This window comes from Legionella sp. W05-934-2, from assembly GCF_964199965.1.
GTDB lineage: Bacteria > Pseudomonadota > Gammaproteobacteria > Legionellales > Legionellaceae > JAFIFT01.
On record NZ_CAXMZT010000007.1, the window covers coordinates 1 to 57,671 of the forward strand.

Consider the following 57,671-nt stretch of genomic DNA (forward strand, 5'->3'; position numbering starts at 1 on the left):
ACACAGTTTGTCTTTATTTTCTTAAGGAACTCGCCCAATCGGCGTAGGGTGCATTCTACGGATTTTTTATCCTTTGTCAAATGATTTTTTCTAAAAATTTTGAGAGATGGTTTATTATTTTTACTATCTCTCTATTTAGCGATAAAAACCCATAAAATGCTTGCTCTTTTTTTACAATCGTTGATGGTTGCTTGCTTAATTGAAAATTTAATCCTAGGATTAAGTAAGAATTTTAATTAACAACAATGCCATGCTAGAGCTAAACCAACACTATTATAACACAATTCCATACAATTTGTGGACAGGTCGTTCCGATTCTTTACCTAATGAGCGATTTTTTCAAAATATTTACACCTACAATCTCCAACAGCAACCCATAGCAGATGTTAAGGAATCAGTTTGTCTTATGGGATTTGCAAGTGATGAAGGGGTACGCCGCAACTTGGGCAGACCTGGTGCCAAAGATGGCCCCAATGCAATTCGCCAGCAACTGGCAAAATTAGCTTGCCACAAACAAATCCACCTTGCCGATCTTGGTAACATCTGCTGCCCAGACGATAATCTGGAATTGGCTCAACACCAACTGATTCAAATAGTGGATCTTTGCCACAGCCAAAATAAAAAAACCATCATATTAGGCGGCGGGCATGAAGTTGCTTGGCCACATTTCAAAGGTTTATCGTCCCATTATCCCAAAGTAGGCATCATTAATTTTGATGCGCATTTTGATTTAAGACCATTACTTAATGGTACAAAATCAACGTCTGGTACTGGCTTTCGACAGATGGCAGACTATTGTCAAAGTCAAAACTATCCTTTTACCTATTGTTGCCTTGGCATTCAACCTCAGGCAAACACGGCACAGTTATTCCAAACTGCTGAGGCACTTGGGGTAACCTTCATGACTGCTTCAGAGATGCATGAGAATACCACAGCCTGGCAAACGGCTTTTATTGACGAATTTATTTTAAACCATCACTTTCTCTATTTAACCCTATGTCTTGATGTGCTTGCCGAGGCTTTTGCACCTGGCGTAAGTGCACCGCAGGCTACTGGGATATCCCCCTGGCAGATGCAACCGCTATTGAAATATATTCTGCAAACTGGCAAAGTAGTAGCTTTAGACATTGCTGAGCTATCACCACCACTGGATCAAGATGATAAAACAGCTAGGCTTGCCGCTGTTTTGTTAGCTGACTTAATAAGATATTTTTAATATTCAACAAGGAGCGCATCAAAATGAAGGGTTTCATTTTAGGGTTAATCTTACTATTTACTCTGCCAATAACCGCCTTCTCGGCATCTAACAATCAAACAACCCCTGCATCAACAACAAATGCTGCTCAACCTAACACGGATCAGGCTGGCAACCAACCACCGGCTGGCAACCAACCACCGGCTGGTAACCAACCACCGGCTGGCAACCAACCACCTGCTGGTAACCAACCACCTGCTGGTAACCAACCACCGGCTGGTAACCAACCACCTGCTGGTAACCAACCACCGGCTGGTAGCCAACCACCGGCTGGTAACCAACCACCTGCTGGTAACCAACCACCGGCTGGTAGCCAACCACCGGCTGGCAGCCAACCACCTGCTGGTAGCCAACCACCGGCTGGTAGCCAACCACCTGCAAGTAGCGAACCACCGATTAACGGTGCAAATTCTAACCAACCTCCTAAACCTGTTGTTATTAATTGCGATTATAAAGTTGGCAACTCCCCCGATGCGGTCTCAACAGATTTAATAAAAAAATGGGCGTCTCAAGCAGCTGAACAAGCCTTTTCTTTATCATTCGATAAAGTTGATCAGAACATGACTTCTCTAGAAAAGTGCTTCACTAAAAATGGTTGGAAAAGCTTTAATACAGCCCTTCAACGCTCAGGAAATTTAGATACTATCAAAAAGGAAAAACTAAATGTCTCTCCAACGATCACTGGCGATGTCTCAATTAACCAAGAAAAAGACAACCAATGGAAAGTGACGCTGCCTATGACTGTGACGTATATGAATGATAAAAACAAAATTAGTCAAGAGCTGAATGTTAGTCTATTGGTTGGTCGGAAAGTCTCTGGTGATCTTGGTATTATGCAATTAATTGCAGCGCCAGCAAAAGTCACGCCAATACAATCCTCCAAACAACCCACGCCGGCTAATCCAGATAGCAAGCCAGCGGCTAAGCCTGCCAGTAACTAGCATCTGAATAACTGCCTTCCTTTTCCTTCTCCCCAGACATGGGGAGAAGGTACCACAATGAGGGAAGTTATTTAGAAGTCCTGAGCTTGTCGAACCTTTATGCTTTCACCAATGGCAGATCAGCCCAGCTGGTCGTGTACTTAGGTGAACATAAATTAGCTCGCATCTGCCAGGCAGGCTGACGACTACCTTGGGCGGCCAAATAAAGACTATGGCGACCGTAGCGTTGCTTTATTTTCCCAGTTACTTGCATGAGCTTATCACGCTTTTGTTGCGTTTCAGGGCAAATCGGGTTAAATAAGTCATTTTGCTGGAACCGCTTATCAACTAACTCAACCAATAGCACACCCGTTTTATGGTATTGATAACCCGGTAAAAAAATATGCGCCAAACAATGCTTGGCTATTGTTGTTATATGGCATAAATCATCGGTTGGATGAATCAGGCGAACACCACTTGACCGACTGTATTGTGGCAAATCACGTCGAAATGGATTAGTGCGTAAAAAAACAGACAAATAAACAACTTGGTGCTGCTGCTGCCTTAATTTATCCCAAGCTCTAGCACAATGACTGGCTAATGCCTCTGATAATGCTTCTTTTGTTGTTTGCAGTTTACCAAATGATTTCGATGACAAAATGCTTTTTTTAGGCTCACTGTCCTCCAATTCAATACATGCCCTGCCATTTAGCTCGAGCACTGTTCTAAGCATCACGACATTAAAACGGCGACGTACAAACTCTGTATCCAATTTGGCTAGATCAGCGGCTGTGGTTATGCCCAAAGCAATCAGCTTTGCTGCCCAACGTTGGCCAACCCCCCAAATATCTTGAATGGCAATTTGCTCAAGCCAATGCATTTGGCCATCGATATTAAAAACCGATACTCTTAACTTCTTTTTAGCAATATGATTGGCTAATTTTGCCAACGTCTTACTACGACCGATGCCAATTGACACGGGGATTCCCGTTTGCTTGAAAATAGTCGCTTGCAATTGCTGACAAAAAGCGTCCGCTTGCAAAAGGGACAAACCTGTTAGATTAAGAAACGCTTCATCGATTGAATAAATCTCCACGGCGGACCAATGCTGTTCAATCACTGTCATCACACGCTGTGACATATCACCGTATAAGGTGTAATTTGATGAAAACACAGCGACCTTATGGCGCTGACAGAGGCCACGGACTTGATGAAAAGGTACGCCCATTGCAATACCTAATGCCTTTGCCTCATTAGAACGGGCAATCACACATCCATCATTATTGGATAACACCACAATAGGCTTATCTCGCAAACAAGGTTGAAATAAGCGCTCGCAAGAAGCGTAGAAGTTATTGCAATCAACCATTGCAAACATCTCTCTCCCCTCTATAAATTCAGGACAGAGAATGGATAACATTAGTAACCACTCCCCAAATAACCAAATCAAATGACTCAGCAATATCGATGGGAGGATAGTCCGGGTTTTCTGCCAGCAATTTAATCTCTCCTTTCTGGCGATAGAGCCGCTTAACAGTCAATTCTCCATTCAAAGCAGCAATGACAATTTTGCCATGGGTTGCCTCGAGACTGCGATCAACTACTAAAATATCACCCGAATGAATACCCACTCCGACCATCGAATCCCCTGAGGCACGGACTAAAAAAGTGGCGGCAGGGTGCTTAACCAAATGCTCATTGAGATCAAGGTGAGCCTCGATATAATCATCAGCTGGTGAAGGAAAACCCGCTTTGACATGGCTGCCATACAATGGCACCATGAGCGATGAATGTTGTGCTGAGCGGAGAAACTGTAAAACACTGGCAACTTTCGACTGAGGAATACGCACTACTTTTGTTGACTCACCATAGCGGCCTTGCCCTTGTGGCCGGCCCGCCCCCCGGCGGGCGCCCCCATGACTCATACCCACCTCTTGATTGATGTTACATATTTCAAGTTTAATACAATGGAGGAATTAAGTAAAGTTACTTAGCATCATCGCCAAGCGAGGCTCCTACTTTTTCAACTTTAATATAGATGGTCGAATTGACATCATTAGGATTACCGACTTGGATACTCATGGTATTAGGTTGCGTTGGTGGCTGGCCTTGTGCCGATCCGAGCACAACCCATTTGTTCAAAGGAACCGTCATCGTCGTTTCGGCTCTTTGTTGGCGAATTTGCTCATTGTTGACTCGATTTACGTTATCTCGAACACGATACAACTGTAAACGAACTTGTGAGCCTTGTAATTCAGGGCGAACGAAAAAACTCTTATTCACTTGCTTGCGCTCATAGGCAACACCTAAATTGAACCAACCGGCACCCACAGCAGCAACATAGGGTTTTTCATTGCCTGTACTGATATATGCAGCATTACCATTATCCACTCTAACAGACTGATACTGCTGTTGTTGATCACGTGATTGCGTACTAATTACCTGCCTAAATTGACCATTCGATGGGGGCAGCTGATTAGCTGGCCCTTGGAAAATCGATATCATAAAAGTGACCGGCGGAATATCCAAGTTATGAATGATTTCGCGTATTGCTGTTAAAGTACTCGGTTGAACACTGACAACGAGTGTTTGTCCAGAAGCACTGACTTTATCACCTGGTTTCAAAACAGGTTGTATCAACTGTTTAATTTTGTCAGCCGGTTGATACTGAAGTGTAATCACTTTATCAATGTTACCTGAAGGAGGAAGTGCATAAATAAACAACGGGAAACAACATATAAAAAGTGTCAGAAGCTTTTTCATCGCCTTAATTCCTTTTAAATTAAACGAAAATTATTACACAATATAAATCTGGCACATAATGGAAAAGAATTCAACAAATAAGATTTGCTATACTTAAAGATGGTTAGTTTATTTTGAGAGCAACATGGATAATTTATCCCGAGACCAAATCATTGACATGTCAGATGAAGATAGTATTGGCTTGATATATTCACGCAGTGATTTGCACCAGTATTTAGTTGAGTTGATCGATCATAAGAAATGCCACTATATCCACAAAGGTAACGATTTGAAATCGTATGATTCTGTCGAAGAAGCTGTACGGTGTGCTCGTCAAAAGGGCGCTGTAAAATGCTACCTTTGCCTGGATAATACGTATGATGAATGTGGGGCCGATTTGGTGTCGCAACGATTTAGTTATTTACCCATCAACTATTAGGGTCTCTACCCGTGATCAGTCAGCAACAATAATTCCAGGACCAACGATGAAGATAAAGGGGTTTCGCTAGTCCTGGGATCTTCTCATCAATCAAGAAAATAGGTAAAGTATACCCCAAGACAAAAACCACAAGGGGTTATTATGATCCGAACAATGCTGTGCTCGATGTTAGTATTATTAATGGGCAATAGCTGGTCTGACACCATTGACAATTACCAACATATCAGCAAATCCATTCCCAAAATGGAAATTAAAGCCGATGAACAATCCCAGGCTTGGGCACGATCGGCCAGGCATGTTTTGACGATTACCAATGAAAGTATTGCCGAGACATTAATTGCGTTAAATAGTGAGGCCGCTAAACAGGGAAAACCTTTCTTTTGTTTACCTCAAAATCAGCAACTTAGTGCAGAACACCTTGGTCAATTGATTCAAGAATACACCCAGAATTTAGGCCAACAACCCGCCAATAATCGACCCACTGTCTCCAGAATAGCGTTTGAAGCCGTGGTAAAAAAATACCCTTGCCAATCAGGTAACCGAAATACCTTTTCTTCATTGATGCAAACAAACGCGGACATGCAGCATGCAGATGCTGAACGATAGCTCTGGTGAGGTAATCAACTCACCAGGCATTTCAAAATCAGGACCTCGATTCAGCAACCCTTCATCTGCCCTGTGAGCATCTTCGCCCCATGTCTGGGGGGAAGGGAACATCAAGCAAGATATTTAGAAGTCTTGAAAATAAAGAAATTACTGGCTAGCTTGCTCAAAAGCATCAATTGCTTCAGCAGCATACATTAATGAAGGTCCTCCTCCCATATAGACTGCCATAGCAAGCGTCTCCATCAATTCTTCTTTTGAGGTACCTAGCTTAACTAATGCTTGAGAATGAAATCCTATACACCCAGTGCAATGATTTGCAACAGCAAGTGCCATGGCAATGAGCTCTTTTGATTTCTTATCTAAAGCACCATCGGCTGTTGACGCTTTAGCCAAAGATGAAAAAGCAGCCATAACATCTGGCATCGCTTTGCTGAACTTGCCTAATTGTTTGTTGATATTGGCGGTTATATCGTAATAGTTTACTGACATACGCTATCCTTATTTATTAAAATTAATGCACATTCGCTGCTAAATTTTTAACATGATTTAGTAACCAATGACCTGCATACTCAAAATTTGCTTGCTCATTGATTCGTAATAATTCATTGTATTTGCTGATTCGATCGGATCGACATAAGGATCCCGTTTTAATCTGACCACAACCCGACCCCACTGCAAGATCAGCAATAAACGCATCTTCCGTCTCACCTGAGCGATGCGAGATGACTGCCGTGTAGTGATGCTGCGCAGCCAGTGTTATTGCTGCTTGGGTTTCAGTCAGGGTGCCAATTTGGTTGACTTTAATTAAGATGGAGTTTGCCACGCCTTCTTTAATCCCTTCTTTTAAAATCGCTTGATTCGTCACAAATAAATCATCACCCACTAATTGCAACTTGGTTCCTAATCGTTGGGTTAAGTCAATCCACCCCGCCCAGTCTTGTTCATCTAGACCATCTTCGATGCTGATAATGGGATAATTGGTAGCAAGGGTTTCATAGTAATCAATTAAGTTGTCACTGCTAAGCCACCTATTTTCTGAAGCCAAATGGTATTGACCGTTATCATAGAGCTCTGAAGCAGCCACATCAAGGGCAAAAAGGATATCCCGTCCTAAAACATAACCTGCCTTTTCAACGGCTTGTGAAATAACATCCAATGCATGTTCATTAGACTTTAGATTTGGAGCAAAACCGCCTTCGTCACCAACGGCAGTACTAAGGCCTTGTGCTTTTAATACCGATTTCAAGTGATGGAAAATTTCACTGCCCATTCTCAAGGCAGTTGGAAAATTATCCGCACCAACAGGCATAATCATGAATTCTTGAATATCGACATTATTATCTGCATGGGCGCCGCCATTGAGAATGTTCATCATAGGGACTGGCATACGAATGGGATATTGATTATTTTTAAGTAGCTGATAAAGCGGAACTTGTGCCCATACGGCATGGGCTCTTGCGACAGCCAACGATACAGCTAAAATTGCGTTTGCACCAAGGTTTTGCTTATTATCAGTCCCATCTAGCTCGATCATGATTCGATCAATAGCGGTTTGATCTTCAACCGATTGCCCCTTTAATGCGGGTTGAATGATGGTGTTAATCGCTTTCACTGCTTTCAAAACACCTTTGCCTAGATAGCGCTTGGGATCATTATCTCGAAGTTCGCACGCTTCTCGACTACCTGTCGATGCACCAGAAGGGACACTTGCCATGGCAAAAGTACCATCATCTAAAGTCACTTCCGCTTCAACAGTTGGGTTTCCACGAGAATCTAATATTTCACGGCCACGTATGGATTTTATTAGCATCAGACGCTACCTCAGTCATAAGTCTTTGAAGGGCATACGAACCTCCCAAGGTGTGAGAAGAAAAAGTGTTCAATGCAGCAGTTTAGATAAACTAAAAAACGGAATTGAAAACTTTTTATCACGAAGAAACTGGGGATTTTTCGTAAGTTTTGCTCCATAGTTTACCTTAGCTAGAACTGCTGTCAATCCATTGGAAAAATCCTGTTTATACTACTAGAAAAAAGTGTCCAGCACGGGCGGATAAGAGGTCGCTATTTTGCAGTGATTCATTAGAACATATAATGCTTGAGATGCTTAAGTCCTTTCTACTTTTCATTTTATCGAAGAAGCGTATAATAGGGACGTTCCCTAGTTAATCTGGAAAATAACATGTTCCAAATAGCAGATGCATCCAATGCAATGCAGGATGGCCGTCTTCGGCAAGCACAATTAAAGATGCTATCCATATTGAAAGTCGTCGATCAGATATGCCAAAAACATCATTTGGATTATTGGCTAGAAGGCGGAACTTTGTTAGGTGCTGTGCGTCACCAGGGATTTATACCATGGGATGATGATCTTGATATTTCGATGACGCGCGATAGCATTAATCAATTCATCGATATCGCCAAGAAAGAATTACCGTCCCATTTATTCTTGCAAAGCGCCCATACCGATAAAAACTACTTCAACCTGGCTGCTCCTTATAAAATACGGGATAATAACAGCCGATTTATTGAATTCCATGAAAACGGCGATCAACCTTTTCATCAGGGCATTTTTATTGATATTTTTGTCTATGATAAATTACCAGTCAAAATCAATGAAATGCGCCAATGGCAGTTACTAAGCAAAAAACTATTGCGCTTATTACGGCCTAAATACACCTCATTAAACCTTGGGCACAACGCAACACTCTATAACCTTATCAGTCGATGTTTGTCAAAATCTTGGCTTGAGCAGCAACTAAATCAGTTATTGGCTAAAAGTGCCCAATTAGAGAGTCCCTGGCTAGGCTATGGCTTTGATTGCGTGAATAATAATCGCGTTCATTATAATGACATATTCCCCTTAAAACGAATTCAATTCGAAGATAGTCTTTTTCAAGTTGCCAATCGCTATGAAACCATTCTAGAACAATTATATGGTAACTACATGCAATTGCCTGCTGAAAAAGATCGAAACATGCAACACTGTAAAGAATTAATCATTGACTTAGAAGCATTTCAACAACAACTTGCTAATGCAACTTTATCAGAAACAGAGGCCAATTAGACATGACGACTCGCTTAGTAATTTTCGACTTAGATGGCGTATTAGTTGACTCTCGAGAACACCATTTTATCGCCTTGAATCGAGCAATCTCAAGCATCGCACCTGGATTTGAAATTAGCACTAAAGACCATTTGCAACAATTTGATGGACTGTCCACCAAAACCAAGCTCGCCAAACTGAGCCACGAAAAGGGATTAGATAGCAAACTACATCAAGCAATTTGGCAAAAAAAGCAACAGCTTACCTTTGAAGTCATTGAAGAAGTATTGCAAGAAAACCCTCAAATAAGCGCTTTATTTAAAAAATTAAGAGAGGATGGTCTAAAAATCTACGTCTGCTCCAATTCAATTCGCGAAACCATCAAATTATGTTTGTTGAAATTGAATTTAATGAAATACGTCGACTATTTCATTTCCAATGAAGATGTTACCTCAGCCAAACCTCATCCAGAAATGTATTGGCAGGCAATGATAAAAGAACGTGTGCTTCCTAAAGAAACATTAATTGTTGAAGATTCCTATGTCGGTCGAACGGCAGCTATCTCATCGGGAGCGAACTTGTGTGCCGTGAAATCACCCGATGAAGTTTCCATTGCGAAAATTTATGAGGCTATGGCTAAACCAATCCAATCCTGCAGCTGGACGGATGATAGCCTGAATGTGCTCATCCCAATGTCTGGTGCTGGCAGCCGTTTTCTCAATGTTGGCTATACGTTCCCCAAGCCATTAATTAGTATTAATGATAAGCCAATGATCCAATTAGCTGTAGAAAATCTCAATGTACATGCTAATTTTATTTTTGTTGTACGCCGTGATCACTATGAACAGTATAACCTTGAATCCATGCTGAAGATCATTACCCCTGGCTGCAAAATTGTCATCACAGATGGCGTAACGGAAGGGGCTTGCTGCTCAACGTTGCTTGCTGAAAATTATATCGACAATGACAACCCCTTGTTAATTGCCAATTCCGATCAGTTTATCGAATGGGAAAGTGGTGCATTTTTCCATGCAATGAATGCACCTGGTGTTGACGGAGGTATCCTCACCTTTGAAAATACCCATCCTAAATGGAGTTATATCCGTTTAGACGAAAATCGCAATGTGAGTGAATTAAAAGAAAAAGAAGTCATCTCGAACCAAGCCACTGTTGGCATCTACTATTGGACAAAAGGAAGTGATTATGTCCGCTATGCCAAACAAATGATTGCTAAGAACATTCGTGTCAATAACGAGTTTTACGTTGCACCTGTTTACAACGAGGCAATAGCGGATGGAAAAATTATTAAACCTTGGGCAGTCGACAAAATGTGGGGCTTAGGCACACCCGAAGATTTGGATTATTTTTTAGCCAATTATCCCATGAACATGGCTAAATCTTGCTGATAATTTCAGGACTTGCTTGTTGAAATTGGCAGAATCGATAGTTTACTATCGATGCAGTTAGTGCATGGCACATGCCCTAACAAAAACAACAACCTACGCTGGACGAGGAATAATACTATGCAGAATTGGGTTTCAATCATACTGATGCAACATCTTGTTTATGCCATTCTACTCATTGTAGCTGGATTTGTCGTAGCCAAAAAGGCCGCTTATACTATCGAAAAATATTCTAATAAGCATTTTTCTAAACACCACGCCGCCCTAATGAAACGGCTGGTATTTTACATCATTGTAATCCTTTTTTTGATCTCTGCGCTACATCATCTCGGTTTTAATTTAACGGTATTACTTGGTGCGGCAGGGGTGTTGTCAGTAGCGGTTGGTTTTGCTTCCCAAACCGCGGCATCCAATTTAATTAGTGGCATTTTTTTGCTTTTTGAAAGACCTTTCTCTGTTGATGACTATATTGAAATTAAGGGCTTCTCCGGGACTGTCGTTGCGATTGATTTACTATCGACAAAAATTAAAACAAACGACAATCGGTTAGTTCGCATTCCCAATGAAACCATGATTAAATCGGAAGTCATTAACTATTATGCTTATAAAACAAGACGCATCGATTTAATCGTTGACATCAGTTATGACGATAATATTGATAAAGCGCGATCGCTTCTGCTTGAGATCGCCAAGCAAGACAATAGCGTTCTTACGGATCCGCCACCCAACGTATGGGTTAATTCGCTAGCCGACTCAGGCATAGAATTAAAATTAATGACCTGGGTAAAAACCAGTGACTACAGTGCAACTAAGAGTGCTTTGCAAGAAGCCATTAAAGTGCAATTTGATAAGCATAAGATTGATATTCCATTTCCCCAAATTACCATTCATCAAGCAGAGGCATAATGGATCCAATCACGCAAGGTTGTTTAGGCTCAGCCTGCGCGCAAGCAATCCTTCACAAACAACCTGCACGAGTGGTGTGGATTTCAAGTGCTATTGCTGCCATGGCACCTGATTTAGATATTTTCATACGCTCACGGAATGAACCATTATTATCGTTACTTTATCATCGTCATTTTACCCACTCAATATTCTTTATTCCCATCGGTGCTATCCTTGTCACCCTCTTCCTCTGTTCCTTTATTCGCCTTTTCAGAGCACATTGGTCTCTCACCTTTTTAGCCTCTTTGATTGGCATAGCAACGCATGGATTATTGGATGCCTGCACCAGTTATGGGACTGTGTTGTATTGGCCTTTTTCTTTAACCCGCGTGAGTTGGGACATCGTTTCAATAATAGACCCCATTGTTACCTTCCCATTAGCCATTGGAACAGCACTTAGCGTTATATTCTTTAAACGACATTATGTCTTGATTGCTATTTTTTGGGTCGGTATCTTTTTGAGTTTTAACACCTACCAACACCACCAAGCTATCCAATTAGCCAGTCAATATTTTCAACAATATGGAAATATCAGTAGGATACGAGCCATTCCAGAGATGGCCAGCTCAACAAAATGGCGAGTTGTCACCTTAATGAATGATACGATTTATACAGCGATAGCGTATGTTCCAATTTGGGGTGCCAATCAATTCAAATTGACTGGGAAGTACCCTCAATTTCAACAAAGCGAACTTCCTAATTTTGTGATTAAATCACCAACGCTCATGCATGATTTCCGAATCTTCGCGTGGTTTACCGATGGGTGGTTAATACGCGTGCCTTCTGAAGGCTTGATTATCGCAGATGCGCGTTATATCTTCTATCAACCGCCTATTGCCCTGTGGGGAATTGGCCTAAATGAAAAGAAATTGCATGTAATAAAACACCGTTTTATCAAATTGGAAAACAAAAAATGACAACTGCATTCTTAGCCACCGGTGATGAAATTGTCCATGGGGATACCTTAAATAGTAATAGTCAAACTATCTCTCAAGCGTTATCGTCTGAAGGTATTCCTCTTGGTTTTCACCTAGCTTGCAGCGACAAAGAAAAAGATTTACTTGCTGCCCTAGAATTCCTTGGACAACATCACAATATCATTATTACCTCAGGCGGCTTAGGTCCAACCAGTGACGACCGAACTCGCTTTGCTGTCGCCCGTTATTTACATTGCGATTTAGTTGAACACCCAAATGCCGTTGCACATATCGAAGCCTTGTTAAAACAATCGAATTTAAACTTAAAAGAGGAAAACGCCCAACAAGCGATGTTTCCCAAAGAAGCCATATTACTGGATAACCCGAATGGCACGGCCATGGGTTGTATTATCCCGTCGATTAATCATTTGCCAACGATTATTTGCCTTCCGGGACCACCCCGAGAATGCATGCCCATGATGATTGAACAAGTTCTTCCTTACCTAACGAATCAAGCTAAGTCTGTTAAAGTTATCAAACGATGGATGATCTATGGCCAACCCGAAAGCCGGATTGCCCATATCCTTGATGAGAGTTTACGCGATTTTGATTGTGTCACAGGCTACCGAATGGACACACCTTACGTCGAATTTAAAGTAAAAATGAAGCCAGAAGATGAAAAGATGATTGTCGACATCGTTAAACCCATCATCCAACCATTTTTGCTCAGTGACGATACCGAAAAAGCATCTGACAAACTTCGTTCGCAAATAAGCCGGTTACCCTCTCCGATTACCATCCTTGATGAAGTGACAGGTGGGTTGCTGCAAAATTTAGTGCAAACCCCAGAGACTATCGACAAAGTCCACTTTCTTCCCAATCATGAAGCAATGATCGTCTTTCACTTAAAAGGATTTGATGAGTACTGGCACCCAAAATCCCCCCATTCTGAGACCACAAACTGTGTTATTGATTATCAAAGTCATGAACACCAGGGTAGTGAGAGCCATTCGCTCCCCCTGCGTAGAAAAGCCTATGCGCCGCTATATGTCACGGAGTGGCTCAGTTTCCGCTTGCTTCATCTCATCAATCAACTGCATTAAGTGATAACTGAGCTTTTCCGTCCCAAATTTAGTAAGGGCTGAAATGGCGAATACGGGACCTTGCCAATTCAGTGCTTTGACGATGTCATCAATCTTCTGCTGCCTAGCTTGTTCATCTTCGATGAGATCAACCTTGTTAAGCACTAAGATGCATGGCTTATCAGTTAAGGATTTATCGTAGTTTGTGAGCTCGTTGGTAATTTCATTGGCATTTTTGATGGGATCGGAACCATCAATTGGATTAATATCAATGACGTGTAGTAACACGGATGTTCGCGAGAGATGTTTTAAAAAGCGGTGGCCTAAACCCGCGCCTTCAGATGCCCCTTCGATAAGGCCTGGAATATCCGCCATCACAAAGCTTTTATAATTTGAAACACGGACAACGCCCAAGTTCGGATATAAGGTCGTAAATGGGTAATCAGCTACTTTGGGTTTGGCTGCTGAAACAGCTCGAATTAGGGTTGACTTGCCGGCATTAGGTAACCCCAATAATCCAACATCTGCCAGTACTCGAAGTTCAAGTTTTAAATGACGCCGGTCACCTTGCGAACCAGGGGTTGTTTGTCTAGGGGCACGGTTTACGCTGCTCTTAAAGCGGGTATTCCCGAGTCCATGAAAGCCACCTTGGGCAACTAACAGCATTTTATCAGCCTCATTGACATCGCCTATCATCTCACCCGAATCAACATCATAAACTATCGTTCCAACGGGGACATCAATGATTAGGTCGTCGCCTTTTTTTCCAGTACAGTTACTGCCCATCCCATGCTGACCATTGTCAGCCTGATATTGACGCTGATAACGAAAGTCCACGAGTGTATTGATATTGGCATTGCCGCGCAAAAAGACAGACCCACCATCACCCCCGTCACCCCCATCAGGCCCCCCTTTAGGGACAAATTTTTCGCGACGAAAACTAAGGCAGCCGTTACCGCCATTACCCGCATTGACTTTAATTAGTGCTTCATCGACAAATTTCATAGTGATTAAACAAGATTAGGTTAGGTCGGAAATAGAGACAGTCGGTTGTTTCATATGACAATTGCAAGATCCAATAACACGTAAAACAACCCACATAAACAACAAATCACCCGTCTTTGAATTATCCTATCAAACGGGTGATCCGTATCGCTAAACTAAAGTGTGGTGATTAATGCGCAGTTTCTTCGGCTTGTATCTCAACGTATTTACGCTTTGGATAGCCCTTTTCGACAAACTTTACTTTGCCAGAAACTAACGCATATAACGTGAAATCCCGGCCACAGCCAACACCTGAACCAGCATGAAACTTAGTGCCACGCTGTCTTACTAAAATCTCACCGGCCGAAACCAATTGATCACCATAACGCTTCACACCCAGATACTTAGGATTGGAATCGCGTCCATTACGGGTACTACCACCCGCTTTTTTGTGTGCCATGGGTATCCCCTCTTATTCGTTAATAGCTGTAATCTTAACTTGTGTATAATTTTGTCGATGGCCCATTTGTTTCATATGGTGCTTACGACGACGAAATTTGATGATCTTTACTTTCTTATGACGGCCATGATCAACGACTTCTGCTTTCACACGGGCTTTTTCTAAAATAGGCTGGCCACACGATACTTTGTCGCCTTTCACTACCATCAAAACCTGATCAAAAGTCACTTCTTTACCCACTTCAGCAGGCAACGTTTCCACTTTAAGCAAATCCCCTTCTTTCACTCGGTATTGCTTGCCGCCTGTTTTAATGACCGCATACATATTCATTTCTCCAACTGACATAACGTCATACAAAGTTCAACAAAGGTGCATATTCTATGAAATTTATCGCAAGACTTCAAGTTCAATTTAAATTATTGTATACTTAAGCGCTTTTTCACTTATGTGAAGTACTCGTTAGCATGACTAAACGATAGGTTAACACGCTATTTTGCGGGATTCATAGCCTTTCGAGAACATGATAACATTTTATAAACTTGTTGTTTGTTTGGTCGCGAACAAACACCCATTGTGGGAGATGTATCAATGTCTGTAATTCAACTTGAAGCAGAAGCTCGAGAAGACATGGGGAAAGGTGCGAGCCGCCGCCTACGTCGAATAGAAGGAAAAGTACCTGCTATTGTCTATGGTGGTAGTAAAGAGCCAATATCCATTACGTTAAAACATAATAAACTCGTCAAGGCACTTGAAAATGAAGCCATCTACTCGAGCGTGATTGATTTGGCATTAGGTAAAAAGAAAGAGCATGTGATTATCAAATCCATGCAACGCCATCCATATAGACCCATTATTATGCATGTTGACTTCCAACGCGTAACTGGATCGGATGTCATTGTTAAGCAAATTCCAATTCACTATACGAATGAAGAACAATGTAAGGGCGTTAAAGCAGGTGGTGTCTTATTCCACACCATGACCCAATTAGAAATTCGCTGCAAGGTTAAAGATCTGCCTGAGTTTATCGAAATTGACGTCGCTAATTTGGAAAAAGATCATGTCCTCCACTTGTCCGACATTAAATTGCCGAAAGGGGTAGAGCTGGCGGTGGAAATTGGCGAAGATGGATCGCATAACTTACCTGTTGTTTCTGTTCACCAGCCTCATATGGCAGAAGTTGAAACGGAAGCACCTGAAACAGCCGCAGATGAAGTACCTGCTAAAGAAATGAAAGGTGAACAAGCCAAATCAGATGAAGGTGAAAAGGAAGAAAAAGGCGAGGAATAAACTCGATGTAAGAACCTCACGAAGCTCTTTGGGGCTTGTGCTTTCATGTTGGTCGGGTCTAGGCCCGACCTTTTTTTAGCGATTAATGAAAATTTCACACCAGACCACGCCCTAGGGTCATAATTTCTAAATACTATGAATAACGTCACCATCAGACTCATTATTGGATTACGTAATCCTGGACCAGCCTACGAACAGACAAGGCATAACGCTGGCGCCTGGTTTGTGGAAAGAGTACAAAAGCAATTTGGTCATGGGTTTGTTGTTGATAAGAAACACCAAACTCAAATGAGTGAGTGTCGCATTGACGGGCAAACGTTTATTGCTATGATGCCTACAGGTTTCATGAACCATAGTGGCCGTTCGACCCTATCCGTTGCCCAGTACTATAAAATAGCACCTCAAGAAATATTAGTTGCCCATGATGAACTCGATTTAGATCCGGGTCGAGTTAAGCTTAAAACCGGTGGAGGACATGGTGGACACAATGGCTTGAGGGATATCATCAGCCAACTAGGCAGTGCAGATTTTCATCGACTGCGAATTGGCATTGGTCATCCAGGCCATAAAGATATGGTGACACCTTATGTATTAAGCCAACCTTCATCAACCGATAAAAGGTTGATTTATGACGCGCTTGAAAGAAGTATTCCTGCGATGTCCCTGATTATCAAAGGGGATATGGCTAAAGCAATGACCATGATTAATAGTTAGAGGATGAGGATATGGGTTTTAAATGTGGCATCGTTGGGTTGCCAAATGTGGGCAAATCAACACTATTTAATGCACTAACCAAAGCAGGTATTGAGGCAGCCAACTTTCCTTTCTGCACCATCGAGCCCAATGTCGGCATGGTTACTGTACCAGACCCACGTCTTGATGACTTAAGTGAGATTGTCAAGCCAAAGCAAACCTTAGCCACAACCATGCAATTTGTTGATATTGCGGGCCTAGTCAAAGGTGCCTCCAAAGGGGAGGGATTAGGCAATCAGTTTTTAGCAAACATTCGCGAAACAGATGCTATCGCGCACGTGGTACGTTGCTTTGAAAATGATAATATCGTTCATGTCGACGGAAAAGTCGATCCGATCAATGATATCGAAGTGATCAACACGGAACTTGCGCTCGCTGATATGGAAACACTCGACAAAGCGATAATCAAAGCTTCCAAAAATGCCAAATCGGGTAACAAGGAAGCTATCTTTGAGAAATCCGTCTTGGAAAAGGCAAAGGCTCACGTTGATGCGGGCAACCAAATGAGAACACTCGCGCTCGACGAGCAAGAAGCATTGGTGATTAAGAGGCTGTTTTTACTCACCAATAAGCCTGTATTATATATTGCCAACGTCAATGAGGATGGATTTAGCAACAATCCCTTATTGGATAAAGTCACTGAACTAGCCAACAAAGAGGGAGCATCCATTGTCAGTTTATCAGCCGCTATTGAATCAGAACTCATCGATTTAGACCCCGATGATCAAAAAGCCTTCCTGCAAGAGTTAGGCTTAGAAGAACCGGGTTTAAATCGACTTATTCGTGCAGGCTATGAATTATTAGGATTGCAAACCTACTTCACCGCAGGCGTCAAAGAAGTGCGCGCATGGACTTTCCATAAAGGAGATACAGCGCCCCAAGCTGCTGGCGTCATTCACTCTGATTTTGAAAAAGGCTTCATTCGCGCTGAAGTCATAGCCTACGCAGATTTTATCCAATATAAAGGAGAGCAAGGGGCAAAAGAAGCGGGAAAATTGCGCGTTGAAGGAAAAGATTACATTGTCCAAGATGGCGATGTCATGCACTTTCGCTTTAATGTGTAGGTATCAAGGGCTTTTAGGGACGCAGAGAATAATTCCTTTCATACGTGAACGTTTGCGTTACCGTCTGCGTTTCCGAAATAGTTTGGCTCCAACAATAAAACCCTATTAATGACATGATACCAACCATCTTTATGAATTTTTCCTATAATGCCTGAAACCAATTATTCATTCCCTTCTAACTTTTATTCATTAAACTTTTTGTAAGGCATGAATCGAATCGGTAACGCAAACGTTCACGCATAAGTCATTTATACTCATTCATAGCGCCTGTGGTGTAACCATTAACCTCTTTATTTTCTATATGAAACACCGCATAATGACGGATAAGATTTTAATAGGCACTACTTACTAAAGGGAAATTATGAGCCACTCTTTCATTTCAGCAATTGTTATTATCATCGGCTATCTGTTTGGTTCTATCTGTTCTGCTGTCATTGTAAGCCGCGCATTTCACTTGCCCGACCCACGCAGCGAGGGCTCAAAAAACCCAGGTGCAACCAATGTATTGCGACTCAGTGGTAAAAAATATGCATCCATGGTGATGGCCGCTGATGTTCTAAAAGGCACCATACCCGTTTTATTTGCGAAACTGATGCCTGTGTCAGAATTAGTTATCACCTATACTTGCCTTGCAGCTGTTCTTGGCCATATGTTTCCAATATTTTTCGGATTTAGGGGCGGTAAAGGGGTCGCAACCGCAATTGGTGGCTTATTGGGACTTCAGTTCATTCTTGGCGTGATGGTCATAGCCGTATGGATTATAGTCGCTAATTTTACTCGTTACGCATCACTTGCCTCGATTTTATCAATGACCGCCATGCCCTTATTAGCTCTGTGGACTACTGAAAACGTTGCTTTATTTATGCCACTATTTTTTATCACCATGTTTATCTACTATAAGCATCGTGATAATATCACTCGCCTGATGGATGGTGAAGAATCAAAACTATCGATTGGTAAAATTTTTCCCTCCAAACTAGCGGAACAACCTATAGCAACCGCTGACATCAAGACATCGGTAAAAACCAGTAAACAAGCTACTAGAAAGACTAGCAAAAAGGCAAGTGCCTCACCTGTTAAACAAAGCAAATCCAAGGATGCCAGCCCAAAAACAACAAAAACAACAAAAGCAACAAAAGCAACAAAAGTAACAAAAGTAACAAAAGATGATAAAAAGTAGCATAGCTCGGGTAAAATACATGAATGATCACGGGTATATTTTTGTCCTATCTAAATAAAATAGACGCTTACACTTGACATACTTCGCGATATTGGGCAAAATTCTGACCTTTTAGAATGATATGATTTTGGAGTAATCTCTGTGGCAAACATCAAATCCGCTATTAAACGCGCTCGACAAAGTGAAAAACGACGTCAACAAAATGCCAGTGCTCGGTCCTTTTATCGCACTTATGTTAAAAAGGTGATCAAGGCGATTGCATCTGGTAATCATGAAGAAGCCCGCGCAGCTTTCGCTGAAGTGCAACCTGTTTTAGATAAAGCGGCAGGTAAAGGCATTATCCATAAAAACAAAGCGGCCCGTTTAAAAAGCCGATTGAATGCTCGCGTTAAAGCGATGAAGGCATAATAAGCTTACTATTGTTTCTAAAATCATAACATGGTGCACCGTAAAAACGGTGCACCTTAGTATCACTCCCCAGGTTTTCCTCCCTTAATTTATCTAATATAAAAGGGTTGATCCTTTTTCAAAATATGCGATACTCATGCTCGAAGTTTCAATGGAAGAGACCAAGATGTATAACTTATTGTATTTAATTGCTTTAATATTTAGTTTCTCAGGATTTGTTTCAGCCCACGCCTGTGATGGCAGCCAGTTGTCACCTTGTATCGTCGTTGATAATAATAGCCCTAATGCCCCAATAAAATCGTATCGAAGTGCTTTAATCCTTAAAGAACAACCTGACATCCACCCTTTACGCGCCTCCGGCAGTGAATCGCCGACACAATTTGGCTGGGAGGAAATTGTCACAAAAATTCAATCTCAAAATACGCCGATTAAGCAAGTTTGGGTACTTGACCTGCGACAAGAATCCCATCTGTATGTGAATGGAGTCAATATCACCCATGCTAGTAAATACAACTGGATTAATGCCGGGCTGTCAAAAAATGCAATACTGGATAAAGAAGATGCCTGGATGAAGTCGCTCAGCCAATCCTCCACCCTAGAAAATGCCATGGATTCACAGCAATTTCAGGAAGAGCAATACGATAAAGGTGTCGAAATTCCGATTCAAACCATTCAGCTTGAAGAGACCCTGGTTCAGAGTCTTTCTTTAAAATATGAGCGGATGCCAATACAAGACCATTGCAGGCCAGATGACGAAGTGGTCGATGCGTTAATCGATTTCTTTGCTAACATCCGTCCGGATGATTGGGTTCATTTGCATTGCCGTGGCGGAAAAGGGCGAACAACGACAGTCTTAGCAATGTACGACATGCTCCTGAATGCCAATCAATTGAGTTTTGATGATATTATTACTCGACAAAAATCGATACCACCCTACTATGATCTCGAATTCACCAATAAAGGAATCCCCGAGCTCACGCCCTATTACAAAGAGCGCTTAGCGTTTCTGCATCAATTTTACTTATACACCCAAGACCGTCTAGCAGGGTACCCGGGCAAATGGACAGACTGGTTAGCTATAGAAAACAAGCGACCTGATTAAAATCAGTGTCTAAGTAATGAGCAAATCATTACTTAGACAAATTCTCACCCAGCAATTTATCCCAATATTAAAGGGCTACCGTTTGAGTTTGGCTGGAATCATCGGTTTTTCGATTGATACACTCTTTCAATGTGTTCACGCCCGCACCCACCGTATCAACCAAATTAATAAATGGGCTTGCGATGGCAAGCGATAGAATTTGTAGAACCGTTACCCAGTTATCAAAACTCTCATGGATACTGCTCCCTGCACTTGTAAAATTCATCGTCATGGCATAATAAGCGGCACCAAGCAAACTGGCACTGCCAATGACGATGAACAAACTGGATAGCAACGCTAAAACAAAGGGCGCCCCAACAACGGATGCCACTCTAAACGCAGCATCTGAATACGAGTTAAAGGGCTTAAAAAACGTGACTTGATTACGAACGGGGCCTTCCCACTTATTTAAAAGCTCAGCGCTAATCCCTGCAAATTTATCCATTACATCTAATACATCCATTATTTACACCTCATTTAAACATAAACTGACTTAGGCAAGAATTGCACAGATTAATAAAAAATGAAGTAATAATCAAATGGAATTTTCAAGTTTACGTCTTTGTAGAATAAAAAGGGTGCATATTGCACCCTTTTTGCCATATATTTCGTTAGCCTTTTACATTTTGATCAAGCTTACTTATTTGATCATATGCCTTACGGGCAGGGGTATATCTTGGATGTTGCTGAATGAGTTTTTCCAGAATCATGGTTGATTCAAGGCCTTCTCCTTGATGCCACTTGTTTAGGGCATCCATATACAACTCACCAGCACTTGTTTTGTCATTTAGTACAGTATTATTGATGATTACTGGATGGACATAACTGCTGTTTTGCAAATAAAAGCCATCAAGAAGATAGAGCATCTTATCCGCATAATTGTAACCATTCTCCTGAGAAAGCTTTAACCATTTTTGAGCCGATTTCGCTTGCTCTTCCGAAGGGTGACCACTCATATCTAACATGGCCAATTGGTATTGGGCAAAGGCATTGTTATTTTTGGCTAGCTGCTCATAAATACTCCTCGCTTTATCCATGTCTGCCTGACCAGTCAAGCCATATTGATAAATACGGGCTAATGCCAAGCTCGCCTTATCATTACCCTGCTTTGCTGCTTGACGATAATAGTTGACCGCTTGATTCATATCAACGTCGGTTAACACGCCCGTCTCAGCAAATAATCCCATTTGATACAGCGCATCTTTATGTTTGAGATCAGCCGCTTGTTTAAACAAAGTCAATGCTTTGGATTGTCCACCATTCGCCTGTCCTGTCCAATGAAGTCTGGCTAATAATGCAATCGCATCGGGTTGACCCTGTTCAGCCGCCTCTTCATACCAAAAAACAGCTTTTTCCATGTCGATAGGGCGATCTTTACCAATTTGATAGGCAAGTCCAAGATTGTAGTAAGCAAGTGGCAACTTCGCCTCTGCAGCTATCTGATAGGATTTGACAGCCTGTTTATAACGGTTCATAAATGTATCTAAGACAAACCCTCGCGCTAGGGCGGCTTGGGGCAATTTATTCTCGGCTTTTCCATACCAATATTGTGCTTTTTGATAGTCTGGGTACTTGCCAATATCCCCTTGCTGATAAAGTTTTGCTAATAAAAATTGGCCAATTGGATGTCCTTGTTGCGCTGATTTTGTATACCACTCACTAGCAAGTTGGCGATTTTGTTCCCCCAATAAACCTTCATCATAGATATAGCCTAACTTCATTTGAGCAGTTGCATCCCCTTTTTCAGCAAATTGCTGATAGACTGTCATGGCATCTTTTGTTTTTTCAACGTCATTGGGTTGTGCCAAGTAGTAATCAGCAAGGAGCATACCAGCACGGGCATTCTCACTATTAACCGCTTTTTGCAACTCAAACATGAATGGTTTATTTTGCTTTTGGTACAAGATAGCTAAATTTAAATCTGCATATGAAAACCCTTGTTCTGCGGCTTGTTTGAGTAAATTTTCAGCGTCAGTCTCATCTTTATCGATTGACTCACCTGTCAGCTTTTTACTGCCCACAATAAATAATTTAACCGCTGATGGATCTGCCTTTTCATACCAGTTTATCGCTTCTGAAGGATCTTGTTTCGTGCCGATGCCCCGATCATATAGCATCCCTAGCAATAAGGCTGCCTGTTTATCCCCTTCATCCACTAATTTACTGGCCATTTTAAAGGCACGTAGCTGATCGGACGGGTTTTCACTCACCGCATCATAGTAGGCCATTGGCAGATACGCTTCCGCAACTCCTTTAGCTGCAGCGCCTTTATATAATGATTTGACGAGTTTTTCTCGGTTTTGCTTCGCAAGGGTACTTAATCCCTGGTTATGTTGACGAACCAGCAAGTTAGCCAACTCATATTGAGCAGGCCCATACTGATTGGCAGCAGATAAATAATACATATTTATAGACCGACTCTGATCCGGTTCGATCACTTGTAGGCCATCTTTATCACTATAGCCATATCGATAGATATTGGCCAAAGCATATTGTGCATAGGCATTGCCTTTAAACGCAGCATCCGTCATCCAACTCAGTCCTTTTTCGTAATCGACTGGATCGGTTTTCCCTTCTAAGTATAAAATACCAAGGTTGTATTCTGCTCGAACATCACGTTGCAATGCTGCTAATTGATAATACACAATCGCTTGGGCTGAATCTTGTTTGACTCCCATGCCGTAATGATACAATTGCCCCAATTCAAATTGCGCGTCTGAGTTACCTAGAATGGCCTGATTATACAACCGATAGACCGCTGCACGTAGGTTAGCATTTCGCTCCCATCCCAGAGTCAGTTGTTCTAAATAATCCACCTCTTTAGTCGGATCAGGATTTAGAAAGACAGGCTTGGTATTCACCATTGAGGCTTGCTCTGCTGGCTCAAGAATTAACATATCTTCTTTGAGTAATTCTTCGATATTACCATCCAATGAATAACGCGCTAAACGCCATTCTTTATTATGATTTTTAGTCAACATTTGAGCTAAATAATCATAATAAAACTGCAAGGGAACATCATTTGCTTTGACAAATTCAAATTGAGGTGAGAACAAATCGCTACGCTTAAACTGAGTCATTTTAGGATAAGGGTTGTAACGATTTTCTTGAAGAAATTGTTTATTTTGCCATTGTTGTAAAATGCCGCCTAAATAATAGGTTGTGTCCTCAAACGTTTCAGCAGAATTATTTGAAACAAAATGAATGACATTCATTTCGGCCCGTCGTTTGTCTACCTCTTTTTCACTTTGCTCTGCTTTCGCTTTCCACACAGCCGCTTCTTTCTCATTAACAGCCACCCCTTGCCCTTCTTGATACATTTGTGCCAAAGCTTGTTGAGCAACCACCGATCCTTTTTTCGCGGCTTTTAGCATCCATTCATAGGCTTGATTTAAATCATGGTTGCTGCTTTTAGGGTCTTGGTATTGCTTCGCTAATGCGACCATCGCAGAAACATTACCTTCTTCAGCCGCTTTTTCATACCATGCTTTCGCAACACTGTCCCGACTTTCTTTTGTCGCTAATTCCGCAAGTTTTACCATCGCTGGGGTGAAATTTTGTTCCGCTGCTTTGGCAATTAAATCAATCCCTTTTGCACGGTCTTTTTTAATATTCTGACCGTTAAGATATAATAAACCGAGTTTATATTGCGCATTGGGAAATTTCTGTTTGGCCGATTTTTTTAACCAAACTACCCCCATTTTTCGGGTGCTGTGATGCCGGCCTTCTAAAAAATCTCGCGCAAGTGCATATTGTCCAATGGGATCACCTGATTTAGCAGCTTGTACAGCATATCGCCTGGATTTATCTGGGTTTTTCTCAACTCCATATCCATAAAGGTAAGCTGCCATGACATAATCTCTGGCATGAGTGTCTCCTGCTTCCGCTAAATTTTTGAACCAGGTCATCGCTTCTTTAGGGTTTTGATTGACGGTTAACTCAAAGCGTGCCATAAACTGCTGGGCTAGCCAGTCACCTTGCTTGGCAGCTTGTTTGATATGCTCAATAGCCAGAAGATTGTTTTTCAAAACACCGTATCCATAGAGCTGCATTTTACCTAGGGCAAAATTGCTACTAGGACTTTTTTGTGCTTGTTCCATTAATTGTTGACCGGCTTTATCAAACTGGCCAAGCTGATAATCTTGCAAACCGGAAGTGGCATAGGAACCCACACTCATTGTTAGTGTGGTCACACTTAACCATGTTTTGAAATTTGTCATGGCAATTCCCCTGATTTATTCTTATCCATTTTTCTACTTTATTGGGCAGGTATGATGCCATAATACACCACTGACCGCAGTGCACCATTGCGAGAACTACTGCCCACTATCCAATAATTGCCTCGATTATTGAGACCAAATTTTACATTATTAAATTCGCATACGGTAATCGCATCCGCGCAATCGACCAATTCCCCATATTTTTTACCCGCATTTTTGACTGAGCAGGCAAATTTCATGCTGACTTCATTAATAGATAATACTGCCCATTGGTTAGGGTAAATGAGGTGATTTAAAAACATAGAGCGCGCTGATTCATCCTTTCTCAATTGATATAAAGTCAATTTTTGACCCAATTTATTATGGATAAAATACATTGAATTTCGTTCGCCAACTGCGCCTGGCTTTAAATGCAGCAATCGCATGTCAAATTCATAACCCACATCACGACACCCTAATGGATTGGTGTTATCGTCTTTTTTTTCTGCCTTTGCTATTGTAGAGACAGCCAATAGCGCCATGAAACTAATTAGTAAAACACGGATTTTATTCATAGTATTCTCACTGTGTTACTGGACGAATCGTTACTTTAGTTCCTAAATGGTCATTGCCTTCGTTGGATAAATCAACAAAATAATGATTCATCCATTTAGCATCTCGAGTGAACATACGCACACAACCATGACTCGCTCTGTATCCTGGGATATCATGAGATCCATGCATTGCAAACCCTTTATGGAAATACATACAATAAGGCATCTTCGCGCCACCCCGGCCAATGGGAAAAACACCGGATTTACAATGCTCATTCTCCTTGCTGAAAAATCGGAAAATACCCGTCATGGTTAAACACGTTTTACTACTGTTATCAGAGCATCGATTACTTCCTGACGCAATTGGGCCCCAATGAACCATATTGCCATTTTTATCATAGGCTACCCAAGCGAGTTTATCTTGGTCTACGATAACTTGCTTCTCACCCTCTGATTTGATTTTAAGTGGGAAAGGAGCAACGTCAAATAAGGTTAAATATTTAAGGTTTTTGGGGACAACGATTGTTTTCCCACCCCATAAATAATTATAAGTACGATTAAGGCGCTGAACGATGTCGCGCTGCTTTGGATCAGGGAACATTTTTTCCCAGCTCCCACTTGCCTTAATACACTCAAATTGCGGATATTTACACAACTCCTGCCCATAATACTTGACCGCAAAACTCGATGTTGCGGTTATAGTCATTATGCTGAAAAGTATGAGACATTTTTTCATTTGAGGAATCCCTTTTTTTAGTCTTCTTATATTTAATCTATAGCATAATTTTCAGAAAAAAGATCGCATCAAGATTTTAATTTTCTCTGTTCCTAAAGTACAATAAGGTCAAATCGACCATATTAGACGGCCATGTCAGACACCTTATCTTTGTTATCCGCCCAAATTGATACCACTGTTGGCGCTATCGAACAAAATAAACAACAGATTGTTGAAATTATAAAAAAATATCAAGCAAACCATGACCTAATTGTTTTCCCTGAATTATGCCTTTGTGGGTATCCAGCAGAAGATTTATTACTTCGACCAACGTTCATCCAAGCCACAGAAAAGGCCTTGAATGAAATTATCCCCGTCGTTAAATCGTCCTATGTCATCATTGGTTTTCCTAGAATGGTCGATGGGAAGCTTTATAACAGTGCGGCATTATTGCATGATGGAAAATGCGTTGCTTTTTATGATAAGCAGCGTTTGCCCAACTATGGCGTTTTTGACGAACAGCGCTACTTTCATCCTGGCACTCATCCTGCTCTCCAATGGACAATCAAAGGGCATCACTTCACCCTCGCCATTTGTGAAGATATTTGGGACGACAGGGTCATCACCCCGGATATTGCTAAAACAACGGATCATCTCATTTGTATCAATGCCTCACCTTTTCACCTAAACAAACAAGCTCAACGATATGAGTTAGGCCACCGCTATGCTCAATTAGGGATGAATCTAATCTATACCAACTTGGTGGGTGGTCAGGATGAGTTGATTTTTGATGGCTGCTCATTTATCTGGGATTCACACAATCAGCTAGTTTGCCAGCAACCTGCTTTCGCCACCTGCTGTGACAGCATCGTTTTACAAAAAAAATCCGCTAAAGGCCTGATATCCGAATTACCCGAAGGGGATGCTTTGTTATATCAAGCCCTTTGTTCAGGCTTGGCAGCCTACGTGAATAAAAACAAATTCCCCGGCGTTGTGCTCGGACTTTCAGGGGGGATCGACTCGGCCTTAACCTTAGCGATCGCCGCAGATGCCCTTGGACCAGAAAGAGTAATCGCCGTTTCGATGCCATCTCGCTATACCGCCACCATCAGTAATGAAGATGCACATCAACAGATAATGGCCATGGGCGTCAACCACCAAGTTTTTGATATTGAGCCCACATTCAAAGCGCTATTATCCACCATGATGCCAGCGATGAAACCAAATATCTTAGACATTGCTAAAGAAAACTGTCAGGCTAGAATTCGATGTGTGATGTTAATGGCTTTATCCAACCAAACGGGGCATATGCTTCTTAGTACCAGTAATAAAAGTGAATCAGCCGTTGGCTACACCACGATTTATGGCGATATGAGTGGTGGTTTTGCTATTTTGAAAGACGTCTTAAAAACGGAAGTCTATCGCTTAGCCAGTTATCGCAATCAAATAAGCCCTGTCATCCCAGAAAGAGTTATTTCCCGCCCGCCATCCGCGGAGCTAGCACCCAATCAATACGATCAGCTAAGCTTGCCTGAATATGATATCTTGGATGGCATTATTCGGCTGTATATGGAAGGGTTAAAAGACACCGATGAAATCATCGCCTCAGGGTATAACGCGAATACAGTTCACCGAGTCATTGGCATGATACGCAATAATGAATATAAACGCCGACAAGCGCCCCCAGGCATCAAAGTCAGTCAGCGGGCTTTCGATCGCGACTGGCGGTACCCGCTAACCAATGGCTTTTACTAAGAAACATGATGCCCAACTTTTCGCGGAACCATACAGACCCAAGTCCGGGCCTGCCGCCTTAAATTTATAATCCATCATGTCAAAAGTACGTTGGAGTAATTGTGATGATAACCTTAATCCCTCATAATTCTGATTAGATCCGCCTCTTTGAAGACGAGAAGAATCGGTTGTTAGATATAGACGTGAATAACATCGTTATCATAGAACATATTGGAAGTACTGCTATTCCAGGTATTCATGCCAAACCTGTCATCGATATTTTAATTGCTGTTAGAAACTTGTCTGAATTTACTGAAAAGGAGATTCATAAAATTGAATCTCTAGGATATCGATATAACCCAAAATTCGAAACTCTCCTTCCTAATAGACGTTATTTTCAAAAAGAAGACATAAATGGTGTACGTACCTACCAAATACATATGGTTCAATACCCTTCTCCATGGTATGAGCAACCGATTTTGTTTAGAAATTATTTGCGATCCTACGAGAATAGTTCTCGAGAATACGAGCAATTGAAATTTGAGTTGGCGCAAAAATTTGACAACACAATTGATTATGCAAATGGGAAGAATGATTTTTGTCTTAAAATTATGAAGTTAGCTTTTAACGATCCTAAAATTAATAAGCCATTTATAGAAACTCACAATCTCGTGGCGTTCATACCCCAGATAGTATGCCATCCTGACTATGCTCATATGTTGGCCAATCCAGAATTTATAGAAAATTATGGCGTCGCTTATACCGAAGCGCAAGCATTACAGAGATTACAATCCGACATTGAACATTATAACCAATTTGGTTTTGCTCCTTGGGCGTGGTATCACAAAGAAACAAAAAGGTATATGGGCAGAGGCGGCTTTAAAACTTTTACCTTAAATGACCATAAGGAAATTGAGTTAACTTATCAGATAGATAGAAAATTTTGGAATCAGGGCTTTGCAAGTGAAATGGGTTTATCCTCAGTCGATTTTGCATTTAATACAATGCAATGGAAAGATATTGTTTGTTTTGCAGCATTTGATAATTTAGTATCTCTGCAAGTTATGCAAAAATTAGGATTTAAATTTGAGAGGGATTTTATTCATGCGGGCATTACTCATAAATTACATCGATTGGTAGCAAACCAAAACAGTTGAACAATTTAATTAAATTTAAAAAGTCATTCATAGCTTGGAAAGGTGATCTGATATGTCTAACACAGTCTTATTAAAACGTATTTGGCAATCCGTTTATGACCCAAATTTAGATTTGCGCTCAGTAATAAAACAATATTTTCATCCCCAATATGAGCAATGTATCAATGGGGTCATCATGAATGTTGATGATTATATTGACCACGTTATAGAACAAAAACAGAATATGCAAATTGATAGCATTGACTATAAACAGATGATTGAAGCTGGCGATGAGGTATTCGCCTTATATTATCCTAAAGGCTTCAATCGAGAAAATATGCCTGTCGAAGCGGAAGTGATTGCTTATTTTCAATTTAAAGAAAATCAACTGCTAAAAATACACGGGCAAGTCAGGTTGGTTAAAGGAAATTTATCTGATGTGGATATGTAAGGTAAGTAATTACTTTGCAGCCCAGAACACTATCATTTGAAACACACTTTTGGGTTAGCCAAACCTTAGCGCCGTCACATTCAGGATTTGAAATATTGTGAGCATGGCTGGATTGATTAAAATTCATTTGTCGGGTGATTTTTATGTTATATTGAGAACTTTCTTACATCCAATAAGATTTATCAAATAACACCCGCAGATGATAGCTATTTCCCATGCCCAAAACATTGAGCAACGGAATTCGGAATTTCAATTTTACCGATAGGTGCTCCACTTGGCCCGAAGGCCAAGCCAACTGATTCCACGGCTTTTGGATTTTTCTTCTGTTTATTAAAATGGTTTTCAAGTTTTTGGAAAAAGCTTTGCGAATATTTTAATGAAATGTCCGATGGTTTTGGCATTGGTTTTTGCTTAATTTCTGCCGAACTTTTAGACGGGGCCTTAATCCCATGCTTGACTTCCAAGACATCTGTTAATTGTTGTAATGCCGATTTACCAATCATTTTTGCCACAGATGACACTTCATTTGACAATTGATCATCATGACTATCCGCTAACGAGTCACTGCTATTCGCTTTGTTTGGTAGAGAACGCTTAATATCAAGAACCGACTCCAATAACATATCTTTAAGCACATTCAGCGCTTCAGGTGATAATGTGGATTCCGATAAATCGGATTTGCTATAAAATTGCTTCAAACCACTATGTATCAACCGGTGTTTTTTAAGACTACTATCTATCCAATAAAATTGGATAATACTTCCTTTACTTTGGTAGTAGATAGCGAATTTGCCCTCATGTTTTGCCTGGTCATGTGCGGTGTTTAACGTATCAGTGATAACAAGATTGGTCTTTAATCGCGTCATTTCTTCCTGACGCGTTCTTAACGCTTTACGCTCAAGCTCTGCTTCCTTCATGATCCGAATATAGGATGCTTCTTGCTCATCAATGATATTAACCATTTCCTTTTTTAGCGTTTGGATGACAAACTGCTTGAGTTGTTCGTCATTTTCAGCAAAATCAGTACTAATTTCCTTGATTATCCCATTGAATATACCCGTATTCGCTGAAGTGGTAGTCCATCCACCTTTTTGAATGAAATTTCTAAACGCTTGTAATCGGAGTAATGAATCTTTTTCAGATTGTAAGGTTTTAATAAGCGTATCTAGCTCTGGGCCACGGGAGCGAGAGAATGAGGCAATCCAATTCCACCAGCCCCCCTTGCCAAGATAGTTATCTTTTGCCTGAGTCAACCGTTCGACTAGCGCCTCTTGGTTTTGTGGTGAAGAGTTTGAAATAAGTTCAATGAGATTTTGAGCGACATCAAAGAGATGCAGTATTAATTCTGATTTACTATATTTTTTGCTTGGCATCATGCCCTCCCTTTCGCTTTCGATCATACTTTCCCTGAAACCCTTTCTACCAGGTAATCATTTTTTTACACGCACTGTCAAGATCATTCTGATAAATAATAAAAGGGGGCAAGAATCCTAGCGTATTTTAAAACCATTTGAAAGTAATATTTCCAGGACTTAGGATATTTAAAGGTTCTGTCTTGAAAAATATATGGAAGTGGTTAAGATAATATCTTAACCTTTTCACATAGGGTCATCATGAAAAAAATAATAATAATATTTGCCAGTTTTTTTGCCTCAACCATTCATGCCGCCACGCCAATCGATGGCTGGTATGCAAGCGCATTCGGTGGGTACTCATATTTTGAGGGGAATGTGTCCACAAGAGTGGGTGGTCTATTTTTCAACCTCCCCAAATATCGTGATGGCTGGAATGCTGGCGGTCGTTGGGGCTACCAATCTAACCCCATGCGCTATGAACTCGAATATACCTATACCCAAGGCGATACATATAAGTTTAGTATTGGTCCCACTCCTCAAACGGGAGTCACCGGAACAACCAGTGCCTCATTCGGCATGCTTAATGTGTATTATGACTTCCCAGATGTCGTACCTGCCATCGCTCCATTCATTGGCGCAGGCATTGGATATGGCTATGTTACGGCGGAATTAAATAGCACAGGCCCAATTGGAGTAGCTCGCTTCAAACGAACAGATAATGTATTCTCATACCAAGGCACCGTTGGTGGTACGTATAACTTTGCTGAAAATTACGCTGTCAATTTAGCTTATCGGTACGTCGGCTCAGACAGTGCGGGTGCTTTTGGTCAACGATATCAAGTGCAAATGGCAACAATCGGTGTGATTTATCGCTTTGAAGGAAATCAATATAAGTAATTAGGAAGAATTATGCGAAAATATGGTGTATTCGTTGGCGCAACTTGCTTAGCAATTAGCAGTGCAGGCATGGCTTTCAATCCAGTAGAAGGATGGTATGGCGGAGGTATTGGATTGGTGAGTTATGTTCCATCCATGAGCTTCTCTGCAGTTAATCCTTTACCCCCACCCACTCAAATAAACAGTCAACTGGATTATCGTATCGGTGGCGGTGGTGGTGGACAAATTGGCTATCGCTGTGCGCCTTGGCGAATAGAAGGAGAAATCATATTCAACATCAATAGCTACTCTAAATTAACCATTAATGGCGTTACTATCAAGCGATTCAACAACAATAACGCCTCTACTACCCCGTTATCCTTAAGGGGTGATACCTATTATGTTGGTGGAATGGTCAACGGATATTATGACTTATACCAAGTCCAATTCTCCCAAGATTCGCAAATTGTTCCCTACATCGGTCTTGGTGGTGGTTATGTCACTGTTAAAAATGAGTTACGTCTTTATTCTTATTCCAACCTAATTCAACCTACCGTTAAAGAGTCCAGCAGCGAGGGCGCAGTCCAGCTCATCATCGGTGGGCAGTATTTTGCAGATGACTTTACATCAGTTGGATTAGATTACAGGTATTTCTCCACACTGGGAAAAGTAGGTAATCGATCAAATGATCGCCTCGCTGTGCACACAGCCAACTTAACCTTAAATTTTGCCTTTGATAGCACAGCGTAATGACTATGATGAATTATCTGATTGCCCCCTCAATTCTGTCGGCCGATCTCGCCAACTTAGCTCATGAAGTGAAATCTGTCATGGATGCTGGGGCAGACATGATCCATTTTGATGTCATGGATAATCATTATGTGCCAAATCTAACGTTTGGCCCAGTTATATGCCAAAGTCTGCGAAACCATTTTCCAAAACTGACGCTTGACGTCCATTTAATGACAAATCCGGTGGATGATTTAATTCACCAATTTGCCAATGCAGGCGCTAATCGTTTAAGCATCCACCCCGATGCAACCATTCACCTCGAACGTAGCCTTGCTTTGATTCAAAGTTATGGCTGCGAAGCAGGAATTGTGTTAAACCCTGCGACTTCGATTGATTGCTTAACTTGGATAGCCCATCGTTTGGACTTTATTTTAGTGATGACAGTTAACCCAGGATTCGGCGGTCAAAGCTTGATTACGAGTGTGCTTGATAAAATTAAGCTCATCCATCAACGTTATCCGCACATTCCGATATGTGTCGACGGCGGCGTCGACGAAAAAAATATTTATCAAATTGGTCTGCTTGGGGCTAGTCAATTTGTCGCAGGCTCTGCTATATTCAAAAGTAACGATTATTCTGCAACCATCGAAAGGATGCGTAGTGAATTGGCAAAGCTTTCTAATCAAACATCAACAGATAAGCGTTAAACGCTCTATTGCTGCTATTTGTTTGCTTTTTTTTATGGGCATTGTTGACGCCGCCTCCTCGCCGACACCCGCGGAGAAAATCAGCCGATTCGAACAATATCAGCGATTAAAAGATCATCTCCCCGATACCATGAATGATGAGCTGTTATTTTTTATCAATGACAGTAGGCCACTCAGTGTTAAATTACGAAGAGCATGGTTAGTCAAGCTTGCGGAAAAAAGAGACTGGGAGCAATACCTAAAATTTTATCAATCAGACCTTAACAGCACAACGTTGCAGTGCTATGCCGCGTTTGCTCAATTAAAAACAGGGAATGTGAATACTGCATTTGTAATCGCCAAGCCACTCTGGCTAGTTGGTCAATCCCAAGCAAAAGCGTGTGACGCAGTATTTGCTGAACTAACGAAACAAGACTTAATCAATAATGATTTGATAGAGGAACGGATTAGACTTGCGCTTGACAAAAGAAATATCCATTTAGCCCGATACTTACTAAAACAGCTTAAGCCCCCGCGAACAGAAGATTCTGAATTACTTTTCAAGATTTATCAATCGCCACAATCCATTAAGCATCTCAAAAAAGATAGCTTACATGACGAATTCTATCTCTATGGATTAAAACGCCTTGTTTCGAGACACATGGATGTTGCTATTCATTTATGGCGCCAAGGAAAAAGTCGCAAGTTGTTAACTGAGAAGCAACAGCAAGCATTCCTTGCCCACGTTGCGTTGTATAAAGCCATTCGCGATCATCAAGATGCTGAGCAATGGTTTAAAATGGTAAACCCTGAATCCTACAATGATGTGCTTTTAGATTGGCAAATCAGGCATGCTTTAAAACATAAACACTGGCAAAATGTCCTCAAGTTATTGAAACATGTGGAAGAACCAGAATCCCCAAGTTGGCAGTACTGGCAAGCTCGTGCTTTGAAAGGGTTGGATAAAAATGAAGAGGCAAATAAGATCTTTGTAAAACTTGCAAAAAACAGACATTACTATGGATTTTTAGCAAGTATCCAGATTAAACAACCTTTCCAATTTGAATCGGGAAAGCCTCTCAAAAACATCAATATATTAATGCCTTATAAATCAATTCTTCATCAGATTGAACATGCCTATCAATCCGAGAACTTTTATACCGCTTCAAGTATGATTAATGATTTTGCCAGTGAATTAAACAACAAAGAACAACGGGCATTAGCTTTCTGGGCAGCCAAGAAATTAAAATGGTATGGCAAATCAGTCTATTTATCTAACGCCAACGAAGAGCTAAATGATTTTCTAACCTTACGATTCCCCCTAGCGTATCAACAAGAAATAAAAAAACGTGCAGCGAAGTACAATATCACTCCTGCCTTTATTTATGCCATCATCCGCCAAGAAAGTGCATTTAACCACCGTGTCGTTTCGAGTGCGGGCGCACGAGGGCTAATGCAAGTTATGCCAAACACTGCACTGATGGTTTCCAAAAAAGACCATATTCCTTACACCAATCGCAATGAGTTATTTCAATCAGAAAAAAATATTCACTTAGGCGTTGCTTATTTGAATCGTTTAAATCAGCGCTTTAAAGGACACCCCACTTTGATAGCAGCGGCGTATAATGCCGGCCCGTATCAGGTCAATCGCTGGCTTAAAAATCATACGGCAGATGACATGGATATCTGGATTGAAACCTTACCATTTCACGAAACCCGCAATTATTTAAAAAATATTATTGCCTATTATGCTGTTTACCAATATCGAATGAAGGAAAAGCCCCAATTAAAACCTTTTTTAAAGCCAGTTAATACACAATAACCGATATCCTCAAGGTTAAGAGTATTGAATTCATCTTGCTTTCATGCAAAATCTGGTTACAATGAAAAATTTATAATGACAATAATAAGAACCTATGTTTAAACAAACAATTTTCTATTTAGCATTAAGCGCAATTGTGGTCATTTTTTCCCACTACTTTGCCATGGGCATTATTCAAATTGACCAAATCTATACTTGGCTAAATCTCAAACTCTCCACCGTCTTTTCCCATAGTATGGTTGGCCTAACTGTCCAGCAGATTATCGTATTAATGGCATTACCCATTGTCGTTGCTGGTGTACCTGCTTTAACTTACAAATTAGTGAAAGGCGGCAGTATGCCTTATTTTCTCAATGTTGTCTGGTTGGTGTGGCTTGTTGTGGTATTAAGTAAAGTCGCCATACAATAATGTTGATGGACCCTCAGGAGACGCTGTGAATCGCCTTGAAAGCCTCATTAAGTCACAAAGTGAAAGTTATCTTGCAAACGAACAAACGATGCTTTCGCTGGTTGAGAAACTCGAGCAAATTTTATCTGAAATTGAACTCGGTGGCGATGAGCAAGCGCGCCAACGCCACCTGGGCCATGGCAAATTACTGCCCAGAGAAAGGCTCAATACATTGCTTGACCAAGGCAGTCCATTTTTAGAAATTGCATCGCTTGCAGCTTACAATGTCTATGAAGAACCTGTCTCAGCCGCGGGAGTGATTGCTGGAATTGGCTATGTGCATGGCCAAATGACGATGATTATCGTCAATGATGCCACTGTCAAGGGCGGTACTTACTACCCACTGACCGTCAAAAAGCATCTTCGGGCCCAAGCCATTGCAGAGAAATGTCATTTACCATGTATCTACCTCGTGGACTCGGGCGGGGCCTATTTGCCCATGCAAGATGAGGTCTTTCCAGACAAAGATCATTTTGGCCGTATTTTTTATAACCAAGCAACCATGTCTTCCAAAAACATTCCTCAAATAGCCGTTGTCATGGGTTCATGCACAGCAGGGGGTGCTTATGTGCCAGCCATGGCTGATGAATCAATTATGGTTCGCAATCAAGCCACTATATTTTTGGGAGGACCACCGCTGGTGAAAGCTGCAACGGGTGAGGAAATCTCCGCTGAAGCGTTAGGCGGTGCCGATGTACATTGCCGGGAATCAGGGGTGGCCGACTACTATGCCGAAGATGATGCCCATGCGCTAGCAATCGCACGAGAAAGAATGCGTCACCTAAATCGCCATGCCCCCCCATCACTAGCGCGCATTGAAGCGAGAGAGCCCCTCCTGAATATGAATGAATTAAATGGCATTATTCCCGCTGATTCACGAAAGCCATTCGATATCCGTGAAATTATTGCACGCATTGTGGACGGCTCCGAGTTTGATGAATTTAAAGCGCTTTATGGATCAACCCTTGTTTGTGGTTTTGCTCACTTATATGGCTATCCAATTGGTATTATAGCCAATAATGGCATCCTATTCTCAGAAAGCGCCCTGAAAGGGACGCATTTCATTGAGCTATGCTGTCAACGAGGCATTCCCCTTATTTTTTTACAAAATATTACCGGGTTTATGGTTGGTAGTAAGTACGAAGCAGCCGGCATTGCCAAACATGGTGCTAAAATGGTCACTGCAGTTTCAAATGCGAAAGTGCCCAAAATAACCGTTATCGTTGGTGGTAGCTATGGTGCGGGTAATTATGCGATGTGTGGACGAGCATACGACCCTCATTTCCTTTGGACTTGGCCAAATGCCAGAATTTCCGTCATGGGCGGTGAGCAGGCAGCGCAAGTGCTTTCTCAGGTTAAGCGCGATAAGCTTGCAAAAAATGGAAAAAGTTGGCCTGAAGAAGAACAAAAGGCGTTCCAAGATGCCCTGCGAAGTCAGTATGAAGCCCAGGGCAATCCTTATTATGCAAGTGCTCGCTTATGGGATGATGGCGTTATTAAACCAACGGATACGCGAAAGGTACTTGGATTAAGCTTGCAAGCTGCCCTTAATGCACCAATCAAGCCAACCCATTTTGGCGTCTTCAGGATGTAGGAGAAATCATGAGCGGACTACTTAGCCAATTTGAAAATCAAGTTCTCACGTTAACCCTCTCGAGAACAGAATGTCATAATGCTTTTGATGACCACCTGCTCAAATCGATCACAGCAGCCCTTCAATCAGTTGGCAACCATAGCAATATCCGTTGTGTCGTGATTAAAGCCGAAGGCAAACATTTTTGCGCAGGTGCTGATCTTAACTGGATGCAGCGCATGGCTCAATTCAGCGAATCTGAGAATTTAACTGACTCACTAATTTTAGCCAACGCCATGCAATCCATTTATCGATGCCCTGTTCCAACAATCTGTCTAATCCAAGGCGCGGCGATGGGGGGTGGCGCAGGCCTGGTAGCCGCTTGTGATATCGCCATTGCCAGCGATAATGCCTATTTTTGTTTTTCAGAGGCAAAATTAGGGTTAATCCCCGCTGTCATAAGTCCCTATGTTGTGGAGGCGGTAGGTGCTCGCACAGCAAAAAAGTTATTCTGCACAACTGAAAAATTGAATGCTCAGCAAGCATTTGATATTGGCCTGGTCCACCAAGTCATCGCCAATGAAGAATTAGAGACCGCTGGTGATATCATTTGCGAGCAGATTAAAGCGAATGCCCCGCAAGCGGTCCGCGACTGCAAACAATTAGTTGATCTGGTAAAAAATCAACCAATCAATTCAACGATACTGGAGAAAACGGCCCAATTAATCGCCTCTAAGCGTGTCAGCGATGAAGGTCAAAAGGGGCTTCATGCGTTTTTATCAAAATCTCCCTTAAATTGGAGTGAATCGTGAGACCAATTAAAACACTCTTAATTGCCAATCGAGGTGAAATTGCCTGCCGGATCATGCGCTCAGCACAGCAACAAGGTATTCATTGTGTGGCAGTTTATAGTGACGCAGACAAGCATAGTCTGCACGTTGAGATGGCAAATAGTGCTTATTGTATCGGCAATTCACCCGCTAGCGAAAGCTATTTAAACATTGATAAGATTATCGCCGTTGCTAAACATGCTAATGCCGATGCCATTCATCCAGGATACGGCTTTTTGTCAGAAAACCCTGATCTGGCTAAAGCCTGTGAAAAGGCAGATATTATTTGGGTTGGTCCGGGAATTAAGGCGTTAAATGCCATGGCTTCGAAACAATTAGCCAAACAGCTATTGGAAAAGACCCGTGTCCCCTTAACACCGGGGTATCATGGCGATTTGCAAGGTGAAGACCATCTTCAGCAAGAAGCAAAAAAAATTGGTTACCCTGTCTTAATAAAAGCCGCTGCTGGTGGCGGTGGCAAAGGGATGCGAGCGGTCTCTCATCCTAATGAATTCATCAAAGCGTTACAAGGCGCGAAACGTGAAGCAAAAGCGAGTTTCGGTGATGATAAAATGATCATCGAAAAGCTCATCGAAAAACCGCGTCACGTTGAAATACAAATTTTAGCCGATCAACACGGTAATCGACTCCATTTATATGAACGTGATTGTTCTATCCAACGGCGCCATCAAAAGATTATCGAAGAAGCACCCGCACCTAATTTATCGGAAAAAACGCGGCAAGGTCTATACCAGGCTGCATTAACCGTTGCAGAAACGATTGGTTATGTTAACGCCGGCACGGTCGAGTTTTTGGTCGATAGCAAGGGGGATTTTTATTTCATGGAGATGAATACCCGCTTACAAGTAGAACACCCCGTAACTGAGATGATCACAGGGTTGGACTTGGTTTCGCTCCAGCTCCTCATTGCTAGTGGGCAACCTTTACCAATCAAACAAAGCGATATTCCGTGCCTTGGACACGCCATTGAATGTCGAATTTATGCTGAAGATGCTGACAATCAATTTTTACCGTCAATTGGCACCCTAACGCATCATCGCCCCCCTCAAGGGGAACATATTCGAGTCGACGCAGGTGTTTGCCAAGGGAAATCAATCAGCCAGTATTATGACCCCATGATTGCCAAACTAATTGTTTGGGGTGAGTCTCGCGATGTCGCCATTGCTCGCATGAATAGGAGCTTAGCGCAGTATGCTATTAGTGGCGTTAAAACTAACATCGCTTTTTGCCGTGCAATCTGCCAACAGCAACCGTTTATTGATGCCGAGTTATCAACCAATTATTTAGCTAACTATCCGCCAAAACCACGTTTTATTCCGGAAGAAAAAGCGTTTGTCTTGTCTGCCTGCTTAGCCCATCATCATGCCCTGACTCGTCAAGCCAATCCGGTATGGCACAACGCATTTGCTTTTCGGCTGTATGGTCAAGCCCATTGGACCATTCACCGTCTTGCCAATACAGCGGTAACTGCACTAACCATTTTCCCTTTACAGGGTCAACAATTGCGTGTTTCTTGGCAAAATCAACAACAGACTGCCACATGGCTTATTGAAAAAAACACTATCACCATCGAATTGAATGACCGTCAAGAAACGTTTCATTTTTTTGAATGCGAACGTCATCAATATTTCTGGTCAGATGAGGGCATGGCTAAAATTGAGCGCATTGACCCTCAATATAAGCGGACGCAACAAGGCACTGATAAGCAACTAACAGCGCCCATGCCCGCCACCGTGGTAGCGATTCATAAAAAACCAGGCGAGCAGGTGAAGCAAGGTGAAGCCATCATTGTTCTAGAAGCAATGAAAATGGAACACAGTATCGAGGCACCCTATGACGGAACGTTAGAGTCACTTTGTTTCCAAATTGGCGAACAAGTCAATGAAGGTGCTGAGTTGGTTATTATTAGTAAACTGCAGGAAGCCCATGTCGATGGATAATCAAGTTCGCATCGTCGAGGTGGGCCCTCGTGACGGTTTGCAAAATGAACCAACGTTTGTCGAAACGTCTGTTAAAATTGAATTAGTCAATCGACTAACCAACAGTGGTCTGAATGATATTGAAGTTGGGAGTTTTGTCTCCCCCAAAGCAATCCCACAATTGGCAGATAGCCGTGAAGTGATCGCAGGCATTCAACAGCCAAAAAAAAATCGCTATTGGGCACTCGTCCCTAATGAAAAAGGCATGCTCAACGCCATCGAAGCGGGTGTCAAATATATTGCCGTATTTGCGGCAGCCAGTGAGACATTTAGTCAACGTAATATCAATTGTTCTATTGAAGAAAGTATTGAACGATTCATACCCGTTGCTGACATGGCGAAGAAACACAACATTTCAATGCGCGGTTATGTCTCTTGTGTTTTGGGCTGCCCTTATGAAGGCAACATAAGCCCCGACAAGGTTTTGTTTGTCAGTGAAAAATTGAAGGCTTTAGGGGTTAGTGAAATCAGTCTAGGCGATACGATTGGCGTTGGCACAGCCAAGCAAACCAAACACCTCTTACAAGTGATGTTACAATCCATTTCAGCGACCGAACTCGCCATGCATTTTCACGATACGTATGGTCAGGCAGTGAGTAATATTAATTCCTCACTGGAGATGGGTATCCGTTGCTTTGATAGTGCCGTTGCCGGTCTTGGAGGATGCCCTTATGCCCGAGGAGCCAGTGGCAATGTGGCGACGGAAGATGTGTTGTACTTCATGCACGGCTCAGGGATGGAAACTGGTGTTGATATTTACAAAGTGGTCGAAGCAGGTGATTGGCTATGTCGCACAATCAACCGTGCCAATCAATCGAAAGTAGCCAAAGCGTTAATCGGAAATGACAGTCGCTGCTAAACCATCCCCTATTTCTATCTATCAATTTGAATGATCACGGGTATAGTATTGGATTATTTTATAAATTTCTTTTATAGTCATTATTTAATGTTTATCACATGACAAGGAATGTGCATGAATATTGTGGCATCGTGCGAGCAAAAACCAGAAACAAGGGTCGCCTTAACACCTTCTGTTGTTCGACACTATCAATCCCTGGGGCATCAAGTATTTCTTGAACAAGGTGCTGGTGAGTTATCGGGGTTTTCTGACCAAATGTATGAAGCCTGTGACGTCTCGGTTGATAAGCCAAAGTCCATATTATCCACTGCTAATGTATTACTAAGCGTCAATGTGCCCACGAAAAACACCTTAAAATACCTTGCGCCCAATACCCTGATCATCAGCCAATTTGAAAATGATGAAAGTGCCATCATAGATTACTGCTTAGCTAATCAATTATCGTTAATCAATATGAAGCTCATGCCTCGAATTAGCCGGGCTCAAAACATGGATACCCTCTCTTCTCAGTCTAATCTCGCAGGCTATAAAGCAGTTTTAATGGCGGTGAATGCTTTCCAGCGGGTTGTGCCAATGATGATGACAGCAGCCGGTATGATCCATCCTGCCAAAGTGTTAATTTTGGGAGCGGGTGTAGCTGGCCTTCAAGCGATCGCCACGGCGAAACGTATCGGCGCAGCAGTCTATGCGTTTGATGTACGTCGCGCCGCCAAGGAGCAAGTTGAGAGCTTGAGTGCTGAATTTGTCGAAGTCAGTGACGAGGATATGGAAGGGGAAGGTGGTTATGCAGGAGAAGCAAGCGACGCTTATAAGCAAAAGCAAGCAGCGCTTATCCATGAACACGCCCAGCAAGCGGATATGATTATCACCACTGCGTTGATTCCAAATCGTCCGGCACCGATTCTAATCCAAGAAGAAACTGTCCGTGCAATGAAACCAGGCAGTGTGATTGTTGATATGGCGACTGCTCGTGGTGGGAACTGCGCCTTAAGCGAGAATGATAAAGTGGTTGTCAAACATGGTGTAACCATTATGGGGTATAGTAATTTAGCCGGTCTAGTCCCGGCCACTGCTAGCGAACTGTATGCCAATAATTTATTACAATTAGTCAAGTTAATCAGTGATGATGGGCAAATTAAGTTGAATGCTGACGATACCGTCCTACAGCACACGTTAATCTGTCATCAAGGACAAACAATGCCTTTTATGCGTGAGGAGCAACCAGCATGACCAGCATGAATACCCTAAGTAATCCTTATCTTGCCATTTTAACCATATTTATCTTGGCTTGCTTTGTTGGTTATTATGTGGTGTGGAAAGTCACACCTTCCCTTCACACCCCCTTAATGTCGGTAACGAATGCGATTTCAAGTATCATTATCTTAGGGGCTATTATTGCAATGGGTAGCTCACAACACATCAGCATTAATTGGCTCAGTGGCATTGCGATTTTTATAACCGCTATTAATATTTTTGGTGGCTTTGTTGTCACCCAACGCATGCTAAAAATGTATAAAAAATAATTGTAAGGGAATCCATTCATGAGTGATATTTCTCCATCTATCTATCTGATTGCTGCTGTTTGTTTTATCATGGCATTGAAAGGGCTAGCCAGCCCTGTCACAGCCCGGCGAGGTAATTTATTAGGCATGATTGGGATGGCCTTAGCCATTGGTGCAACGCTTTCCCTTTCTGGAATGAATCAACACCTATTGATACTCATACTCATGCTTGCTGGCGCTGCCATTGGTACCTATATTGCCTTAAAAATTAAGATGACAGCTATTCCTCAGTTAGTGGCGGGATTCCATTCCTTAGTTGGTTTGGCGGCTGTCATGGTCGCTTATTGCGCTTTTATGTCACCCAATGCCTTTGGTATTGGGAGTCCAGGTAATATCCATTCCGCCAGTGTTTTAGAAATGACCTTGGGCTTAATGATTGGTGCCATCACCTTTTCTGGTTCGATTATTGCGTTCTTAAAACTGCAAGGTTGGATGTCAGGAAAGCCAATTCGTTTGCCGCTACATCAATACATCAATCTTGCTTTAGCATTAGCCTTAATCACATTTTTAACCATCGAAATCAATGCCCAACAGCTATGGATATTCCATCTCAACACAGGTTTAGCATTATTGTTAGGTGTCTTATTGATTATACCCATTGGTGGTGCGGATATGCCGGTGGTGATTTCCATGCTGAACTCTTACTCAGGGTGGGCAGCTGCAGGTATTGGATTTACATTAAGTAATCAATTGCTTGTCATTACAGGTGCGCTAGTCGGTGCAAGCGGGGCGATATTAAGTTATATCATGTGCAAAGGCATGAACCGCTCCTTCTTCAATGTGATATTTTCAGGGATCCCCACTTCCGATGAATCCATAGGCCATGGCGAAAGAGATGATAAACCAATTAATCAGGCGAATGGTGAAGATGCCGCGTTTATGCTATCTAAAGCTAAAGATGTCATCATTGTTCCAGGGTACGGTATGGCTGTGGCACATGCTCAACATATCATCAAAGAATTATTTGACCTGTTATCAACCAATGGTACGCAAGTTCGTTTTGCCATTCACCCCGTTGCAGGAAGAATGCCCGGCCATATGAATGTATTACTCGCTGAAGCAGATATCCCCTATGATCATGTGCTTGAGCAAGAAGAGATAAATCGCGATTTTGCCAATTGTGATGTGGCTTATGTCATCGGCGCTAACGATATTACCAATCCAGCCGCCAAAACGGATAAAAGTTCACCCATTTATGGTATGCCCGTTTTAGAGGTCGAAAAAGCGAAACATGTCTTATTTGTCAAACGAAGTTTATCTCCGGGTTATGCCGGCGTCGATAATGATCTATTTTACCGAGACAATACCTACATGCTATTTGGGGATGCAAAACACATGACTGAATCGATTGTCAAATCACTTGAAATGATGAGAAAATAGCGTTCATTTGACCTTAACGCTTTGAAAGTCAATCGTAATATAATGGGCGTTGATTTAAGGACTGTTTTATGACCTGCGATCCAATTTGGACTCCATCTATCCAATCCATTAACAATAGCCGTATGGCTCAGTTTATGCGTCAGGTTAACCAATCTTATCAAACAAAGTTAAACACATATCATCAGCTTCACCAATGGTCCGTTGAAGAAACGTCAGCTTTTTGGCAAGAACTTGCAGATTTTTTATCCTTTCACTGGCAAGTTGAACCAAGCAACGCTTTTACGCCTGGCGACAATATCAAAACAGCAAAATGGTTTACGGGGGGACGATTTAATTTCGCTGAAAATTTATTGCGTCACAATAGCGATGCACCAGCCATCACCTGTGTTGATGAGCAAGGAAACCGTCACACGATTTCCTGGCACAAGCTAAAACAACAAGTCGCCGCTTGTGCTGCGGGATTGAAGGCTGCCGGCGTGCAAAAAGGCGACCGCGTAGTAGGCGTTCTCCCCAATAACCACTATCCTATCATCGCCATGCTAGCGACTGCGAGCCTTGGTGCTATCTGGGCTTGTTGTTCCCCTGATTTTGGCGCTCAAGCCATCGTTGATAGGTTGGGGCAAATTGAACCGAAGGTTTGCTTTATCGTTGATGGGCATTTTTATCACGGCAAATCGCATTCAGCCTTCGATAAAATCAAATTCATTCGCCAGTCACTCCCTGCTATCCAACGGTTTATTTTATGCCCCCAAATTGAGAACGGATTGCCACTCGATGAAGGGATGATCGTGTGGGAAACATTTTTAGATAATCAGGCCGTGCTGGATTTTGTCTCCTTGCCTTTTGACCACCCTTTATACATCCTCTTTTCCTCAGGCACCACCGGTATGCCAAAATGTATGGTGCACAGCGCCGGCGGAACGCTCATTCAGCATATGAAAGAACAAGCATTGCATTGTGATATTCGCGCCGGGGACAATTTGTGTTTTTATACCACGACAGGCTGGATGATGTGGAATTGGATGGTGTCTGCCTTATCATTGGGTTGCCAAATCACCCTTTATGAGGGTTCCCCTGCATTCCCAAGTCCGAAGCACCTATTTGATATCATCAATCAATTCGGGGTGACACATTTTGGTACTGGCGCGAAATTTATTTCCAGTTGCCAAAAAGTTGAGCTTTCTATTAAGCATGATTTGCCCTTAAGCAAATTAAGGATGATCTTATCCACCGGATCGCCGTTATTGCCTAAAAACTTTGACTATGTCTACGAATCCTTGAAAGAGGATATTCCTCTCTGCTCTATTTCAGGTGGATCAGACATTATCGGCTGCTTTGCTTTAGGAAACCCCATGCTGCCAGTCTATCGCGGCGAACTTCAATGTATCGGTTTAGGCATGGACGTTGCTGTTTTCAATGAACAGGGCCAAGCAGTTTCACAAGAAAAAGGGGAATTGGTTTGCCGTAACGCGCACCCTTCTATGCCAATCGGGTTTTGGCAGGATACCGATGGTAGTCGATATGACAACGCCTATTTTAGCCGCTTTCAAGGGGTATGGGCCCACGGGGACTATGCAGAAATCACCGCTCACGACGGGGTTATCATTTACGGTCGCGCGGATGCTACTCTTAATCCAGGTGGGGTACGCATTGGTACCGCAGAAATTTATCGTCAATTGGAAAAATTACCCGATATTGTCGATAGTGTGGTCGTCGGTCAACCATGGCAGGATGATGAACGGATTGTTTTATTTGTTCAGATGCAAGCAGGCACGTCATTATCGGAAAGTCGAATCCATGAAATTAAGCAATATATCCGGGAAAATACCTCACCTAGGCATGTACCAGCCATCATAAAGCAAGTGAGCGCCATTCCAAGAACGTTAAGTGGGAAAGTGGTTGAATTAGCCGTAAAACAAGTTTTGATGGGGCAGAACGTAAATAACCTCCAAGCAATCGCCAACCCTGAATGCTTAGCAGAATTTAATCTATAGATTACACATTTCAATTCGGGCATAAACATGCCCGCCTTCTCAATTTATTTATTCGGTCAACGAATCGATTTTTGCTGCGCAAATAAAATCATTATGCGTTAATCCCGATAAAGCATGGGTCATGAAGGTAATATGACAGTAATTGTAACCACATTCTATATCAGGGTGATGATTTTCTGTATTGGCAATCCAAGCTACTGCATTAACAAACGCCATGGTTTCATAGAAGTTTTTGAAAGTATAACGTCGCTTAATTTTAGTATGGTTATCAATCACATCCCAGTTTTTATCCAGTTGCGGCATTAAATTGCTGATTTGCTCTGAATTCAGCGCTTCGCCAATACCCTCACAGGATTGGCAGTGTTTTTCTTTTAAATCTGACATTCACCTATTCCTATATTAGTCACACAAACAGAACTTATCTTAAATTGAAGCGGGTTTAACTGCAACTCAACTTATTATCGCTGAACTGGTTTAATGCATCTAAAAATCGGGCATTTTGTTGTGGGTTGCCAATGCTAACTCGCAAATGGTGAGGCATGCCAGCCCCAGCTAATGGGCGGATAATAACGCCCTTATTGAGTAAGTAATCATTTAACGCACTTGCTTTGACGCCTGCATCGAAGGTAATGAAGTTAGCATGCGACGGGATAAGTGGGTAGCCCATTTCAGATATCGCTTGTGCCATGTGCGCTAACCCTTTTGCATTAAGTTCTATCGATTGTTGTACGAAGGCTTGATCATCCCAAGCGATCTCCCCACAATGCAGCGCGAGGTTATTAACAGCAAAGGGCTGTTGAATTCGCCATAGGAGCTCGATGATCGATTCATTTGCCATGGCATAGCCTAAGCGTAAGGCGGCCAATCCATAGGCTTTGGAAAAGGTGCGCGTGATAATTAGGTTGGGAAAATGTTGTAATAAGGGCAACGCACTTTCTGATGCATCCACAAATGCATATTCGTAATAAGCCTCATCCACGATAACGATGACATTTTCAGGCACAGATTGTAACAATTCTTTAATTGAAAGTTGGCTAACTATCACACCCGTTGGGTTATTCGGATTAGCAAATAAAAGCACGCCGGTATTGCTTGTGCATGCCTCTATAAAGGAAGAAACAGCCCATTGCCAATTATCGTTTAAGGAAATCTGCTTGGTAGGAATGCCTAAGCCTTTCGCTTGAATTGGGTAGGACGGGAAACATTGTTGGTGGGTTAGTACTTCTTTTTGTTGATGTAAACAAAATAATGTAAAGACTAAACTAAAAATTGAATCAGACCCATTGGCTAATAATATCTGATTGGGTGATAACGACACCTGTTCGGCTATTTTCTGTTTTAAAGGGTGATGAATCGCATTCGGATAGGTGGCTATCTGCTCTGCAGTGATATTGCTTAAAGCAGACAACACATTGGGACTGCACCCAAGCGGATTTTCATTGCTCGCTAATTTAATTGCATGGGCAACGCCTCTTTCACGAAATAAGTCGTCTACAGACTTACCAGGCTGATAAGGCTTTAGCGATTGAATGCCCCGATGAATATATTGATTCCAATCAATCATAGTGTTTCCTATAGCAATATTCATGCAATAAAATATTCATAAATATAAATCTTTATGCATTTTAATAAGCCTAAAGTATAGTACCCTAACTTGTTATTCAACACAAATTTGATTACTATTGCGTTGATTATTCAAGTCCAATCAGGAAGAACAAATGAAAAGCAATGGATTTTCTTTATTTGAAATATTAATTACTTTATGCCTCATCACGTCAACATGCCTTGCTCTTATCAAACAGCAATGGCAAGCCATGCGCTGGTCAAACCAGCAATTGTTAAGTTGGCAGGGGCAGCAGCACTTAGTGAATGCCTGTGAACGACAAAAATCAGGCTTACCAATCCAGCCGATTCCAGCCCCTTTCTACTGGCAAACAACAGAGCCTTACCATATTGAGTGGCAAATTTATCAAAAACGCGTCGAACAACATTTAGATTGTTCACAGTTTCTCACAGCACTTAATTAGAAAAGGACTTAAGATGTCTCTTTCCGAATTACTTATTAGCCTCTTTTTATCAACGCTATTAGGGAGCTTGCTTCTGCAACAGTATGTTAGTCTCAGCGAAAACACTAACCGACAACTAACCTTATTTAAGCACCAGTTTGAACAAACGCTACTCTCTAAACTGATAACTGATAGCATTCATCAAGCGGGTTTTCTACCCTGTGGTAGCCAATCGACTTTTGACATTTGGGATGCTAGCCAATCACAATGGATAAAGCAGCAGGCTTTAATCACGAAACCTCAGCAGTTGATTGCAACTTATATGGACAAAAACTTCCAGCCTCTTGCTTCCGACTATTCATCAATGCCAGTCGTTGCGAAAGCAATTGGGCTCAGTCCTAACCACGCAATCTTACTCACCAATTGCCGATATAGCGAGCTCAATCTCATCCAGTCAGTGAAATCAATGGGTAGTCAATATCAAATTGTTCTTGCCTACCCGAGCCGTTTTGTTATTGATGAAGATAGTTATATTGGGTTATGGCACCAAGATAATTTTGAGTTTCAGCACGACACGCTTTTTTATGGTGATCAAAAAAGGGAGCGTATCACGCAAGCACTGAAGGAATTTAACGTTATCTCACCGAGTGAAAATATCATAAACATCACTTGGCAATATAAACAATTGCCTTCGTTTGATTTGTCCATTTGGACAGCAAATGCAAAATTGAATTCAAGGCAACAACTGTGATAGAAAAGCGCCTACAAGGATCAATCCTTCTGACGACACTTGTTATTCTGATGTTAATGACTACATCCATACTAGTCATTTACGATACGTTGATTACAATGGAAAAAGTGCTATCAGCTGCCCGATGGCAGGCACAGCATCTTGAAACAATCCGAAAAAAAGGGTTAGTCATGATCAATCAACATGATTGGCCTTCTGCTTGCTTCCATGGAAGTCCTCATCGCAGCAGTGGATGTATTATCGATGGCACTCATTATCTCATTATTGAGAAGTATCCAAGCCGTTGCTCAGTTATCAAAAGCAATGATGAATGGTGGAATGCTCGGTTTTATCAATTATGGGTATGGGAGGATAACCAAATTGTCGGATATTTTTTTCGCATTGCCAAACCAGACCAAAAATTAACTTGCCGACACCCATGGCTACACATCCAAGCGCGCATTCAAGGTGAATCCGCTATCCAGATGGAATCTATCCCTTTTAATTAGAAAGATTTCCCTAAAACAGGATTTTCAATGGAACTTCAATTGAAGAGAATATAAGGTTTGGTGATATGTTTAACAGAGAAGTCTACCAAATTTTCGAAAATGCTGCGCCTCTCCTCATCCGAGGGATAGGTCTATTTTTTTCCTATCCCTCCTACAAATTGCAAGAGGAATGATTTTTGAAAAGCGGTGAGTTGCTATGGTACTATCATTTCAGAATAACCTGGATTACCGCTGACATTGCTTCATACGGTTGCTTTTGTTAAAGCGATAATAGTTGGTGATTTGCTTTCAAGTTTAATATTTTTGTGGTGGGGCCCTGGCTTTATTATCACTGCTTTTGTTTACATCTCGATACCAGCGCAAGAAACGCTAATTTTAATTAAAACGATCAAATTCAATATCCGATACCACGCCTTGGAGGAAGGTTACCCGATACACCGCTCCGCCACTTTGCCGATATACCCAAACTTCGCTATCTAATAACAGGCCTAATTCATATTGAAAATCCGGGCGGCCACATTTGAAGGCAACGTCAGCCATATCATCTCCCGTACTAATAATGTAGTTCCCCTCTTGATTAACGCATCGCATAGCGTAACTCGTTGTATTGGAGAAAAAAATAAGTACTGCCAGGATAATTCGCATACCAATCCATCCCTTCATTGATCCAATTATGGCATTCGGATGCCACTGCTTATTGTTCAGCAAGTTGACAGGGTCCGGTGAAATATTCATCATTCACTTTTAGTACCATATTCACATAAGCATTCCGATAACGTTTGAGAATTTTTTGTTGTTGCTTTGTCAAATACACCGGCGTGCCATTGCAAAATGCCAAGACTAAGTTTTTTCCAGGATTTAATTTAGGCTGTAGGTTACATTCCCAGGGAAACGTTGCTAAATCACACTGGGCCCAGAGCGATAGTGGGACGACCAATAATAGAACCCCAAACCATTTCATCTTGCCTCTCCTATTTTCTTTTTAGTATAGATGAAATTTTTAAAGGCAAGTTGTTTTGTTTATACCCGTGATCATTCAAAATGCGAGGATTTATGCGTCTTTCTCTTTTGCCCTGCAAAAAAGGAAAAGCAGAAAACTTGCATTTTGAATGATGACGGGTATATTTGCAAGAATAACGATGGGTGACTAATCACATGCATCTGATGAATCATGGAACTTCGCTTCATGATTCAACAATAGCAATTTAAAGTCCGTGTGACTTTGTTTACCCATATAACCACCTATTCCTTTTTGGCTGAGAATACGGTGGCATGGAATGAATAATTGAATGGGGTTTGTTCGACATGCCTGACCTACTGCTCTAGGGCTACTATGGATTCGTTTAGCAATTTCTCCATAGGTCTTGGTTTGCCCACAAGGAATCGTTGATAACTCTTCCAATACCTTTAATTGAAAGGGCGTCACTTGCAAGTGAATGGAAATATCTGAGCAGTCAATGTAACCTGTGTTGGCATAAGTATCGATAATGTGTTGGATATGACGCGCGAAATGAGATGGAGCTGAATCAGATTGTTTATCCCAGCCTAACCAGGTTAATCGGTATAGTTGATGGTTATTATGACGAATTAGCCAACAGCCTAGCGCTGTTGGCAAAGACTCTTCAACGATGGAATTAGGCTTCTTCTTTGTTTGCACGAGAAGCTAATTTTTCTTTAATACGAGCTGCGCGGCCAGATAGCTCACGAAGATAATACAACTTAGCCCGACGGACATCACCGCGACGAACGACGTTAACACTGTCAATTAGAGGGCTGTATGTTTGAAATACACGCTCTACACCAACACCGTGAGAAATCTTTCGCACAGTAAAAGCCGAATTTAAGCCACGATTTCGCTTTGCAATCACAACACCTTCAAATGCCTGTAAACGCTCGCGGTTACCTTCTTTAACTTTCACTTGCACAGAGACCGTATCACCGGGTGCAAACTCAGGAATCTTTTTGCCCTGCATTTGCTCTGCATTGAGCTGGTCAATGATGTTAGCCATAAATCACTCCTAGCCGAGGTAATTGTTAAGACAAGACAAACCTTATCTATTTCAACCACCTTGTTCGTTAATAAACTCTTCAAGTAACAGTTTGTCACTCGATGACAAATCCAAATCACTTAATAAATCTGGTCGTTTTAACCAGGTTTTTCCTAAAGCTTGCTTACGTCGCCAAAGACCAATTTTTTGATGGTCCCCACTCATAAGAACGTTTGGCACACTGTAACCGTCTACTTGGGATGGTCGGGTGTAGTGGGGGTAATCAAGCAAACCCGCCATAAAAGAATCCTGTAACGCCGACCCACCATGCCCGAGAGCACCTGGCAATAAACGGATGATAGCATCAATAAAAGCCATCGCTGCCAATTCACCGCCACTTAACACAAAATCACCAATTGACCACTCTTCATCAATATGATGCGCAATGATTCGTTCATCAATGCCTTCATATCGACCGGCCAAAAACAGCAAGGATTGGTTTTTTGCCGCAGCATCGTTTAAAATTTGCTGCGTCACCACCCTTCCCTGCGGACTCAAATAGATTGTTTTGCAATCCGATGGCATCACTGATTTTGCATGGCCTATTGCTGCTTTGAGAGGCTCATACATCAACACCATGCCAGGTCCACCGCCGTATGGCTTATCGTCAACCTGTCTATGCACATCTTGTGTCCAATCACGCGGATTAAACACATCAATTTTCGCTAAGCCTCTATCGATGGCTTTTCCACAGACGCCGTACTGCAAACTGGCAAACATATCAGGCAGTACAGAAATCACACCTAAATGACAAACCATTTAGAACGTCTCATCCCAATCAACAATCATTTCCCTCGATTCGAGGTCAATTGATTGAATGTAGCGACCTACCAAAAAAGGAACCAAGTGCCTTCGTTCCCCTTCAATAACAATGACGTCATTAGCGCCTGTTGCTATGATTTCAGTGACGGTTCCCAGAAACACCTTGTTCAAATTGGTTACGCTTAAACCAATGAGCTGCTGCCAGTAATACTCACCTTCTGGTAGTTTTGGTAAGACTGATTCTGAGACGGCGATTTCAAGATTTGTCAAAGCACTCGCTTGATCGCGATCGGTCACTTGATCCAGCCAAGCAATTAATTGTTTTCCAAGTTGCTCGACGTTATCAACTCTCACCTCTTCCCAGACATTGCCTCGTTTAATAAACCAAGGACGATACTGGAGAATATTATCCGCAGGCTCAGTAAAGGACTGTATGGTAATGGCACCTTTAATGCCGTGTGCTTTACCAAACCGACCTACAACAATATATGCCAACGGTATCTCACATTAGGCAGATTCAGCTTGACGCTTTTCTGCTTTTTTTACCAAAGCTTTAACGCGCTCGGATATTTGAGCACCGATGCTTTGCCAATGCTTTATTTTTTCCAAGTCAATATTAAGCTCAACTTCTTGACCACGAGCAATAGGGTTGTAAAAACCGATACGTGCTATACAACTACCCGTGTCTCGACGCTTGCGACTATCTGTCACAATCACATGATAAAATGGTCGCTTTTTGGCGCCCGCTCTTAATAAACGAATAACAACCATAGTTTCCTCTAGTTTTAACAGGTGTTAACCAAAATGGTCTGTATTGTACGCAAAAATAGCTTTGAATGGAAGCCTAAAGACTATTTTTTTCAACAAACCTCAAAATATCCACAATGTTAGATAATTATTTAAGAAAATCATCCGGCGGCATCATATTACCAGGCATTCCGCCCATTAATCCGCCCAAACCACGCATCATTTTTTTCATGCCGCCGGGTTTTGAAAACTTTTTCATCATTCGCTGCATCTGTTCAAATTGTTTGAGTAAGCGATTCACATCGGGGATCTGCACGCCGGATCCCTTGGCTATCCGTTTTTTACGCGATCCCGAGATGATTTTGGGAATGCGTCGCTCTTTGGGAGTCATTGAAGAGATAATCGCAACGGTTTGCTTCATTGCTTTTTCGCCTGCTTCTCCCATGGCTTGCTGCCCCATCTGCTTCATGCCAGGCAATTTGCCTATCATACTACTGATGCCACCCATTTCATTCATTTGCTGAATTTGCTGCATAAAATCATTTAAATCGAAATTCTTTCCTTTTTTGATTTTTTGAGCCAATTTTTGGTTTTGCGCTTTTTCAGCTTTGCTTTCTACTTGCTCAATTAAGCTGAGCATATCGCCCATACCCAAAATCTGGGAGGCCACTCGGTCAGGGTGAAACGGCTCTAATGCCTCTATTTTTTCACCACGCCCCATGAATTTAATTGGCTTGCCCGTGATTTGTTTTACCGATAGTGCCGCACCACCTCGTGCATCACCGTCTGTTTTTGTCAGGACAACCCCTGTCAGTGGTAACGCATCATGGAATGCTTTTGCCGTATTAGCCGCATCTTGCCCAGTCATACTGTCGACAACGAATAATGTTTCGATTGGCTTGGATAATTGATGAATTTGTTTAATTTCTTCCATCATGTCATGATCGATGTGCAAACGACCTGCCGTATCGATAATTAACACGTCCGCATAGGTTTTCCTTGCTTCGGATAATGCCCCATTCACAATATCTTTAGGCTTATCATCAACCGTGGATGGATAAAACGTTGCACCGATTTGTTCAGCCAGGAGCTGTAATTGCTTGATAGCGGCTGGACGATAGATGTCCGCACTGACCAACATCACTTTTTTGTTTTCTTTTTCTTGAAGAAACTTCGCCAATTTAGCGGCACTGGTCGTTTTACCAGACCCTTGTAAACCTGCCATTAAAATCACCGCGGGCGGTTGAGTTTTCAAGTTCAAAGCTTGATGCTCATCCCCAAGCGCATGAATTAACTGATCGTTGACTATTTTAATGAACGCTTCTTGTGGTTTTAAGCTTTTGCCAACATCTTGACCAATCGCTGCGTCTTTCACTTGATTAACAAACGTTTTAACAACGGGCAAGGCAACATCTGCCTCAATCAGTGCGAGGCGAACGTCTCGGGTAATTTGTTGTATGTTTTCTTCGCTAAGTTTTGCTTTACCACTAATTTGTTTGAAGGTTTGAACCAAACGATCCGTTAAATTATCAAACATCTTTTAACCTCTTTCGATTAATAAGGGCCTTAGTTTACCACACTGGCAAGTACAAACGAAAATCATTGTTGCAATATTTGCCGAATCGACTCAACCAATTTGCGGTTTTGATTAAAATCGCCATACCCCAGGGTTGCCGATGATGTCACACTGCCATCTGCTTCAATACAAATCCAATCAGTAAAGTGATAGATGGGGCTTTGTCGATAAGCCAATAGATTATTCTTGTCTCGTTGGTAAATGGTAATGCCAGGTAAGTGATTTTTGATGGCATCTTCCACCGTTAACAGCGACGTTATTTTTAAAGGCGCTACGTAGTGGCTATCCGCTTTGTCTACTTTACTCGAAACCCAATTTGGCTTCTTCCCGTTAAGATTGCCGGCACATAATCCCTTTGGCATCTCTTTGAAATTGATTTGTGGCCATAGGTAGCAAATCAATGTCACAACACCAACGAAAACGATTAAACCGATTACTATCTTCACATCCATTCTCAAACATTATCTATGCTACCAGTATACGGTGAATAGTCACGCTATGCTATACTCGTGATCATTCAATAGGCGTATAAATCCTCGCATTTTGAATGATTACGAGTATATACCCCTAACGTGTTTGCATTTCTCCGAGGTGGAATGGATAATTTTCTTGGCAGCGAAAAAGGGCAATTGCAAGATTTCCCGGATTAGGTGAATAAGCATAATGATCTGCTTGATAAGAACAGCAAGGCACTGTGCTTTTAAAGCATCCCCTTCTAGCATGCCAAATAAACTTACCAAATTCTTTTTTTAATGTGCGGCCGTCATAACAGACATATTTTTGCACTTTAGACGGTTCGCCAACAACACATCCTTGACTATAGCCAATTTGACAACAAACTATCATAAGCATAAGCATGAGTCGTTTCATAAGACGTCCTTGTTTTTATTATTCTTAGCTAACTGTCTGTTTTTACAGTATAATTTATAGTGTCCTCAAGCACAAAACACGACACATCAAATAATATCTTCGAATAAGCAACCCCTCATCCGCCCTTTGGGCACCTTCTCCCCATGCCTGGGGAGAAGGGAAAATGAAGGGGCATATTTTTTAGTATAACACATTCAATTAGTTACAAATGCTTGCATGGACTTAATAAAAGTGTAATCCTAAAACCATTCTTCTCCTAACACACTATCTTCGATGCATTTGCCATTATCGACTCTTTTTATATCACTGATTGTTCTTGTCATCGCTTCTGCATTTTTCTCGGGGTCAGAAATTGGCATGATGTCACTTAACCGATATCGCTTACGCCATTTGGTGAAACAAAAAAATAAAAATGCTATCCGCGTCAACCAATTACTGAGTAAGCCCGATAAATTACTCGGTGTGATACTTATTGGCAATACCTTGGCAAATATTGTTGCTTCTACCATCGCAACATTAATTGGTCAACGGTTATATGGCGATGTGGGCGTGGCAATTGCTACCATCAGTTTAACATTAATCATTCTTGTCTTTTCTGAAATGACGCCAAAAACATTGGCGGCTATTCACCCACAAAAAGTTGCTTTTTTTTCATCCTTACCACTCAAGATCTTGCAACAAATTTTAATGCCGATTGTGTATGCTACTAGTTGGATTGCCAACAACCTTATCAAGTTATGTGGCATCTCACTCAGTGATGCCCAACATGAACATTTAACCGGAGAAGAGCTTCGCTCCGTTGTTCATGAAGCGGGTGTTATGTTACCGATTGAACATAAAAGCATGCTAATCAGTTTGCTGGATTTAGAACAAGCAACGGTTGAAGACATCATGATTCCAAAATCGGAGGTCACTGGCCTCGATTTAGATTTGCCTTGGCATGATTTGTTAGATCAAATTGAAACCGCCCAGCACACTCGTTTGCCTTTGTACCATGGTAATATCGATAATTTGATTGGCATGATCCACATTCGCGATATTTTACATTTACAAATGGACGATTCGCTAACCCTTGAGAATATATTGGAAAAGGCCAATAAGCCATACTATGTCCCTGAAGCCACCACCTTAAATATCCAACTCTTGCATTTTCAAAAGACAAAACAACGAAGCTGTTTTGTGGTGGATGAATATGGCGATCTGCTTGGCTTAGCCACCATGGAAGATATATTGGAAGAAGTCGTGGGTGAATTTACCACGGATGTCGCCGCATTAGAAAAAGACATCACTCCTCAAGAGGATGGGTCTTACATTGTCGATGGTGGCATCACCATTCGTCAATTAAATCGGTTATTACATTGGAACCTCCCCTTGATAGGCCCTCGCACGTTGAGTGGCCTTATCATCGAACATTTAGGCACCATCCCCCCGGCTAATTGCTGCTTGCGCCTGGGCAAATATCAAATAGATATTCTCAAAGTCAGTGATAATATGATCCGGTCCATACGCATGTTCCAAATAAAATCTAAGGCACCCCCCCCCAAAAAAAAATAAGTGGACCTACCCACATTTGGTTTACTGCTTGCTAAGGTACACTAGGTAACGTCCCTGAAGTTTTTTTAGATTAAAATAGTGATAGTTGCATTCAATCAAAATCGACACGGACACGGACACGGACACGGATACTGATACAGAAACCGGTAGGGATGGATTTAGATAATAACTAACGTTTCATGTAGGTATACTCAACAAACGTAACCGTTTGAATCGACTAGTGTCTTGTTAAGGTGAAATAACGGGGATTCAATTGCCTACCGTTTAATCCTGACATCGGAAGTGAACATATAGCCACCATTTCGGATAGTTTTAATCAACATCGGATGTTTCGGATCATATTCAATTTTTTGTCTTAGCCGGCTTACCTGGACGTCTATACGACGATCAAGGGGACTTAAATCTTCATCGTCATGTTGACCTTGTAATAAAAAATCCCGGCTAAGAATTTCATGGGGATGGCGGACAAATGCTAACATCATCTCGAATTCTCCCGTGCTCAATGAAAGTTCTTGTCCTGATAGATGAACCAATTTTCGCGATCGTAAAAACAGCTGCCAATCGCCAAATTGAAATATTTCATCATCATACACGGCTCGATGTTCCGTCACTCGTCTTGCGATGACATTAATTCGTGCATGGAGCTCACGGAGGTGGATTGGTTTCACTAAAAAATCATCCGCGCCCGCTTCCAAGTATTGAATGCATAAATCCTCATCAAACTTATCATGGAGAATGATTATGGCAACCGGGTATTGATGGTAAAATTCATGCAGATTTTCAGCATTATTTATCATGGCACTATCGACAATCACAGCCTCAGGCAAAAAGCGTTCTTGTAATTTTGGTGGGAAGTGATGTTGCTGACTGACCTGATAATTAAACTGCGCAAAATATTGCTCAGTTTCCTGGGTAAGGGGATCGGGCTGTATAAATATTATGTGGTGACTCAGAATTGTCATAGTGTATGCGTTTATTATTTCATATTAGCTTATCATACTGAACAAATGATGATTTTTAAAGTGACGCGTACTCGCATGTGAATAAATAATAAACTGGCTTCATTCGCTTTCCTATGAGAGTATATAATATATACCTAAAGGAGCCCAGAATATGCAAGGAAATGCGCCTTTCTCTGATTGGCATTCTGATCCCAAAAACCAATCTGTTGCGGAGTTAATGTGGTTAATCAAAAATACCGAAGCACCGCTAAATTCCCTATTAGCGTTAAAATTCGAAGAAGCGCCTTATGAAGCATTGCTTAAAAAACTTGAATACTGTACCTCACTCCTGCACCAATTGCGCCATTTCTATCCGCCTGTTGATTATTCCCC

General features: G+C 41.8%; 62 protein-coding genes (1 of these 62 running past the window's edge). 36 read left to right on the top strand and 26 right to left on the bottom strand.

The genetic code is table 11. From position 1 onward, the window contains the following. The first annotated feature begins 250 nt into the window (after positions 1–250). Both hutG and AB3348_RS09085 read left to right on the top strand, forming a co-directional pair. A complete protein-coding gene (gene hutG, locus AB3348_RS09080) occupies positions 251–1,216 on the top strand; it encodes a formimidoylglutamase (protein ID WP_367607290.1) in 966 nt (321 codons plus the stop codon). 23 nt (positions 1,217–1,239) lie between these two features. Continuing rightward, entirely contained in the window at positions 1,240–2,196 is a 957-nt protein-coding gene (locus tag AB3348_RS09085; protein ID WP_367607291.1) for a DotI/IcmL/TraM family protein, read from the top strand. Between the two features lie 97 nt (positions 2,197–2,293). Here the strand turns inward: AB3348_RS09085 and AB3348_RS09090 are convergent, their stop codons facing one another. The 3 genes from AB3348_RS09090 to AB3348_RS09100 form a co-directional block, all read right to left on the bottom strand. Continuing rightward, positions 2,294–3,553 carry a Y-family DNA polymerase gene (locus AB3348_RS09090; RefSeq protein WP_367607292.1) on the bottom strand — a complete coding sequence of 420 codons (1,260 nt, stop codon included), beginning with the start codon at positions 3,551–3,553 and terminating at the stop codon, positions 2,294–2,296. A 19-nt stretch (positions 3,554–3,572) separates the two neighbouring features. Beyond that, the gene (locus AB3348_RS09095) at positions 3,573–4,100 is read right to left on the bottom strand and encodes a LexA family protein (RefSeq protein WP_367607293.1); all 528 of its coding nucleotides are present in this window, start codon (positions 4,098–4,100) and stop codon (positions 3,573–3,575) included. A 61-nt stretch (positions 4,101–4,161) separates the two neighbouring features. Then, positions 4,162–4,938: a type II/III secretion system protein gene (locus AB3348_RS09100; protein ID WP_367607294.1), complete on the bottom strand. Its 777-nt coding sequence runs from the start codon at positions 4,936–4,938 to the stop codon at positions 4,162–4,164. A gap of 124 nt (positions 4,939–5,062) precedes the next feature. Between AB3348_RS09100 and AB3348_RS09105 the strand changes: the two genes are divergently transcribed. Continuing rightward, positions 5,063–5,356: a hypothetical protein gene (locus AB3348_RS09105; protein ID WP_367607295.1), complete on the top strand. Its 294-nt coding sequence runs from the start codon at positions 5,063–5,065 to the stop codon at positions 5,354–5,356. A gap of 141 nt (positions 5,357–5,497) precedes the next feature. Continuing rightward, positions 5,498–5,962 (top strand): phosphatase, encoded by a 465-nt coding sequence (locus AB3348_RS09110; protein WP_367607296.1) that lies wholly within the window; start codon positions 5,498–5,500, stop codon positions 5,960–5,962. 147 nt (positions 5,963–6,109) lie between these two features. Here the strand turns inward: AB3348_RS09110 and AB3348_RS09115 are convergent, their stop codons facing one another. Beyond that, positions 6,110–6,451 carry a carboxymuconolactone decarboxylase family protein gene (locus AB3348_RS09115; RefSeq protein ID WP_367607297.1) on the bottom strand — a complete coding sequence of 114 codons (342 nt, stop codon included), beginning with the start codon at positions 6,449–6,451 and terminating at the stop codon, positions 6,110–6,112. A 22-nt stretch (positions 6,452–6,473) separates the two neighbouring features. Beyond that, a complete protein-coding gene (eno, locus tag AB3348_RS09120) occupies positions 6,474–7,772 on the bottom strand; it encodes a phosphopyruvate hydratase (RefSeq protein ID WP_367607298.1) in 1,299 nt (432 codons plus the stop codon). Positions 7,773–8,141: 369 nt separating this feature from the next. On the opposite strand from eno, the gene AB3348_RS09125 reads away from it, so the two are divergent. The 5 genes from AB3348_RS09125 (at position 8,142) to AB3348_RS09145 (ending at position 13,373) form a co-directional block, all read left to right on the top strand. Continuing rightward, on the top strand, positions 8,142–9,026 hold the full coding sequence (locus AB3348_RS09125; protein ID WP_367607299.1) for a phosphorylcholine transferase LicD: 885 nt from the start codon (positions 8,142–8,144) through the stop codon (positions 9,024–9,026). Between the two features lie 2 nt (positions 9,027–9,028). Then, positions 9,029–10,411: an HAD-IA family hydrolase gene (locus AB3348_RS09130; RefSeq protein ID WP_367607300.1), complete on the top strand. Its 1,383-nt coding sequence runs from the start codon at positions 9,029–9,031 to the stop codon at positions 10,409–10,411. 117 nt (positions 10,412–10,528) lie between these two features. After that, the gene (locus AB3348_RS09135; protein ID WP_367607301.1) at positions 10,529–11,314 is read left to right on the top strand and encodes a mechanosensitive ion channel family protein; all 786 of its coding nucleotides are present in this window, start codon (positions 10,529–10,531) and stop codon (positions 11,312–11,314) included. Next, positions 11,314–12,270, top strand: coding sequence for a metal-dependent hydrolase (locus AB3348_RS09140; protein ID WP_367607302.1), 957 nt, complete (start codon positions 11,314–11,316; stop codon positions 12,268–12,270). Before AB3348_RS09135 ends, AB3348_RS09140 begins: the two co-directional genes overlap by 1 nt. Further along, positions 12,267–13,373 carry a competence/damage-inducible protein A gene (locus AB3348_RS09145; RefSeq protein WP_367607303.1) on the top strand — a complete coding sequence of 369 codons (1,107 nt, stop codon included), beginning with the start codon at positions 12,267–12,269 and terminating at the stop codon, positions 13,371–13,373. Before AB3348_RS09140 ends, AB3348_RS09145 begins: the two co-directional genes overlap by 4 nt. Here AB3348_RS09145 and cgtA read toward each other — a convergent pair. The 3 genes from cgtA to rplU all read right to left on the bottom strand — a co-directional run bounded on the left by cgtA (position 13,314) and on the right by rplU (position 15,120). Then, on the bottom strand, positions 13,314–14,357 hold the full coding sequence (gene cgtA, locus AB3348_RS09150; RefSeq protein WP_367607304.1) for an Obg family GTPase CgtA: 1,044 nt from the start codon (positions 14,355–14,357) through the stop codon (positions 13,314–13,316). The two genes, AB3348_RS09145 and cgtA, sit on opposite strands and share 60 nt — an antisense overlap. Positions 14,358–14,526: 169 nt before the next feature. Continuing rightward, positions 14,527–14,796, bottom strand: a complete 270-nt coding sequence (rpmA, locus tag AB3348_RS09155; RefSeq protein WP_367607305.1) for a 50S ribosomal protein L27 — start codon at positions 14,794–14,796, stop codon at positions 14,527–14,529. Positions 14,797–14,808: 12 nt separating this feature from the next. After that, positions 14,809–15,120 (bottom strand): 50S ribosomal protein L21, encoded by a 312-nt coding sequence (gene rplU / locus AB3348_RS09160; protein WP_367607454.1) that lies wholly within the window; start codon positions 15,118–15,120, stop codon positions 14,809–14,811. A 264-nt stretch (positions 15,121–15,384) separates the two neighbouring features. Here rplU and AB3348_RS09165 point away from each other — a divergent pair, with 264 nt between their 5' ends. From AB3348_RS09165 to AB3348_RS09190, 6 genes are all read left to right on the top strand, one after another. Beyond that, a complete protein-coding gene (locus AB3348_RS09165) occupies positions 15,385–16,083 on the top strand; it encodes a 50S ribosomal protein L25/general stress protein Ctc (protein ID WP_367607306.1) in 699 nt (232 codons plus the stop codon). A 135-nt stretch (positions 16,084–16,218) separates the two neighbouring features. Further along, complete coding sequence (pth, locus tag AB3348_RS09170; RefSeq protein ID WP_367607307.1) at positions 16,219–16,797, top strand: aminoacyl-tRNA hydrolase; 579 nt, start codon at positions 16,219–16,221, stop codon at positions 16,795–16,797. 11 nt (positions 16,798–16,808) lie between these two features. Then, a complete protein-coding gene (gene ychF, locus AB3348_RS09175) occupies positions 16,809–17,900 on the top strand; it encodes a redox-regulated ATPase YchF (RefSeq protein WP_367607308.1) in 1,092 nt (363 codons plus the stop codon). A 361-nt stretch (positions 17,901–18,261) separates the two neighbouring features. After that, positions 18,262–19,080 (top strand): glycerol-3-phosphate 1-O-acyltransferase PlsY, encoded by an 819-nt coding sequence (gene plsY / locus AB3348_RS09180; protein WP_367607309.1) that lies wholly within the window; start codon positions 18,262–18,264, stop codon positions 19,078–19,080. Between the two features lie 141 nt (positions 19,081–19,221). After that, complete coding sequence (rpsT, locus tag AB3348_RS09185) at positions 19,222–19,488, top strand: 30S ribosomal protein S20 (protein ID WP_367607310.1); 267 nt, start codon at positions 19,222–19,224, stop codon at positions 19,486–19,488. 166 nt (positions 19,489–19,654) lie between these two features. Continuing rightward, the gene (locus AB3348_RS09190) at positions 19,655–20,590 is read left to right on the top strand and encodes a tyrosine protein phosphatase (RefSeq protein WP_367607311.1); all 936 of its coding nucleotides are present in this window, start codon (positions 19,655–19,657) and stop codon (positions 20,588–20,590) included. Positions 20,591–20,657: 67 nt separating this feature from the next. On the opposite strand, the gene AB3348_RS09195 is transcribed toward AB3348_RS09190, so the two are convergent. The 4 genes from AB3348_RS09195 to AB3348_RS09210 form a co-directional block, all read right to left on the bottom strand. After that, the gene (locus AB3348_RS09195) at positions 20,658–21,092 is read right to left on the bottom strand and encodes a hypothetical protein (RefSeq protein WP_367607312.1); all 435 of its coding nucleotides are present in this window, start codon (positions 21,090–21,092) and stop codon (positions 20,658–20,660) included. Positions 21,093–21,240: 148 nt separating this feature from the next. Next, the gene (locus AB3348_RS09200; RefSeq protein ID WP_367607313.1) at positions 21,241–24,849 is read right to left on the bottom strand and encodes an endopeptidase IV; all 3,609 of its coding nucleotides are present in this window, start codon (positions 24,847–24,849) and stop codon (positions 21,241–21,243) included. Between the two features lie 38 nt (positions 24,850–24,887). Further along, positions 24,888–25,403, bottom strand: a complete 516-nt coding sequence (locus AB3348_RS09205; protein ID WP_367607314.1) for an endopeptidase IV — start codon at positions 25,401–25,403, stop codon at positions 24,888–24,890. Positions 25,404–25,410: 7 nt separating this feature from the next. Beyond that, a complete protein-coding gene (locus AB3348_RS09210) occupies positions 25,411–26,118 on the bottom strand; it encodes a L,D-transpeptidase (protein ID WP_367607315.1) in 708 nt (235 codons plus the stop codon). Positions 26,119–26,250: 132 nt separating this feature from the next. Between AB3348_RS09210 and AB3348_RS09215 the strand changes: the two genes are divergently transcribed. The 3 genes from AB3348_RS09215 to AB3348_RS09225 all read left to right on the top strand — a co-directional run bounded on the left by AB3348_RS09215 (position 26,251) and on the right by AB3348_RS09225 (position 29,418). Further along, complete coding sequence (locus tag AB3348_RS09215; RefSeq protein WP_367607316.1) at positions 26,251–27,852, top strand: NAD+ synthase; 1,602 nt, start codon at positions 26,251–26,253, stop codon at positions 27,850–27,852. A 137-nt stretch (positions 27,853–27,989) separates the two neighbouring features. Continuing rightward, entirely contained in the window at positions 27,990–28,988 is a 999-nt protein-coding gene (locus AB3348_RS09220) for a GNAT family N-acetyltransferase (RefSeq protein WP_367607455.1), read from the top strand. A gap of 52 nt (positions 28,989–29,040) precedes the next feature. Next, positions 29,041–29,418 (top strand): hypothetical protein, encoded by a 378-nt coding sequence (locus tag AB3348_RS09225; protein WP_367607317.1) that lies wholly within the window; start codon positions 29,041–29,043, stop codon positions 29,416–29,418. A 206-nt stretch (positions 29,419–29,624) separates the two neighbouring features. On the opposite strand, the gene AB3348_RS09230 is transcribed toward AB3348_RS09225, so the two are convergent. Continuing rightward, entirely contained in the window at positions 29,625–30,794 is a 1,170-nt protein-coding gene (locus AB3348_RS09230) for a hypothetical protein (protein ID WP_367607318.1), read from the bottom strand. 237 nt (positions 30,795–31,031) lie between these two features. Between AB3348_RS09230 and AB3348_RS09235 the strand changes: the two genes are divergently transcribed. The 13 genes from AB3348_RS09235 to AB3348_RS09295 all read left to right on the top strand — a co-directional run bounded on the left by AB3348_RS09235 (position 31,032) and on the right by AB3348_RS09295 (position 45,535). Continuing rightward, positions 31,032–31,670: an outer membrane protein gene (locus AB3348_RS09235; RefSeq protein WP_367607319.1), complete on the top strand. Its 639-nt coding sequence runs from the start codon at positions 31,032–31,034 to the stop codon at positions 31,668–31,670. A gap of 12 nt (positions 31,671–31,682) precedes the next feature. Then, a complete protein-coding gene (locus AB3348_RS09240) occupies positions 31,683–32,399 on the top strand; it encodes an outer membrane protein (RefSeq protein WP_367607320.1) in 717 nt (238 codons plus the stop codon). A gap of 8 nt (positions 32,400–32,407) precedes the next feature. Beyond that, positions 32,408–33,088: a ribulose-phosphate 3-epimerase gene (rpe, locus tag AB3348_RS09245; protein ID WP_367607456.1), complete on the top strand. Its 681-nt coding sequence runs from the start codon at positions 32,408–32,410 to the stop codon at positions 33,086–33,088. Next, positions 33,042–34,889: a transglycosylase SLT domain-containing protein gene (locus tag AB3348_RS09250; RefSeq protein ID WP_367607321.1), complete on the top strand. Its 1,848-nt coding sequence runs from the start codon at positions 33,042–33,044 to the stop codon at positions 34,887–34,889. The genes rpe and AB3348_RS09250 overlap by 47 nt, the downstream gene beginning before the upstream one ends. Positions 34,890–34,983: 94 nt before the next feature. Next, entirely contained in the window at positions 34,984–35,298 is a 315-nt protein-coding gene (locus tag AB3348_RS09255) for a hypothetical protein (RefSeq protein ID WP_367607322.1), read from the top strand. Positions 35,299–35,323: 25 nt separating this feature from the next. Next, on the top strand, positions 35,324–36,931 hold the full coding sequence (locus tag AB3348_RS09260; protein ID WP_367607323.1) for a carboxyl transferase domain-containing protein: 1,608 nt from the start codon (positions 35,324–35,326) through the stop codon (positions 36,929–36,931). An 8-nt stretch (positions 36,932–36,939) separates the two neighbouring features. Continuing rightward, the gene (locus AB3348_RS09265) at positions 36,940–37,722 is read left to right on the top strand and encodes an enoyl-CoA hydratase-related protein (RefSeq protein WP_367607324.1); all 783 of its coding nucleotides are present in this window, start codon (positions 36,940–36,942) and stop codon (positions 37,720–37,722) included. After that, positions 37,719–39,701, top strand: coding sequence for an acetyl-CoA carboxylase biotin carboxylase subunit (locus AB3348_RS09270; RefSeq protein ID WP_367607325.1), 1,983 nt, complete (start codon positions 37,719–37,721; stop codon positions 39,699–39,701). The genes AB3348_RS09265 and AB3348_RS09270 overlap by 4 nt, the downstream gene beginning before the upstream one ends. Then, entirely contained in the window at positions 39,688–40,599 is a 912-nt protein-coding gene (locus AB3348_RS09275) for a hydroxymethylglutaryl-CoA lyase (protein WP_367607326.1), read from the top strand. The genes AB3348_RS09270 and AB3348_RS09275 overlap by 14 nt, the downstream gene beginning before the upstream one ends. Positions 40,600–40,713: 114 nt before the next feature. Beyond that, on the top strand, positions 40,714–41,829 hold the full coding sequence (locus AB3348_RS09280; protein WP_367607327.1) for a Re/Si-specific NAD(P)(+) transhydrogenase subunit alpha: 1,116 nt from the start codon (positions 40,714–40,716) through the stop codon (positions 41,827–41,829). Continuing rightward, positions 41,826–42,122, top strand: coding sequence for a proton-translocating transhydrogenase family protein (locus AB3348_RS09285; protein ID WP_367607328.1), 297 nt, complete (start codon positions 41,826–41,828; stop codon positions 42,120–42,122). Before AB3348_RS09280 ends, AB3348_RS09285 begins: the two co-directional genes overlap by 4 nt. Positions 42,123–42,140: 18 nt before the next feature. Next, a complete protein-coding gene (locus AB3348_RS09290; RefSeq protein ID WP_367607329.1) occupies positions 42,141–43,541 on the top strand; it encodes an NAD(P)(+) transhydrogenase (Re/Si-specific) subunit beta in 1,401 nt (466 codons plus the stop codon). A 68-nt stretch (positions 43,542–43,609) separates the two neighbouring features. Beyond that, positions 43,610–45,535: an acetoacetate--CoA ligase gene (locus tag AB3348_RS09295; RefSeq protein ID WP_367607330.1), complete on the top strand. Its 1,926-nt coding sequence runs from the start codon at positions 43,610–43,612 to the stop codon at positions 45,533–45,535. A 48-nt stretch (positions 45,536–45,583) separates the two neighbouring features. On the opposite strand, the gene AB3348_RS09300 is transcribed toward AB3348_RS09295, so the two are convergent. Further along, on the bottom strand, positions 45,584–45,919 hold the full coding sequence (locus tag AB3348_RS09300) for a 4a-hydroxytetrahydrobiopterin dehydratase (RefSeq protein ID WP_367607331.1): 336 nt from the start codon (positions 45,917–45,919) through the stop codon (positions 45,584–45,586). 55 nt (positions 45,920–45,974) lie between these two features. Next, entirely contained in the window at positions 45,975–47,099 is a 1,125-nt protein-coding gene (gene hisC / locus AB3348_RS09305) for a histidinol-phosphate transaminase (protein WP_367607332.1), read from the bottom strand. A gap of 154 nt (positions 47,100–47,253) precedes the next feature. Between hisC and AB3348_RS09310 the strand changes: the two genes are divergently transcribed. Genes AB3348_RS09310 through AB3348_RS09320 form a run of 3 tightly spaced genes read left to right on the top strand, consistent with a single transcriptional unit; the run spans position 47,254 to position 48,780 of the window. Continuing rightward, positions 47,254–47,562, top strand: coding sequence for a hypothetical protein (locus tag AB3348_RS09310; protein ID WP_367607333.1), 309 nt, complete (start codon positions 47,254–47,256; stop codon positions 47,560–47,562). Between the two features lie 13 nt (positions 47,563–47,575). Continuing rightward, positions 47,576–48,292 carry a hypothetical protein gene (locus AB3348_RS09315; RefSeq protein ID WP_367607334.1) on the top strand — a complete coding sequence of 239 codons (717 nt, stop codon included), beginning with the start codon at positions 47,576–47,578 and terminating at the stop codon, positions 48,290–48,292. 56 nt (positions 48,293–48,348) lie between these two features. Next, a complete protein-coding gene (locus AB3348_RS09320; protein WP_367607335.1) occupies positions 48,349–48,780 on the top strand; it encodes a hypothetical protein in 432 nt (143 codons plus the stop codon). A 375-nt stretch (positions 48,781–49,155) separates the two neighbouring features. Here AB3348_RS09320 and AB3348_RS09325 read toward each other — a convergent pair whose 3' ends face one another. From AB3348_RS09325 to AB3348_RS09370, 10 genes are all read right to left on the bottom strand, one after another. After that, a complete protein-coding gene (locus tag AB3348_RS09325) occupies positions 49,156–49,518 on the bottom strand; it encodes a DUF2845 domain-containing protein (protein WP_367607336.1) in 363 nt (120 codons plus the stop codon). Further along, entirely contained in the window at positions 49,475–49,741 is a 267-nt protein-coding gene (locus AB3348_RS09330; protein WP_367607337.1) for a hypothetical protein, read from the bottom strand. Before AB3348_RS09330 ends, AB3348_RS09325 begins: the two co-directional genes overlap by 44 nt. 186 nt (positions 49,742–49,927) lie before the next feature. Continuing rightward, on the bottom strand, positions 49,928–50,437 hold the full coding sequence (locus AB3348_RS09335; protein ID WP_367607338.1) for a methylated-DNA--[protein]-cysteine S-methyltransferase: 510 nt from the start codon (positions 50,435–50,437) through the stop codon (positions 49,928–49,930). After that, positions 50,415–50,789 (bottom strand): 50S ribosomal protein L19, encoded by a 375-nt coding sequence (rplS, locus tag AB3348_RS09340; protein WP_367607339.1) that lies wholly within the window; start codon positions 50,787–50,789, stop codon positions 50,415–50,417. The genes AB3348_RS09335 and rplS overlap by 23 nt, the downstream gene beginning before the upstream one ends. 51 nt (positions 50,790–50,840) lie before the next feature. Further along, on the bottom strand, positions 50,841–51,587 hold the full coding sequence (gene trmD / locus AB3348_RS09345; protein WP_367607340.1) for a tRNA (guanosine(37)-N1)-methyltransferase TrmD: 747 nt from the start codon (positions 51,585–51,587) through the stop codon (positions 50,841–50,843). Beyond that, entirely contained in the window at positions 51,588–52,085 is a 498-nt protein-coding gene (gene rimM, locus AB3348_RS09350) for a ribosome maturation factor RimM (protein ID WP_367607341.1), read from the bottom strand. A gap of 12 nt (positions 52,086–52,097) precedes the next feature. Beyond that, positions 52,098–52,361, bottom strand: coding sequence for a 30S ribosomal protein S16 (gene rpsP / locus AB3348_RS09355; protein WP_367607342.1), 264 nt, complete (start codon positions 52,359–52,361; stop codon positions 52,098–52,100). A gap of 124 nt (positions 52,362–52,485) precedes the next feature. Further along, a complete protein-coding gene (gene ffh / locus AB3348_RS09360) occupies positions 52,486–53,874 on the bottom strand; it encodes a signal recognition particle protein (protein WP_367607343.1) in 1,389 nt (462 codons plus the stop codon). 62 nt (positions 53,875–53,936) lie between these two features. Further along, positions 53,937–54,365 carry a DUF1499 domain-containing protein gene (locus tag AB3348_RS09365; RefSeq protein ID WP_367607344.1) on the bottom strand — a complete coding sequence of 143 codons (429 nt, stop codon included), beginning with the start codon at positions 54,363–54,365 and terminating at the stop codon, positions 53,937–53,939. A 115-nt stretch (positions 54,366–54,480) separates the two neighbouring features. After that, the gene (locus AB3348_RS09370; protein ID WP_367607345.1) at positions 54,481–54,783 is read right to left on the bottom strand and encodes a hypothetical protein; all 303 of its coding nucleotides are present in this window, start codon (positions 54,781–54,783) and stop codon (positions 54,481–54,483) included. 321 nt (positions 54,784–55,104) lie between these two features. On the opposite strand from AB3348_RS09370, the gene AB3348_RS09375 reads away from it, so the two are divergent. Then, positions 55,105–56,337, top strand: coding sequence for an HlyC/CorC family transporter (locus tag AB3348_RS09375; protein ID WP_367607457.1), 1,233 nt, complete (start codon positions 55,105–55,107; stop codon positions 56,335–56,337). 257 nt (positions 56,338–56,594) lie between these two features. On the opposite strand, the gene AB3348_RS09380 is transcribed toward AB3348_RS09375, so the two are convergent. Next, positions 56,595–57,299 carry a winged helix-turn-helix domain-containing protein gene (locus AB3348_RS09380; protein WP_367607346.1) on the bottom strand — a complete coding sequence of 235 codons (705 nt, stop codon included), beginning with the start codon at positions 57,297–57,299 and terminating at the stop codon, positions 56,595–56,597. A 151-nt stretch (positions 57,300–57,450) separates the two neighbouring features. On the opposite strand from AB3348_RS09380, the gene AB3348_RS09385 reads away from it, so the two are divergent. Further along, positions 57,451–57,671: the beginning of a hypothetical protein gene (locus AB3348_RS09385; protein WP_367607347.1), read on the top strand. The gene runs 1,210 nt beyond the window's last position; 221 of the gene's 1,431 nt are visible here — the first part of the coding sequence; the start codon lies at positions 57,451–57,453; its stop codon lies off the right edge, out of view.

Coding starts and splice junctions, on each gene's coding strand:
- AB3348_RS09205 (WP_367607314.1), bottom strand. CDS start 25,403: ATGAATAAAATCCGTGTTTTACTAATTAGTTTCATGGCGCTATTGGCT.
- AB3348_RS09145 (WP_367607303.1), top strand. CDS start 12,267: ATGACAACTGCATTCTTAGCCACCGGTGATGAAATTGTCCATGGGGAT.
- AB3348_RS09370 (WP_367607345.1), bottom strand. CDS start 54,783: ATGAAACGACTCATGCTTATGCTTATGATAGTTTGTTGTCAAATTGGC.
- trmD (WP_367607340.1), bottom strand. CDS start 51,587: ATGGTTTGTCATTTAGGTGTGATTTCTGTACTGCCTGATATGTTTGCC.
- AB3348_RS09190 (WP_367607311.1), top strand. CDS start 19,655: ATGTATAACTTATTGTATTTAATTGCTTTAATATTTAGTTTCTCAGGA.
- AB3348_RS09320 (WP_367607335.1), top strand. CDS start 48,349: ATGACTACATCCATACTAGTCATTTACGATACGTTGATTACAATGGAA.
- AB3348_RS09240 (WP_367607320.1), top strand. CDS start 31,683: ATGCGAAAATATGGTGTATTCGTTGGCGCAACTTGCTTAGCAATTAGC.
- AB3348_RS09200 (WP_367607313.1), bottom strand. CDS start 24,849: ATGACAAATTTCAAAACATGGTTAAGTGTGACCACACTAACAATGAGT.
- ychF (WP_367607308.1), top strand. CDS start 16,809: ATGGGTTTTAAATGTGGCATCGTTGGGTTGCCAAATGTGGGCAAATCA.
- AB3348_RS09280 (WP_367607327.1), top strand. CDS start 40,714: ATGAATATTGTGGCATCGTGCGAGCAAAAACCAGAAACAAGGGTCGCC.
- AB3348_RS09300 (WP_367607331.1), bottom strand. CDS start 45,919: ATGTCAGATTTAAAAGAAAAACACTGCCAATCCTGTGAGGGTATTGGC.
- rplS (WP_367607339.1), bottom strand. CDS start 50,789: ATGGCTAACATCATTGACCAGCTCAATGCAGAGCAAATGCAGGGCAAA.
- hutG (WP_367607290.1), top strand. CDS start 251: ATGCTAGAGCTAAACCAACACTATTATAACACAATTCCATACAATTTG.
- AB3348_RS09235 (WP_367607319.1), top strand. CDS start 31,032: ATGAAAAAAATAATAATAATATTTGCCAGTTTTTTTGCCTCAACCATT.
- pth (WP_367607307.1), top strand. CDS start 16,219: ATGAATAACGTCACCATCAGACTCATTATTGGATTACGTAATCCTGGA.
- AB3348_RS09195 (WP_367607312.1), bottom strand. CDS start 21,092: ATGGATGTATTAGATGTAATGGATAAATTTGCAGGGATTAGCGCTGAG.
- AB3348_RS09110 (WP_367607296.1), top strand. CDS start 5,498: ATGATCCGAACAATGCTGTGCTCGATGTTAGTATTATTAATGGGCAAT.
- AB3348_RS09275 (WP_367607326.1), top strand. CDS start 39,688: ATGTCGATGGATAATCAAGTTCGCATCGTCGAGGTGGGCCCTCGTGAC.
- cgtA (WP_367607304.1), bottom strand. CDS start 14,357: ATGAAATTTGTCGATGAAGCACTAATTAAAGTCAATGCGGGTAATGGC.
- AB3348_RS09125 (WP_367607299.1), top strand. CDS start 8,142: ATGTTCCAAATAGCAGATGCATCCAATGCAATGCAGGATGGCCGTCTT.
- AB3348_RS09105 (WP_367607295.1), top strand. CDS start 5,063: ATGGATAATTTATCCCGAGACCAAATCATTGACATGTCAGATGAAGAT.
- AB3348_RS09365 (WP_367607344.1), bottom strand. CDS start 54,365: ATGGATGTGAAGATAGTAATCGGTTTAATCGTTTTCGTTGGTGTTGTG.
- AB3348_RS09295 (WP_367607330.1), top strand. CDS start 43,610: ATGACCTGCGATCCAATTTGGACTCCATCTATCCAATCCATTAACAAT.
- AB3348_RS09165 (WP_367607306.1), top strand. CDS start 15,385: ATGTCTGTAATTCAACTTGAAGCAGAAGCTCGAGAAGACATGGGGAAA.
- AB3348_RS09230 (WP_367607318.1), bottom strand. CDS start 30,794: ATGATGCCAAGCAAAAAATATAGTAAATCAGAATTAATACTGCATCTC.
- AB3348_RS09225 (WP_367607317.1), top strand. CDS start 29,041: ATGTCTAACACAGTCTTATTAAAACGTATTTGGCAATCCGTTTATGAC.
- rpe (WP_367607456.1), top strand. CDS start 32,408: ATGAATTATCTGATTGCCCCCTCAATTCTGTCGGCCGATCTCGCCAAC.
- AB3348_RS09255 (WP_367607322.1), top strand. CDS start 34,984: ATGTTTAAACAAACAATTTTCTATTTAGCATTAAGCGCAATTGTGGTC.
- AB3348_RS09115 (WP_367607297.1), bottom strand. CDS start 6,451: ATGTCAGTAAACTATTACGATATAACCGCCAATATCAACAAACAATTA.
- AB3348_RS09285 (WP_367607328.1), top strand. CDS start 41,826: ATGACCAGCATGAATACCCTAAGTAATCCTTATCTTGCCATTTTAACC.
- rplU (WP_367607454.1), bottom strand. CDS start 15,120: ATGTATGCGGTCATTAAAACAGGCGGCAAGCAATACCGAGTGAAAGAA.
- AB3348_RS09315 (WP_367607334.1), top strand. CDS start 47,576: ATGTCTCTTTCCGAATTACTTATTAGCCTCTTTTTATCAACGCTATTA.
- eno (WP_367607298.1), bottom strand. CDS start 7,772: ATGCTAATAAAATCCATACGTGGCCGTGAAATATTAGATTCTCGTGGA.
- AB3348_RS09290 (WP_367607329.1), top strand. CDS start 42,141: ATGAGTGATATTTCTCCATCTATCTATCTGATTGCTGCTGTTTGTTTT.
- AB3348_RS09210 (WP_367607315.1), bottom strand. CDS start 26,118: ATGAAAAAATGTCTCATACTTTTCAGCATAATGACTATAACCGCAACA.
- AB3348_RS09140 (WP_367607302.1), top strand. CDS start 11,314: ATGGATCCAATCACGCAAGGTTGTTTAGGCTCAGCCTGCGCGCAAGCA.
- AB3348_RS09130 (WP_367607300.1), top strand. CDS start 9,029: ATGACGACTCGCTTAGTAATTTTCGACTTAGATGGCGTATTAGTTGAC.
- hisC (WP_367607332.1), bottom strand. CDS start 47,099: ATGATTGATTGGAATCAATATATTCATCGGGGCATTCAATCGCTAAAG.
- plsY (WP_367607309.1), top strand. CDS start 18,262: ATGAGCCACTCTTTCATTTCAGCAATTGTTATTATCATCGGCTATCTG.
- AB3348_RS09325 (WP_367607336.1), bottom strand. CDS start 49,518: ATGATGAATATTTCACCGGACCCTGTCAACTTGCTGAACAATAAGCAG.
- AB3348_RS09095 (WP_367607293.1), bottom strand. CDS start 4,100: ATGAGTCATGGGGGCGCCCGCCGGGGGGCGGGCCGGCCACAAGGGCAA.
- ffh (WP_367607343.1), bottom strand. CDS start 53,874: ATGTTTGATAATTTAACGGATCGTTTGGTTCAAACCTTCAAACAAATT.
- AB3348_RS09330 (WP_367607337.1), bottom strand. CDS start 49,741: ATGAAATGGTTTGGGGTTCTATTATTGGTCGTCCCACTATCGCTCTGG.
- rpmA (WP_367607305.1), bottom strand. CDS start 14,796: ATGGCACACAAAAAAGCGGGTGGTAGTACCCGTAATGGACGCGATTCC.
- AB3348_RS09265 (WP_367607324.1), top strand. CDS start 36,940: ATGAGCGGACTACTTAGCCAATTTGAAAATCAAGTTCTCACGTTAACC.
- AB3348_RS09135 (WP_367607301.1), top strand. CDS start 10,529: ATGCAGAATTGGGTTTCAATCATACTGATGCAACATCTTGTTTATGCC.
- AB3348_RS09085 (WP_367607291.1), top strand. CDS start 1,240: ATGAAGGGTTTCATTTTAGGGTTAATCTTACTATTTACTCTGCCAATA.
- AB3348_RS09090 (WP_367607292.1), bottom strand. CDS start 3,553: ATGTTTGCAATGGTTGATTGCAATAACTTCTACGCTTCTTGCGAGCGC.
- AB3348_RS09215 (WP_367607316.1), top strand. CDS start 26,251: ATGTCAGACACCTTATCTTTGTTATCCGCCCAAATTGATACCACTGTT.
- rpsP (WP_367607342.1), bottom strand. CDS start 52,361: ATGGTTGTTATTCGTTTATTAAGAGCGGGCGCCAAAAAGCGACCATTT.
- AB3348_RS09100 (WP_367607294.1), bottom strand. CDS start 4,938: ATGAAAAAGCTTCTGACACTTTTTATATGTTGTTTCCCGTTGTTTATT.
- AB3348_RS09310 (WP_367607333.1), top strand. CDS start 47,254: ATGAAAAGCAATGGATTTTCTTTATTTGAAATATTAATTACTTTATGC.
- AB3348_RS09380 (WP_367607346.1), bottom strand. CDS start 57,299: ATGACAATTCTGAGTCACCACATAATATTTATACAGCCCGATCCCCTT.